We start from the raw sequence: 57671 nt of genomic DNA on the forward strand, positions 1-57671 counted from the left end.
CCATCACGCAGGCCAAGAGCCGGGGCCGCAGAATTCGCCATAGCCAATTCTCTCAAACCACGAACCATAAACTAATTAACGACACGCGACACTAGACACCCCGAAGCGCTCTGGGGGTCAAGTGGTCGCAGGTTCAAATCCTGTCAGCCCGACGTAAAGGCCCTGGCGAGAGCATATTTCTCGCCAGGGCCTCGTCGTGTCTCGTGCTTGCTTTGTTGGTCCCCGTCTGGTCTCTGGAACTGAACGGTTCTGCTCTCCCTGCACACCGGGCCGCTACGTGAGATCACTGAACGTTGGCGCACCGAACCGAAGGAATCACTCATGAGCATTCGAATCAATGTCACGAGCGTGTTCGTCGACGACCAGGCCAAGGCGCTCTCCTTCTACACCGACAAACTCGGCTTCGTCCCCAAGCACGACGTGCCGTTGGGTGAGTTCCGGTGGTTGACTGTGGTGGGTCCGGATGCACCCGATGGCCCGGAGCTGCTGTTGGAGCCCAATCAGCACCCTGCGGCCATGGCCTATACGGCCGCGCTCGTTGCCGACGGTATCCCGGCTGCGTCCTTCGCCGTTGACGATGTGGCAGCCGCACATGGTCGACTTGTCGCTGACGGCGTCAGGTTCACCCAAGAACCGACACCGATGGGCCCCGTGGTCACCGCCGTTCTGGACGACACCTGCGGCAACCTGATTCAGCTCACGAGCCCGGCATAAGACAGATCTTCTGCAACCAGCCGCAGAGTGTGGCAGTGCGGCCGGTGATCGATTCCTCCGGGCCCGGATGCGACGATGTGGGCATGACCGCGTCGCTCGTCGCCAAGGACATCGCCGGTGGCTATGCCCATCGTGTCCTGTTCGATCACCTCGACCTGACGGTCGCGCCCGGCGACGTGGTGGGGGTCGTGGGCGCGAACGGCGCGGGAAAGTCCACCCTGCTCGCTGTGCTGGCCGGTGACCTCGCTCCGCTGGAGGGTTCGGTCACCCGTGCGCCGGCCGACGCCTTCGTGGGATGGCTGCCTCAGGAACACGATCGGGTGCCGGGGGAGACGGTGGCGCAGTATGTCGCGCGACGCACCGGATGCGCTGCGGCCACGCAAGCGATGGACGCCGCAGCCGCCACCCTGGCGAACGACGGGTTGGACGCCGGCGCGCAGGATCCGGCCGAGGTGTACTCCGCGGCGCTGGATCACTGGCTGGCCACCGGCGCCGCCGATCTCGACGAGCGGCTGCCCGCAGTACTCGCCGACCTCGGCCTGCGGAACGGAACCATCGCACCCGAAGACGCCCTCATGGCCGGGCTGTCCGGCGGGCAGGCGGCCCGAGTGGGGTTGGCGGCGTTGTTGTGCTCGCGTTTCGACGTGGTGCTGCTCGACGAGCCCACGAACGATCTCGACCTCGATGGCCTATCGCGGCTCGAGGAGGTGGTCAGCGGGATGCGTGGCGGCGTGGTACTCGTCAGCCACGACCGGGAGTTCATGGCGCGCTGCGTGACTCGGGTGGTCGAACTCGACCTCGCACAGCACACCAACACCGTCTACAACGGGGGCTACGAGAGTTTCCTGGAGGAGCGGGAGGTCGCACGGCGACACCGCCGCGAGGAATACGAGGAGTTCGCCGAGAAGAAAGCCGACCTCGTGGCCCGGGCGCGGACCCAACGAGAGTGGTCGAGTCAGGGTGTGCGCAACGCCATCCGCAAGGCACCCGACAACGACAAGATCCGCCGACGGGCGGCCGGCGAGTCCAGCGAGAAACAGGCGCAGAAGGTGCGCCAGATGGAAAGTCGCATCGCCCGGCTAGAGGAGGTCGCCGAACCCCGCAAGGAGTGGGTGCTGGAATTCACCATCGGCTCGGCGCCGCGGTCGAGTTCGGTGGTTGCCACGCTCTCCAATGCTGTTGTGCGGCAGGGAGAATTCGTTCTCGGTCCGGTGTCGCTTCAGGTCAACGCGGGTGAACGGATCGGGATCACCGGACCCAACGGCGCGGGAAAGTCGACGCTTCTGCGTCTGCTCACCGGCGCCGTCGAACCCGACGAGGGGACGGCGAGTCTCGGCGCGAGTGTGGCGATCGGCGAGATCGATCAGGCGCGCGGACAATTCACCGGTCCGCGCCCGCTCGCCGAGCGGTTCGAGGAGCTCGTCCCGGACTTCTCCACCGAGCAGGTGCGCACGCTGCTGGCCAAGTTCGGACTCCGGGCCGATCACGTCGACCGTGCCGTCGGCGACCTGTCGCCGGGCGAACGCACCCGCGCGGCCCTGGCATTGCTGCAGGCGCGGGGGGTCAACGTTCTCGTGCTCGACGAACCCACCAACCACCTCGACCTGCCCGCGATCGAACAACTCGAATCGGCGCTCGACTCGTTCGACGGTGCACTGCTGCTCGTCACCCACGACCGCCGGATGTTGGAGAAGGTGCGGGTCGACACGCGCTGGCATGTCGACGGCGGGCGGGTCACGCAGGACTGACGTCTCAGCGTGAAGACGCCGACCCCACCGCGCCTCTACTCCGGTTGCGAGTCCGCGAGCTGATCGACGTAGGCGCCCTGCCACACCGTGTCGAACGGGGTGTGAGCGCTCACGCGTCCGTTGATGCCGGCGGTGGTGAACTCCTTGGCGAAGGCGACCGCGTCGCGCACGTCGGAGCCCTTGGCGAGTTCGGCCGTGATGGCGGCGGCAAGTGTGCATCCGGCGCCCGATACGCGTTCGGACCCGACCTTGGGCGCGGCGAACACCGTCACCTCGTCACCGTCGTAGAGCACGTCGACCGCATCGTCGCCGGGCAACTCGACTCCGCCCTTGGCGATCACGTAGCGCGGCCCCAGGTCGGCGATGCGTTTGGCCGCCTCGGCCAGCTGGTCGACGCTGGTGATCTCGTCCATGCCCGACAGCACCTGAGCCTCGAACAGGTTCGGGGTCACCACCGTCGCCAATGGGATGATCTTCTCCCGCAGGGCGGTGTCGGTGTCGAGCGCGGCACCGGGTTCCTGACCCTTGCAGATGAGCACCGGGTCGACCAGCACGTGCCGCCAGGTCTGTCCCGCCAACGCGTCGGCGACCACGTCGATCGTTGCCGGGGTGCCGAGCATTCCGACCTTCACCACGTCGAGATCGTGAGCACTGGTCGCGGCCTCGATCTGATCGGCGATCACCTGAGGGTCGATGGGTACGAATCGGTGCGCCCAGCCGGCTTTCGGATCGAAGGAGACGATGCACGTGATCGTGCCGACTCCGTAGACACCGAGTTCCTGAAAGGTCTTCAGATCGACTTGCAGACCGGCACCGCCGGTGGCTTCCGAACCTGCGATGACATATGCGAGATCAACCACACGTCAAGCCTACGATCTCCTCGCGCGCCGGTACCGCGTGGCCTTGCCGCGGTGAGACGAACCAACCGCCGCTCAGGCGATCCACACGGTCTTGATGTTGCAGAACTCGTGGATGCCATGTGAGGTCAGTTCTCGTCCGTAACCGGACCGTTTGATCCCGCCGAAGCCGAGTTCGGGGTACGAGGTGGTCATGCCGTTGATGAACACCTGACCCGATTCGATCCGGTCGATGAATTGCTCCTGTTCGGCCGGATCGGTGGTCCAGGCGTTTCCGCCGAGACCGAACGTGGTGTCGTTGGCGATCGCGATCGCATCATCGATGTTGTCGACGCGATACAGCGCAGCAACCGGGCCGAAGGCCTCAGCGGAGTAGATGTCCATCTCGTCGGTGATGTCGGCGAGGATCGTCGGCTCGTAGAACCAGCCCGCCCGATTCACGCGGGCACCACCGATCAGGACCTTCGCACCCTTGCCGACGGCATCGTCGACAAGCTCTTCGAGGTCGGTGCGGCCCTGCTCGGTTGCCAGCGGCCCGACGTCGGTGGCGTCGTCGGTCGGATCTCCGACGACCAGGGAGCGGAAACCGTCGGTGAAGGCATCGACGAACTCGTCGTAGACATCGGTGTGGATGATGAATCGTTTTGCCGCGATGCAGGATTGGCCGTTGTTCTGTACGCGGGCGGTCACCGCGGTCTTCGCCGCCTGCGCGATGTCGGCGCTGGGCATGACGACGTAGGGGTCGCTGCCACCGAGTTCGAGGACCGTGTGCTTGACCTCGTCACCGGCGATCGCGGCGACGGACCTGCCTGCCGGTTCGCTGCCGGTCAGCGTTGCCGCGGCGACCCGGGGATCGCGCAGGATCGGCTCGACCATGCTCGATCCGATCAGGAGCGTTTGGAAACACCCGTCCGGGAGGCCTGCACGGCGTAGGACGTCTTCAAGGTAGAGAGCCGACTGCGGCACGTTGGAAGCGTGCTTGAGAATGCCGACGTTGCCTGCCATCAGCGCAGGCGCGGCGAAGCGGACGGCCTGCCAGAGCGGGAAATTCCACGGCATCACCGCCAGCACCACACCGAGCGGCTGGTAACGCATGTAGGCACGGCTCGCGCCCACCGCCGCCGCGTCGGCCGCCTCGTCGGCGAGCATGGCCTCCCCATGGTCGGCGTAGTAGCGAAAACCCTTCGCGCACTTCAGTGTCTCTGCCTTCGCTGAGGCGAGAGTCTTGCCCATCTCCTCGGTCATCATCGCGGCGACGACGTCTGCCTCGGCCTCGAGGAGATCGGCAGTCGCGTGAAGCCACGCGGCGCGCTGCTCGTATGAGGTGGAGCGGTAGTCACTGAAACTGCGCACCGCGCGGTCGAGGGCCGCGTCGACCTCCGCGTCGGTGAGCGACTCGAATTCCCGGACGGTCTCTCCGGTCGCCGGGTTGATGGTGGCAATGGCCATGTCACGGGTCCTTCCGCAGGGGGTTCTCTTCCATCCCTACCACTCGTGACCGAAGCGCGGCGCCGGGAATCACTTGTACGTGCTGCGCGTTGTGCGCGCTATGAGTGAACAACCGGAACTGAGCCCGAGCGAGTGGGTACGCGACCAGACCAAGAAGATTCTCGAACAGGGGACCACCGACGGTGTGCAGGTCGCCGACCGTCCGGTCGTGTTGTTCACCACCACCGGCGCGAAGTCGGGCAAGAAGCGGTACACGCCGCTCATGCGGGTTGAAGAGAACGGTAAGTACGCGATGGTCGCGTCCAAGGGGGGCGCGCCTGAGCACCCCGCCTGGTACCACAACGTGAAGGCGCACCCGCAGGTCACCGCCCAGGACGGCGACAAGGTGTACGAGCTCACTGCACGTGAGGTCGACGGCGACGAGCGCGCCCACTGGTGGGAGCTGGCCGTCGCGGCGTTCCCGCCGTACGCGGAGTATCAGACGAAGACCGACCGTCTGATACCGGTGTTCGTGCTCGAGTAATCACTGGACCCGAGGTCGTTCCCGGCTATGAGCAGCGTGATCACGGGTACCGGGCCACCGTGCGCCGTCCTGTGTTCAGCGGATTGATCGGCGCACCTGCGATTTCTACCCTGATCTCACGGCCCCACAACTCGGCCTGCTCAGCGGGGAGGCGTCATGATCACCTACATCACCGTATGCGGCACCGGAGAACATCCGGGCAATCCGGGCAACATGCTCAACATCGCGGCCGGAATACTCGGTGGCAGTGTGGAACACGTCGACCTCGCGTATCCGGCATCGATCGCTTGCTTCAACCCGTACGGAGACGTCTCCGGTGTGTCGGAGGCGGAGTCGCGACGACAAGGTGTCGCCAATCTGGCTGCTGCGATCCGCGCCACCCCGAACCTGGTGGTGATCAGCGGCTATAGTCTTGGCGCTCTGGTGGTCTCGGATTTCATGGACGCCAAAGCTCACGGGCAGTATGCGGACTGCGAGGTTCTCGCGGTGGTAAACATTGCCAATCCTGCTCGCGCGGCAGGTGTTTCGTATGGTTTGCCCTCCTTCGGGTTCGGCCTCGACGGTCAGCACAAACCGTGGCTCCCGGGTGTTGATGTGTACGAGATCGCCAACCCGGTCGACGCGATCACCTCGGCGCCGTGGGACTCACCGTGGCGCATCGCCGCCGACAAGGTCCGTGCCTTCAACGCCAGTGTGGAGGGTGCGTCGGCATGGTTTGCCGATATGATCGCGCAACTCGACGGTCAGGAAGCAGCTCAGGCTCAAGAGAACTGGTGGAACGCCGGCTTCTGGCAGGCCTATGCTCAAGCGCCCGCATGGCTGCGCGGGTATCTCTACGATGGCCAACACACCACCGCATACGGCGCCCCTCGGTGGTACAACGAGTCGGGGCAACGCGTCACGGGGCAGCAGCTCGTCGCTGACGTCGTCTCGAAGTACAAGTGAGCAGACGAGGCGAACCCACCACCGAGTGACGTGTGCGGGTGCTTAGCATGGCCGGCGTCACCGCCGTGTCAGGTATCGATGAGAGACTGGACGCGTGCATGTCGATCGAGTGGTCCCCAACCTGACCGTGTCGGATCTCCGGCGGTCGGTGACCGAACACACCGAGGTGCTCGGGATGCGCGTACTCATGGATCATGGGTGGATCGTCACTCTCGGCGACGACTACGGACATCAACTGAGTGTGATGACCGAGGATGCATCCGCGCCGATCAACCCCGACGTTTCTGTTTTCGTCGACGACGTTCACGAGGCGCTCTTGCGAGCGACGGATGCCGGAGTGGAGATCGTCCATCCGCTCACCGACGAGCCATGGGGCGTGACCCGGTTCTTCTATCGCGACTCCGACGGGCGGGTCATCAACGTCGGTACCCACAGCGGGTGAGCGCTGCACCCTCGATCAGACCTGTCACCGAGGTCGAAGGCACCGTGCCCGACGTGGGCAGCCGCGGTGCCGATACGTTCACTGTGGCGTCCTACAACGTCAACGGAATCCGGGCGGCGCGTCGTCGCGGATTCGACGGCTGGCTGTCCGCGCGATCGCCGGATGTGCTCGCGCTTCAGGAACTCCGTTGTACTGCTTCGCAAGTGGGGGAGTTCCCCGGATACTCGGCAGCTATTGACGTCGGCACCGTGGCCGGCCGGAACGGGGTCGCCATCCTGACCAAATCGCCTGCGTGTGCGGTGCGTGCGTGGGCAACCCACCCGCCCCGCGCACGCGGACTCGCAGAGTTCGCCGCCCAGGGCCGGTACATTGAGGTCGATCTCGCCGATCGGCCCGTGACGGTTGCCTGCCTCTACCTTCCCAAGGGTGGACTCCCCGCCCACCTCCAGCGGCCCGGATCGATGCGCGAACCACCCGACGGCGGGATGAAATACGCACGTAAGCGGCGGTTCCTCGATGCTTTCGGCCACGAGGTGAATCGCAATAGGCTCGCTGCGCGCAGAAGCGGCCGGGAGTTCCTGCTCCTCGGCGATCTCAACATCGCGCACACTCAACACGACGTGACCAACTGGCGTGCCGCCCGAACCATGGACGGCTTCTTGCCCGAGGACCGGCAGTGGTTCGATTCGATCCTGGGTACGCGGCGACTGGTCGACGTAGTGCGGAGCGTCTACGGGCAGCGCCCCGGCCCGCTGACCTGGTGGAGTTGGGCGGGGCAGTCCTTCGACAACGACGTCGGCTGGCGAGTGGATCACCAGCTGGCCACACCGGGACTCGCGCGCGCGGCCAGAAGCGTTGTCGTGGACAAAGAATCGTCGCGCGCAGACCGCCGTTCCGATCATGCGCCGCTCCTCGTCACCTACGGCACCGACGCCGAGCAGTAAACCTGGGGACGCGCGCGGTGGCCGAGCCGGCCCATCACCGCGGCGACCTGCGCCATCATCGGCGCGACGCAACGCGGAAATCGCAATCCGATGATCCGCGATCCGACGGAATCTAGTTATCCGTTAGTCCTCGAGCACGGGGTTGCGCGGCACGATGGTTTCTCTGGCCGGTTGTGCACAACAGCGTGCCGGCGGATCGAGCTATCCACAATCGGTGAGCGTCCGCGCAATGCGTGGCTGCGACGGGCAAGGATGAGTCCACTGACCTGAGACGGGGGATTCATGACCGGTGTGAGAAAAACCAGACGCTCAGAACGCGCACGAGCTGAGGACTTCGATTTTCGTCGCGCCGCACGTGTCGCGGTGGGGCCCACCATCAACGGCTACGTCCGCCTTTGGCGTAACGGTGAGGCGTCGCTGTGGAAAATGCCCATCCTCGAGGATTCCGACGAACTCGAAGAATTGCTCTGTTCGGCTCGGGCGTGTTCATCACATTGGTTCCGGTAGCCGAAGCGACGCAGGATAAGCCCGGCGCTTCGCGGGATGGGCGCGGATGGGATGAGGTCGAGAAGTTCATCGCCCGCGCAGCCGAGGGCGCCCAGACGCGTGGCGAGGTGGTCGTCGTCGGCCCCGGTCCGAATCCTCATTTCAACGGGCCTGCTGTGCTGCTGAGCACTTCGACAACGAACGCCTGGACGTACTCGGTGATCTCGGCCTCGCCGCCACCGACGTGTGGCAAGTGGGGTGAGGCAGCCTCCGAGCCGTGAGTGAGTGATCGGTCAGCGATTCCCGAAGCTCCGCGCGATGACGTCGACAAACCTGTCGACGTCATCGGGGCTGGTGTCCCAGGCGGTCATCCAGCGAACCTCGCCGGCCTCGCGATTCCAGTCGTAGAAGTGAACGCGCTCGCGGATCCGGTCTGCGATGTCGACGGGCAGCCGCGCGAAGACGACGTTGGAGTCGGTGGGCTGTGCGAACGTCAACCCGGGTAGACGCCCGGAGACCACTGCATCCTCCAGTGCGGTCCGCAGCCGCGCAGCCATGGCGTTGGCGTGCAGCGCATTTCGCAGGCCGAGATCGTCGTCGAACAGGGCCAGGAATTGCGCCGAGATGAAGCGCATCTTGCTGCACAACTGGGTCGCGGACTTTCGCAGATAGCCCACTCCCGTCACGCGTTCCGGGTTGAGCACCACCACGGCCTCGGCAGCAAGTGCGCCATTCTTGGTGCCACCGACACTCACCACGTCGACTCCCACCTCGGTGGTGAACTCGCGAAAACGTCGTCCGAGGGCGGCCGATGCATTCCACAACCGGGAACCGTCGACGTGCACGGCGAGTCCGAGGTCGTGTGCGGTGGCACAGAGCGCCGCGACCTCGTCCACCTCGTACACCGTCCCCAACTCGGTGGTCTGACTGATGCTCACTGCGTGCGGCTGGGCCCGCTGCTCGTTGCCCCGATCGGGCGCCCACGCCACGATGTCGGCGGGTGCGAGTTTCCCGTCGTCGGTATGGACGCCGAGAATCTTGATACCGGAGATCTGTTCGGGGGCGGCACCTTCGGAGGTATTGATGTGTGCGCCGATCGGTGCCACCGCGGCACCCGCACGGGGCAGTACCGCCGACAAACCCACCACGTTGGCCCCGGTCCCGTTGAACACCGGATAGATCTCGGCCGCCTCACCGAAGTGCTCCCGGATCACGTCGCGCAGAGCGGCGGTGTAGACGTCGTCGCCGTAGGGCGGGAGGTGGCCGTCGTTGGCGGCGACGACCGCGGCGAGGACGTCGGGATGCGCGCCCGAATAGTTGTCGCTGGCAAACGCCCGCCGGTCGGGGTCATGAAGCGCTGAGAAGCTCACCGCTCCACGTTCTCATCTTGGGGTGATCGATGGTGACCAGCGGGGGACAGGGATCAGGGATTGCCAAGGATCAGAGATACGTGGTGGTGCCGCCGGAGGTGTGACCCAAGGTGCGCCACTCGGCCGGTGCGTAGTAGGTGACATAACCGGTTTCCTCCACCACCTTCAACGCGCCCCCCGATTCGACGGAGATCGAGGCCTCGTCGTACTCCAGGGTGCGGCCGTTGGTGAGGGACAGTTTCACGTTCTTCGCCATAGCGGACGAGCGTAGGGGGTGCGGCGTGATTCGGCCCGATGAGATGGTGCAACGCCCCAGACCGGATCGAGGTGAACCTCTGAAGAAGATGGGTTTTCTGACCATCGGCCGTTTCGACGAGTCCGATCCACGGGCCGGGCATCTCGAGACCCTCGCGATGATCAATCTCGCCGAAACACTCGGCTTCGACAGCGTCTGGCTGCGAGATCGCCACCTCCAGTTCGGTATCGCGTCTCCGGTCGCCCTGATGGCCGCCGCCGCGATGCGCACCGAACGGATCGAACTCGGCACGGCGGTGATTCGGGCCGGCGTTGGGTTGGTCGCCGGTCACTTCGGGCTGATGAAATCAACGATCTCACCGGTCAGCGCAAGGCACGCCAGCCCGTGCTCGCGCGGGCGGCCACCCATGTCGATGCCTCCGGTCACCTGCACGGTGGCCGGGTAGAGGCCCGGACGCAGGAAATGGCCGGCACCCTCGTAGCGGATGTGTTTGTCCGGCCGGCCCGTTCGGCGACCGATGAGCGCGTCGGCCATAGGTTCCGACGGCCACAGCCGGTCGTCAGAACCACTCACGCACAGCAGGGGACAGGTGATGCGTTCGGACTCGATACGCGCCGCCGAATCGGATCGCAGCGCGGACAGGCCGGACTCGTAGGCGGGTCGCAGCCGCAGCAACGTCGGACGGTGCGCCGCGACGTCGCGCGACAACCGCCACGCGTTTCCCACGAGTTGGGGCATCAGCACCCCGCTGGGAAGTGCGGCGTAGTCGCAGGGCCGCCCGCGATAGGTCCACGACGAGGTGTCGGGCATCTCACCGTCGGGGCCGATCGCCTGCCATGTGAGGTTGCTGGGACTCAACAGCACGGCCGCCGACACCGGCAGGTCGGTTGCTCGGGCCAGGGTGGCCGCGAGTCCCTCCGCGCCGCGGGAGATCGCCACAGCCGCAACCCCGTCGCCGGATGCCGCGCGATGCGCGGCGAGCCATGCGATGGCGCCGGCGAAACGCTCGAGCGGGATGTCGGCGATCGGGGCTGCTTCCGGTACGTCGTCGAGCCAGCTGTAGGCCAGCGCCATGATGCCGCGGGAGGCGAGCGCGTTGACCACGGCGATCTGCGAGTCGAGTCCACCCTCGGAACCGCCGAAACACACCACCGAGGGATGCGGCCCGCTGCCGCCGGGCCGCGCGAGTAGACCCGGCCGGCCGTCGACGTCCACCCGGTCCAGCGTCACCCCGGGCGCAGTGGGCTCGCGCAGCACCGTCACCGCCGTGCGGTGGTCCGCCGAGGTGGCCTCGACGCGCAACTGCCACGGTTCGGCGGGCGGGATGAACAGATCGGCACGATCATCGGGGCCGACGAACTCCATCGCGTAGATCATGTCGTCGGCGGCCTGTCCGGTGCCCGCGAGGACGCCCTGCCACTGCCACAGGCGTCCGAACAGATCCTGGCCCGACATCACGATCGACACGTTGGCAAGGCCTGCGGCGTCGGCACCGACGGAGAACGGTTCGTCGTGGCGCGACTCGGCGGGTGCCGTCACCACGATCTGCGGGTCGATCTCGTCGGGAAGCGCTGCGGGTTGGGCGACGGGCCGGGCCGGCGTGCCGGCGCTCTCGCGCTGATCGATGCGCTTGGTCTGCCGGTCGAACCACGGCGGGAACAGGCCCGACGCCGTGCCTGCCAGACCCATCAGCGTGAACGGCACCACCCAGTAGCAGACGATCGAGAGGGTGGAGGCACCGTCATGGATCGTGGCTTGTCCCTGCACGATCGGCGGGATCGCGGAGATGATCGTCATGAGCCCGAACACCGCGGTCCACATCCAGGTCATCGCGGTGGTGATCACCCGGAAACCGTCGGTGTGTGCGGTGGTCGCGTCGACACTGGCGGTGGCGTACTCGCGCACGAACGGCCGACCGATGAGGATGCCGACCAGGGAGATCAGAAAGATACCCGCGTTGCCGAGAGGCTGCAGCCATCGTTGCAGGAACACATCACTCACGGTGAACGCGAGGACGGTGAGCACCACGAAGACGACGACGGCGCCCACCTCGAGTGAGTGCCATGGTTGACGGCGCACACGCTGCACCACCACCGCCAGAACCGACAGCGCCAACGCGATGAGTACGGCAGCACGAAACGAGGTGTTGCCCACCAGAATCCAGTAGACGATCCACGGGGAGAACCCGATGACGAAACCCATGAGTGATGGTACGACGCGGCACGTCACCAGGATGGGACAACCGTCGCATATCGGCGGGCGACACATTACCGGCGGCGCAGGAGGTGTCGCTCCCGTTGGGTAGGGTGCTCCGAGTGAATTCGACCGCATCGACGACCATCGCCGGAGTTCCACCCGTCACCACCCGCCTGGCCTCCGAACTGCAGGTCACCGAGCATCAGGTGGCCGCCGCCGTCCGGTTGCTCGACGAGGGCTCCACCGTCCCGTTCATCGCGCGCTACCGCAAGGAGATGACCGGCAGCCTCGACGATGCCCAATTGCGTGTCCTCGACGAGCGGCTGCGCTATCTGCGCGAACTCGACGAACGTCGGGTCGCGGTGCTCACCTCCATCCACGACCAGGGCAAGCTCACCGACGATCTGCGGGCCGCGCTCGTGGCGGCCGACACCAAGTCGCGAGTCGAGGACATCTACCTCCCGTTCAAACCGAAACGCCGGACCAAGGCGCAGATCGCGCGCGAGGCGGGCCTCGAGCCGCTGGCCACCCGGCTGCTCGACAACCCCACCCTCGATCCCGAAGACGTCGCGGCCGAGTTCGTCTCCGAAAGCGTCGCCGATGTCGCCGCCGCGCTCGAGGGTGCGCGACACATCGTCATCGAGCGCGCGGCCGAGGACGCCGAACTTGTCGGTTCGATTCGGGAACGGTTCTGGACGCAGGGGGCGCTGAGGAGCAGCGCCCGGTCCGACGAACTGGCCGCGAGCGTGGCCGGGCAGAAGTTCCGCGACTATTTCGAGTTCTCCGAGCCGCTCGTCAACATGCCGTCGCACCGCGTGCTCGCGGTCTTCCGCGGCGAGAAGGAAGGTGTGCTCTCGCTTGACTTCGACGGGGGCGACGACGACACCTACCAGGCGATGGTGGCCGCCGCGCTGGGCGTCAACCTGACCGCGGACGCCGCCGCGACGCGGTGGCTGGCCACAACCGTGCGCTGGGCGTGGCGCACCAAACTCATGATCAGCAGCGGGATCGACGCCCGGGTGCGACTGCGTCAGCGGGCCGAGGACGACGCCGTCACGGTGTTCGCGAAGAACCTCGGGGATCTGTTGCTGGCCGCGCCCGCGGGTAACCGGACCACCCTGGGACTCGATCCCGGCTTCCGCACCGGCGTGAAGGTCGCGGTGGTCGACGGCACCGGCAAGGTACTCGACACCTGCGCGATCTACCCGCATCAACCCCAGAAGCAGTGGGATGCCGCGAAGGCGACGCTGGCGGCCCTGGTCGCTCGCCACGGCGTGGAATTGATCGCGGTGGGTAACGGCACGGCCTCGCGCGAAACCGACGCGCTGGCTGCCGAACTCATCTCCGACATCACCGGTCCCGGCGTTACACCGCCGGCGAAGGCAATGGTCAGCGAGGCCGGCGCGTCGGTCTACTCGGCCTCGGAGTACGCGTCGTCCGAACTCCCCGAACTCGACGTCTCGTTACGCGGTGCGGTGTCCATCGCGCGTCGGCTGCAGGACCCGCTGGCAGAGTTGGTGAAGATCGACCCGAAATCCATTGGTGTGGGCCAATACCAACACGACGTGACACCGGGCACGCTGGCGCGCAGCCTCGACGCCGTGGTCGAAGACGCCGTGAACGCGGTCGGTGTGGACCTCAACACCGCGTCGGTACCGCTGCTCGCGCGCGTCTCAGGAGTGACGCCGGGTCTGGCCGAGGCGATCGTGGCGCACCGCGACGCCACCGGACCATTCCGTAGCCGTGGTGCCCTGCTCGATGTTCCGCGGTTGGGTCCCAAGGCATTCGAGCAATGCGCGGGATTCCTGCGGATCACCGGGGGCGACGACCCGCTCGACGCGTCGGGCGTGCACCCCGAGGCGTATCCGGTGGTGCACCGCATACTCGACCGATCCGGACTGGCCCTGGCCGAACTGATCGGCGACCATCGCACACTCACTTCGCTGCGACCGGCCGACTTCGCCGACGACCGGTTCGGGGTTCCCACGGTCACCGACATCCTGGCCGAACTCGAGAAACCCGGGCGCGATCCGCGACCGGCATTCAGCACCGCCACCTTCGCCGCCGGTGTCACCAAGGTCGCCGACCTCACCCCCGGCATGGTGCTCGAAGGCGTGGTGACCAACGTGGCCGCCTTCGGCGCATTCGTCGATGTCGGCGTTCATCAGGACGGGCTCGTCCACGTGTCGGCGATGGCGAACCGATTCGTTTCCGACCCACACGAGGTGGTGCGGTCCGGGCAGGTGGTACGGGTCAAGGTGATCGACGTCGATGTGCAACGTCAGCGCATCGGCCTGAGCCTGCGTCTCGACGACGACGCGAAAACCGCGAAACCCGGTGGGCGTGCCGAACGGGGTGGCGCGGCTCGCGGCGACGGTGGCGCAGACCGTGCGAAGGGAGCAGCCGGACGCCGCCAGGGTGGCCGAGGTCAACGGGCACAACGGGATTCGGCACCGAGCGGATCGATGGCGCAGGCGCTGCGCGACGCCGGATTCGGCCGCTGATCTCAGCCGAGTGTATCGAGCGCGGGGACCGGTGCGGCCCACCGCGGTGCGACGCCGTCGCCCGACGACACCCCGCGCACACGCCGCATCACCCACGGGTAGAGGAAGGTGCGCGCCCACTGCAGGTCGTCGCGGCGCCGGGCGTCGCGCGGCATGGTGGGCTGCGGGGCGAGCGGGGTGATCGCGATGTCGTGGGGTGCGCCGAGCAGATCGAGGACCTCCGCGGCCATTCGGGTGTGGCCGGCGGTGGACATGTGCAGCCGGTCGGTGTCCCACATGCGGTAATCGTCGTAGCCGGACAGGCGCCAGAAGTCGAGGACCCGCGCGCCGTGACGGTCGATTGCTTCCCGGAGCAGTTCATTGAAGATCGCGCAGCGACCCCGCATCATCCGGAACACGGGCGCCCAACCGGCGTCGTACGCGGTGAACACCACCACGGTGGCACCGCTGGCGGCGAGTTCGCCCAGCGCATTGTCGTATCGGTCGATGAGTGCGTCGATGTCGACGCCCGGACGCATGAGATCGTTGCCACCCGCGTGGATGGTGACCAGATCCGGTGACATCGCCACCGCCGGTGCGAGCTGGTCGTCGATGATCTCGTCGAGCAGCTTGCCGCGCACGGCGAGGTTGGCGTAGCGCAGGTCCGGATTCGTCACGGCGAGCTGCTCTGCCACGCGGTCGGCCCATCCTCGCAGCCCGTTGGGCCGAGCGGGATCAGGATCACCCACACCTTCGGTGAACGAATCACCCAGTGCCACATATGTGTTCCATCCCACAGTGCCGACCTCCCGGAATTAGTCTGGTGCGCCGGGGCTGAGGCTAGACGCCGTTCCGGTACTCCGCAAAAGCGACAGAGGCCGTATGGGATGCGAAGCGGGCTACGTTGTAGTCATGCCGATTTTGAACAAGGACATGACGCTGTGCATCTCGCTGGCGGCCCGGCCGTCGAACATCGGCACACGTTTTCACAATTACCTGTACGACGAGCTCGGGCTCAACTTCATCTACAAGGCGTTCACCACCACCGACATCGAAGGCGCGATCCGCGGTGTGCGGGCACTGGGTATTCGAGGGTGTTCGGTGTCGATGCCCTTCAAGGAGGCTGTGATACCGCTGGTCGACGAGGTGGAGCCGTCGGCGGCCGCCATCGAGTCGGTCAACACGATCGTGCACGAGGGACAACGGCTCATCGCGTCGAACACCGACTACGAAGCGGTCGCCGCATTGATCGCCGACGCCGCGATCGACCCGGCCGCCCCGGTGGTGGTTCGCGGATCCGGTGGCATGGCCAAGGCGGTGGTCGCGGCATTTCGCGGCGCCGGGTTCACCGATCTCACTGTCTTGGCGCGCAACGCGGATGCGGGGGCGGCGCTCGCGGCGAAGTACGGCTACCGCAGTACCTCCGACACCGTGCCGCCTGGCGCATCGGTGATCGTCAACGTCACCCCGCTGGGTATGCAGGGGCCCGACTCGCAGGTGCAGTCGTTTGCCGACGACGCCATCGCCGCCGCCGATGTCGTATTCGACGTGGTCGCCTTCCCGGATCGCACGCCGCTCGTGGTTGCCGCGGAGACGGCCGGCAAGCAGGTCATCACCGGCGCCCAGGTGATCGCGTTGCAGGCGGCCGCCCAGTTCGAGAAGTACACCGGGGTCGCGATCTCCGCCGAGCAGGTGGCCCGAGCGTCGGAGTTCTCCCGCGCGGAGTAGACGGTGCGGACCGTGTCCGAGCCGGTACGGGTTCGTGATCCGGTTTCGAGCGCAACCTAAGTCACTTCTGTCACAATCTCCTCTTGAATCACATTGGTCACATGGACCACATCGTTCGGGTGGTTCGGCTCTGGTGAGAGGACAGGTGAGGTGATGCGCCGACGGATCGCACCGTTGTTGGTGTCGTGTGCGCTCGTCGCGTCGGCGGCCTGGCTGACCACCGCGTACGCCGGTATGGCGGCCGCCGAACCGTGCGGCAACTCGGGGACGGGCTCACTTCCCGACCTGGGTAGCAGTTCGGGATCGCTCGGCTCCTCGGGCTCATCGTCGGGGTCGCTGGGATCGTCGGGCTCATCGTCGGGGTCGCTGGGGTCGTCGTCGAATCCCGCGCAGGGAACTCAGGGACCACTGCCGGTTTACGCGAGTGCGAGCACTAGCAGCGTCGCCTGGGTGACCGGACCGCGAAGCGCGAACAGTACATTCAAACGGTTCACCATCTCGGGCACCGATGTCGGTGTGAGCTGGGACAACGGTTCCGGGCAGACACTGATGGCATTCGGCGACACCTTCGGTGACTGCAGCGTGGCCGGCCAGCAATGGCGCAACAACGTACTGTTGCGCAGCAACGACAACGACCTTGCCAACGGGATTTCCGTGCCCGACGCCAAGCCGGGAGACGCGACCTCGGGAAGCGTCGTCGACGCCGCTCAACCAACCTTTGCGCGGGAGTTGTTCCGGGCGGTCAACGTCGACCCCGTCGAGGTCACCAACATCCCCACCGCCGCGATCTCGGTGCCGAGAAATGGCGGCCATCGGCAGTTCATCAACTTCATGTCGGTGCGGCACTGGGGTGCGGCCGGAGTGTGGGACACCAACTTCTCCGGGATCGCCTATTCCGACGACAACGGCCAGACATGGACGCGTGACCCGTCCACCTATCTCATCAACGCCCCGGTGTCGGCGGCGCTGCCGTTCGGGCTGCGTCCGCTGTCCACCGGCAACGCCAACTTCCAGCAGAGCGCCTACGTGATGGGGCACGGCACCGACGCCGGGTACGTCTACCAGTTCGGGACGCCCAACGGTCGCAACGGCGCCGCCTACCTCGGGCGTGTACAGCCCGGCGACATGCTGACCCTTGGCGCGTACCGGTACTGGAACGGGTCCGCGTGGGTCGAGGGCATCGCTGCGGCCACGCCCGTCGTCGGCGCGCCGATCACCGAACTCTCGGTGTCGTGGAGCCCGTATCTGAACAAATACATCATGCTCGACGGCGACAACGGCATACGCCTGCGAACAGCCGACCATCCCCAGGGTCCCTGGAGCGCAGCGCATTACATCGTCACACCCGGGTATCCGGTGTTGTACGCGCCGATGATGCAACCGAAATCGCCTGCACTGACCGGCAACTCGCCGTACCTGTACTTCAACGCGTCACGCTGGACCGACTACAACGTGATGATGCTGCGCACCGATCTGCGGCGGATCACCCGCTGACAAGCCGGACGCATTGGGCGCGCGATGTATTCAGTCGAAAAGGCGACGGAACAGATTGGTCTCGGCGAGGTCGACGAGCTCGTCACCACGGCCGGACATGACGGTGCGGATCGCGTACAGCGTGAAACCCTTGGCCTGCGCGGCAGACACCGTCGGGGGGATCGACAGCTCCTGGCGAGCGGTGACGACGTCGAGCAAGGCGGGACCGTCATGCGCCAGGAACTCGCGCACCGCCGAATCCAGTTCGCCCGGAGCTTCCACCCGCCGCCCGTACACGCCGATGGCCTCGGCCATCTTCGCGAAATCCGGGTTCTGCAGATCGGTGCCGTAGTTGACGAATCCCGCGGCCTTCATCTCCACCTCGACGAAGTTCAGCGACGAATTGTTGAACACGACGATCTTGACCGGCAGCTTGTTCTGGGTGATCGTGATCAATTCGCCGAGGAGCATCGTCAGTCCACCGTCTCCGGCCAGCGCGATCACCTGACGGTCGGGGAACGCGGACTGGGCACCGACGGCCTGCGACACCGCGTTGGCCATCGAACCGTGTGTGAACGATCCGATGAGCCGGCGCGCACCGTTCATGCGGAGATAGCGGGCGGCCCACACCACCGGTGAGCCGACATCGGGGATGAACACCGCGTCCTCGGCGGCATGGTCGCTCAGCAGAGCGGTGAGGTACTGCGGATGGATCGGTGTCTTGCCGTCGTCGACGGCGAGATCGTTGAGCGAATTACGGGCTTTCACATAGTGATCGCGGGATGACCGCAGATGATCCGAACTGCGATTGCGGTTGATCAGCGGGGTGAGCGCCGGCAAAGTGTCGGCGACACTGCCCACCAAACCGATGTCCACCGGGGTGCGTCGTCCGATCTGTTCGCCGCGGATGTCGACCTGGACGATCGTCGCCTTCGACGGATAGAACTGTTGATAGGGAAAATCGGTGCCCAGCATCAGGAGCGTGTCGCACTTCTCGATGGCGCGATAGCCGGACGAGAATCCCAGCAGACCGGTCATGCCGACGTCGTAGGGGTTGTCGTACTCCACGAACTCCTTGCCACGCAACGCATGAACCACGGGTGCCTGCAGGGCGCTGGCGAGTTCCACCAGATCATCGTGGGCTCCCTGCACTCCGGCCCCGGCCAGGATCGTGACGTTCTCCGACGAGTTGAGGTGATCGGCGAGCTGCTGCAACTGAGTTGCGGTGGGACGCACCACTTTCTCGATGGCCCGGATCGGACTGCCGTCGCGCCGATCGGTCTCCTTGGCCAGGAAAATCTCCCCGGGGATCACGAGGACGGCAACGCCGCGCCGTTCCACCGCCGTCCGGATGGCGACGTCGAGGAGCCGTGGAAGCTGTTCCGGTGTACTCACCATCTCGCAGAAGTCGCTGCACTCGACGAACAACTGCTCGGGGTGCGTCTCCTGAAAGTAGCCGCTACCGATCTCGGGTGCGGGGATGTGCGCTGCGATCGCCAGCACCGGCACACGGCTGCGCTGGGCGTCGAACAATCCGTTGATCAGGTGCAGGTTTCCCGGCCCACAACTCCCCGCGCACACGGCGAGTTCGCCGGTGAGGGTGGCCTCGGCGGCCGCGGCGAACGCCGCACCCTCCTCGTGACGGACATGCTGCCATCTGATGGATCCGTCTCGGCGGAGGGCGTCGGTGAAGCCGTTGAGCGAGTCTCCGGGTATCCCGTAGACACGCTGCACCCCACAGCGTCCGAGTGTCTCGATCATGTTGTCCGCCACAGTCCGTGCCATAGAGCTACTCCTTGGTGGGTTCTTCGGTCCGAACACTCCGGAAATGACTCACCGCCGAGTCCCGTGCCAGGACCCGGCGGTGCTCGTGAATCAACTCATCGGGTAACGCAGACCCGCGACTGCGGTGCCGTTCCACACCGACGACGTGATCTCCGAGGCGCGCACGGCGACCACGGTGCCACCCTGACCGAGGACCGCGACCACGATCTTCGAGAGCAGGTCGTAGCCCTCGTCGTCGTAGGTGAGGTCTCCCGTCTCGGCGTCGATGTGGCCGAAGATGTCGACGGTGAACTCGTAGACGAGGGTGTCGACCGCTCCGCCGGCGGCGGCCTTGCTGATGTCGGCGAGGTCGGTGGCCACCAGGCCACGAGCAACACCGTCGGCGATGCGTTCAACCAGGGCATTGTCGCGTTCGGCGTTCAACGCCGGCATCTCGGCGCGGATCGCGGCGTCGATCTCGTCGGCGCGCAGTTCGTCGGAGGCGCCGGGCACAGCAATGACGCGGCGGGTGGTCTCGGCGGCCCGGTACATGTCGAGCAGCGGATCGGTGGCGAACAGGAACAGCGGCTGTTCCCCATTGGGGTCTCCGGGGGCCAACTCGGCGCGCACGGCCTCGGCCACACGCTTGGCGTACTTCTCGAGCAACACCTTCTTGCCTTCGTCGCCTGCCAGGCGGCGGACATGTCCGCGGTCACGGATGGTGGCGCGATTGGTGGCGTCGGCGACGTCGACCGCGTGATCGCCGGTGAGGGGCATCTCGGTGGCGACGGTCGTCGGAGTGGCCTTCCACAGATTCCAGCCATTGGCCGACAGCGTCAACGCGTACGCGGTCTGCTCGCTGGTCACCGCCCGTACGATCTGGCCGAGGTCGAAGTAGGTGCCCACCTGCATCTGGTTCTCCAGCCGGTTGGGCAGGATGAACACCTGCGCCTGGCTGGGGGAGAGGAAGATCGCGAGCGATTTGGACAGCCGGGCCCACGCCTCATCGGTGCGGACCTTCTCCCACTGCTCACGCAACGCCTCCTCGGTGGCGTGACGAATACCCGATTCGCGTAATTCGCGCACCGCGCGGTCGAAGGCACTCTTGGCGTTGAGGTAGCTGTCCTCGCGCTCATCGGGTGCCGGCGAGGTCTCCGCGTAGATTGTGATCGCATTCTCCTGCCGCACTCCCAGATCTCGCAGATCCTCCAGTGTCGGCAGCTCATAGCGGGCCATGATCATCCTTTCGTCGCATCCCGGGGGAGCAACCCCAATTTCCATGGTAGCGACTGGGATTTCGCCTCGGCCGGTCATCGTCGAACCGCGCTGGGACCGGCCGTCGACGCACCGAGAGACTCGACGCGCGAACGTAATTCGCGGTCGGCGGTGACCACTGTCACCGTCCGGCCCGCTTGGGCGGCGACCAGGGCGACGATCGCGTCGTCACCGGAACCATCGGCCTCGACGACGCTCACCTCGGGTCGCGACGGGACCCCGCGAGCGGCGCCTTCCACCACCATGACGACCTCCACCGGGCCGGCGAAGTCCGGCAGACCTGCAGCGGCCACCGGCACGAGAGCGTCGCGGAGGCGACGGGTGGCACCGCGACGGTCACGCCACCAGCCGTCGGGCACCGAACCGACCACATTGGCCGCATCGACGACGATCAGCGGTATCCCGTCCGCACCGGACGTGCCGTGCTCACCCATTCTCCTGATCGAAGGCGCTCGGCGGGCCGGGCGCAACCCGGTCGCCACAGTGAAGCCGGTCGCTACGGTGAATTGATGGCAAAAGCACGATTCACCCGCGCCGAACTGCTGAGATATCGCGACCGCGAGATCGCCGATCTCGTCGCTCCGGGTTGTCGGCTGCTGTTCGTCGGAATCAACCCCGGTCTGTGGAGCGCGGCGACCGGCGCGCACTTCGCACGTCCCGGCAACCGCTTCTATCCGGCGCTGTACCGGGCCGGCATCACCGACCATCTGATCGACGCCTCGGCCGGGATGCGCGCCGCCGACCGGGATCACCTCATCGCCCGGGGGATCGGCATCACCAACGTTGTGGCGCGGGCGACGGCCGCAGCCGCCGAGCTGACGGCCGCCGAAATCCGATCGGGCGCAGAGCGATTGCGCACACGTGTGAGTGAGATCGGCCCTACCGTGGTCGCGATCGCCGGGATCACGGCCTATCGCACGGCTTTCGGCATCCGTGCGCTCACCCCCGGGCCACAGCCGCTCGACTGGAGTGGTGCGGCGGTGTGGGTGGTACCCAATCCCAGCGGGCTCAACGCGCACGAGACGGTGGACTCACTGGCCACCGCATATCGCGCTGCCGCGCACGCAGCAGGGATCGTTGTCGCAGACTCGCCTCAGTCGTCCTTTTCGATCAGCAACTCGACGTGATCGGGTACGTACTTCGACAATGACCGCGGCGGGCGGTGATAGTTGCCGCTCTCGACCGGCTTCTTGGGCAGCGACACCTCGGGGTGTGGCACCTCCGCGTAGTCGATGGTCGAGAGCAGGTGCGCGATCATGTTGAGCCGGGCGTGCTTCTTGATATCGGACTCCACGACGTACCACGGACTCATCGCGGTGTCGGTGTGCACCATCATCTCGTCCTTGGCCCGCGAATAGTCTTCCCAGCGGTACACCGATTCGAGGTCCATCGGGCTGAGCTTCCACTGGCGCACCGGGTCGCTCATGCGGGAACGGAACCGGCGCAACTGTTCCTCGTCGGAAACCGAGAACCAGTACTTGCGCAGCAGGATGCCGTCGTCGATCAGCATCTGCTCGAAGATCGGTGTCTGCCTGAGGAATCGGGTGTGCTCCTCGGGGGTGCAGAAGCCCATCACCTTCTCCACTCCGGCACGGTTGTACCAGGAGCGGTCGAAGAGCACGATCTCACCGGGGGCCGGCAGGTGCGCGACGTAACGCTGGTAATACCACTGTCCGCGTTCACGATCCGTCGGTGCCGGCAGCGCGGCCACGCGCGCGATCCGCGGACTCAGGTACTCGGTGATCCGCTTGATCGTGCCGCCCTTGCCGGCGGCGTCGCGTCCCTCGAAGATCACCACCACGCGTGACCGCGTCTCGCGCACCCATTCCTGCAGTTTGACCAGTTCTGTCTGTAGTCGGAACAGTTCCGCCTCGTACACCTTGTTCGAGATCTTCGGGGGTTTACTGCTCTTCGACTTCTTTGCCATGAATCAAAGCTTAAGCCCGGGTGTCTTCTCAGGCTGCACTGTTGGGTCTTTGGTCCTAGGCTTCGGCGAGTTTGGACACCGCATCGAGTTCCGACTGCAACTCGGCGACCGATGCATCGATCCGCGCCCGCGAGAAGTCGTTGATCTCGAGCCCCTCGACGATCTCCCAGCGCCCGTCGACCGCACGCACGGGAAACGAACTGAGGATGCCCTCGGGTATCCCGTAGGCACCGGGCGACGGCAGTGCCGCCGACGTCCAGTCCCCGTCGGGCGTGCCCAGCACCCAGTCGCGGACATGATCGATGGTCGCGTTGGCCGCCGACGCCGCCGACGAGGCGCCACGGGCCTCGATGATCGCCGTGCCGCGTTTGGCCACGGTGGGGATGAAATCGTTGACCAGCCAGTCCTCGTCGGTGGCGATCTCGGCGCCGCTGCGATCGCCGACCCGGGCGTGGAAGATGTCGGGGTACTGGGTGGCCGAGTGATTACCCCAGATCGCCACCCGTTGGATGTCACGCACAGGGGTGCCGGTGTGCGCGGCGAGCTGGGCGATCGCACGATTGTGGTCGAGTCTGGTGAGCGCGGTGAAGCGTTCGCCGGGGACGTCGGGAGCGTGCGCGGCGGCGACCGCAGCGTTGGTGTTGGCCGGGTTGCCCACCACGATCACGCGGATGTCGTCGGCGGCCACCTCGTTGATCACCGATCCCTGTTCGGCGAAGATCGCGGAGTTCGCGGCCAGCAGGTCGGCACGCTCCATACCTTTGCTGCGGGGTTTGGCGCCGATGAGCAGGCCGAAGTCGGCCCCGTCGAACGCCGCGCGGGGGTCGTCGTAGATGTCGACAGAGCTGAGCAGCTCAAAGGCTCCGTCCTGCAACTCCATCGCCGTCCCGCCGGCAGCCGCCACCGCCTGCGGCAGTTCGAGGAGACGCAGCGCGACCGGCTGGTCGGGGCCGAGCATGTCACCGGCAGCGATCCGGAAAACCGAGGCGTATCCGATACTCCCCGCGGCCCCGGTGACGGTGACCACTGTGGGCGTGACGTCAGTCAATGCAATTCCTGTCTCGAGTGAATGTGATTGTGAGCGAGCTGATCACGCTCAGGTCTTGGGGGGATCCTCGGTGAGGACGGCGGTGCTCCCAGCAGAGGTCAAGGTGAGTGTCGAATCCCCGTACTTCCAGGTCACCGGAGATGTCAGGAAGGTGCTCAGCCACGCGTCGGCACCGTCGCGTGGTGGCGGGCACGCCATCATCGTCGATGCCAGATCGCCTGCGGACATCGTGTCGCCACTGACGGTGAGCCGACCCATGTGCCGGTTGCAACCGGCGGTGGCCGAGATGCGACCGGCCTCGGGAAAGGCCACAGAGAGCGGGCCGCCACCGGGAATGGGTGTGCCGGAGACCGATGTCGAGGTGAAGGACTTCCCGACGAGTGTGGCCGGATCATTCGAGGGATGCGCGGTCGCGGAATTCGACCCGCAAGCAGTCGCGGCGACGGCGAACAACGTCGCGCCGACCAGTGATCTGGTGAAACCGCGACCCGGTCGTCGTCGACGCACGGGCCACACCACCACCGGGCGTGAACCGTGTTGGTGCCGCGGATCCGTCGAGCTTTCGACATTGATGCCCACGTCACAAACGTTAGTCGAGGAAACAGCGCAGGGTGCACCGTGCCCGCGCGGCAGCGATGACGATCACCGGTGATCTTGGCGACATCCGTGAACGGTGCGTCGAGCGGGTGTGGCGAACACCACCGCCACCGTGGGCGGGCAGATCGCGGCCGCGTACCGTGGTGGTCGATTCCGCCGGGTCGGCAGAGGCGGCAACAGGTGACGAAGCAGGAGAGGCGTTCGTGGGAAAGCTGACGAACAGCATGTGGCGGTTGCTCGGAGCTCAGTCGACGCGCAATCAGTCGAAATCGGTGGGCTTGATCAAGGACGCCGAGGAGCACACCGAATGGGCCGCGGAGCTCGACGACGCGCAGTTCCGGCCGGAGGCCGAGAAGCTCGACATCGGCGCCTCACCGGCCGACCGTGCCAAGTTCATGGCCCTGGTGCGCGAAGCCGCCGACCGTTCCCTCGGGCTGCGGCCGTTCGACGTGCAGCTGCAGGGCGCGTTGCGGTTGCTCGAGGGCGACGTCATCGAGATGGCGACCGGTGAGGGCAAGACCCTCGCCGGTGCGATCGCGGCGGTCGGTCACGTCCTCGAGGGTCACCAGGTACACGTCATCTCGGTGAACGACTACCTCGCCACCCGCGATGCCGAATGGATGAAACCGCTGTTCGACGCCTTCGGCATCACGGTGCACGCCGTGTCGGAGAACTCGACGCGGACCGAGCGGACGCGCGCCTACGCCGCCGATGTCACCTACGGGTCGGTGAACGAGATCGGCTTCGACGTGCTGCGCGACCAGCTCGCCCAGTCGCCAGACGATCTGGTGTCGCCGACCCCGGATGTCGCCATCATCGACGAGGCCGACTCGGTGCTGGTGGACGAGGCGCTCATCCCGCTGGTGCTTGCCGGCTCCACCGACGCGGAGGTACCCGACACTGCGATCCACGACGTCGTCGGTCGGATGAAGAACAAGCACTACGAGGTCGACACAGAGGGACGCAACGTCACCCTCACCGAGGAGGGCGCCGCCTTCGTCGAAGAGGAACTCGGCGGGATCGATCTCTACGACGAGGAGCACGTGGGGACGACGCTGGTCCACGTCAACATCGCGATGCACGCGCACTATCTGCTCGACCGCGACGTGCACTACATCGTGCGCGACGGGGGAGTCCACCTGATCAACGCGTCGCGCGGCCGCGTGGCGCAACTGCAGCGCTGGCCCGACGGGGTGCAGGCCGCCGTGGAGATCAAAGAGGGTCTCGCGCAAACGGATTCGGGCGAGGTGATCGACACGATCACCGTGCAGGCGCTGATCGGCCGGTATCCGACGGTGTGCGGCATGACCGGTACGGCACTGGCCGCCGGCGAGCAGTTCCGCCAGTTCTACGGACTGCGGGTGTCGCAGATCCCGCCGAATACCCCGAACGTGCGGGAGGATCTGCCCGACCGGGTGTACGACACGAAGGCCAACAAGGTCGAAGCGGTGGTCTCCTACGTTGCCGAGGTGCACGAGACCGGACAGCCGGTGCTGATCGGCACCCACGACGTCGCCGAATCCGAAGAGCTCGCCTACTTCCTGGAGAAGGCCGGCGTGCCCTGCGTGGTCCTCAACGCGAAGAACGACGCCGAAGAGGCCAAGATCATCGCCGAGGCGGGCATCAAGGGTGCGGTCACCGTGTCGACGCAGATGGCCGGGCGAGGCACCGACATCAGGCTGGGTGGCTCCGACGAGAACGAGGAGGCCCGCGACGAGGTGGTGGAACTCGGCGGCCTCTGCGTGGTGGGCACCGGCCGCCACGACACCGAGCGGCTGGACAACCAGCTCCGCGGCCGCGCGGGACGACAGGGCGACCCCGGCCGCTCGGTGTTCTTCAGCAGCCTCGAGGACCCGGTGGTGACACGTAATCTCGCGTTCAAGCGGGACCCGGTGTCGCAGGAGGAGGACGGGTCGATGGGTCAGAAGGGCATCGACCTCATCGAGCAGGCGCAGCGTGTAGCCGAGGGCGTGATGCTCGAACTGCACGCCAATACCTGGCGCTACAACAAGCTGGTCAATCAGCAGCGCGACATCGTCGTGGCCCGCCGGATGCAGGTTCTCACCACCGACACCGCGCTCGACGAGCTCGCCGAACTCGAGAGCGCGCGATACGCCGAGCTGACCGGGACCAGCACCGATTCGCAAGCGGACACCGACTCGGCAGTGGACCCCGATTCGGAAACAGGCACCGATTCGGAAACAGACCCCGATTCGGAAACAGACCCCGATTCGGAAACAGACACCGACTCCGCGGCAGCTGCCGACGCCGACGAGCCCGATACCGCGCCCGCGCCAACCGAACCCGTCGACCGTGACGTGCTCGTCCAGGCCGCCCGCGAGATCATGCTCTATCACCTCGACCGGGCCTGGGCCGACCACCTCGCGTTCGTCTCGGACGTCCGGGCGAGCATCCACCTGCGTGCGATCGGCAAGGAGAGCCCGCTCGACGAGTTCCACCGCCTCATCCTCGACGAGTTCACCAACCTGCCGACGCAGGCGGTCGAGGACGCGCGCAAGACCTTCCGTGAGGCGACGATCACCAACGACGGCGTCGACCTCGGGTCCGCGCATCTGCACCGGTCGACCACCACATGGACGTACATGGTCCACGACAACCTCTTCGCCTCCGGTGGGGCGAAAACGCTGCAGGGCATCATCGGAATCTTCCGGTGAGCCCGGCGCCGGCCGGCGACAACGGGGATCGCATCCTGACGGTTCCCAACGCACTGAGCCTGCTGCGGCTGGCCCTGATCCCGGTGTTCCTGTGGCTGCTGCTGGGACTGCACGCCGACGGCTGGGCGTTCGCAATCCTGCTGTTCTCCGGATTCTCCGACTGGCTCGACGGCAAGCTCGCACGCATCCTCGACCAGTCGTCGCGAATCGGGGAACTGCTCGACCCGGCCGCCGATCGTCTCTACATCGTGATCATCCCGATCGCCTTCGGCATCCGCGAATTCGTGCCGTGGTGGTTGATCGGCGTCATCATCGCGCGTGACGTCCTGCTGTTCGCCACCGGCCCGTTGCTGCGCAGTCGGGGACTGCTCGCGTTGCCGGTCCTCTACATCGGTAAGGCGGCGACGTTCGCGTTGATGAGCGCCTTCCCGTGGCTGCTTGCCGGACAACTCGATTCGGTGATCGGCACGATCTGCTACCCGATCGGATGGGCATTCCTCATCTGGGGCGTCGGACTCTATCTGTGGTCGTTCGTCCTCTACTGGGCGCAGACGATCATGGTTGTGCGCACCATGCCGCGCGCTGCCGTGCCGAGCGCCGGTGGCATGGCCTAGAGTCGCCAGGGACGAGAAAGGGGTATCCACGTGAGCGATACGAATGTGCCGGCCGAACTCAGCTACACCCCCGAGCACGAATGGGTGCGCAAGATCGGGCCGACCACGGTGCGGGTGGGCATCACCGACTACGCACAGGATCAGCTCGGTGACGTGGTGTTCGTCCAGTTGCCCGACATCGACTCCGAGGTCGAGGCGGGGGAATCGTTCGCGGAGGTGGAATCGACCAAGAGTGTCTCCGACATCTTCGGCCCGCTCAACGGAACGATCTCCAATGCCAACGACGAATTGGAATCGGCACCCGACCTGGTGAACTCGGAACCCTACGACTCCGGCTGGCTGGTCGAGATCACGGTGTCCGACGCCGCGGAGCTCGACGCACAGCTGGCCGACATGCTCGATGCCGACGGTTACCGCGAGGTCATCGAAGGCTGACCCCTCCCGCTACGCGGGAACGTATGATCATCGGTGTTCGGTCGAGTCGGGCGCAGGCGTGTTCGACTCAGACGGTACGGTTTACCTCATCGGAATCAGCTGGGATGTGTGCCCGTTTATGGGCCTGCACCCGCAGTGCGACTCGGTGTCGACGCCGGTGACGAGTGGACGACGACGAAGGAGAAGCGGTGAGCGATAGCGACAATGACTACGAGGCGCCGGTGGAAACCACATCGGTGTTCCGTGAGGAGTTCATCAACGAACTCGATGCGGGAGCGTCCTCGGGTGAACCAGCCGATACCGGGGTGGAGCGACTGTCACCCGGTACCGCGCTGCTTGTCGTCAAGCGCGGCCCGAACGCGGGCTCGCGGTTCCTGCTCGATCAGCCGACGACCTCGGCGGGTCGGCATCCCGACAGCGACATTTTCCTCGACGACGTCACGGTGAGCCGCCGGCACGCGGAGTTCCGGCTCAACGAGACCGAGTTCCAGGTGGTCGACGTGGGCAGCCTGAACGGGACCTACGTCAACCGCGAGCCCGTCGACAGTGCGACGCTGACCAATGGCGATGAAGTCCAGATCGGCAAGTTCCGACTGGTGTTCCTGAGCGGTCCTCGCGATAGCACCGGCGCCTGAGCGCAGTGCCGGCCTCCACTGCGGGACAGCGCGGCGAAGGATCGATGTCCATCGGATCGGTCCTGGCGCTGTTGCGCGACGACTTCCCGGACGTGACGATCTCCAAGATCCGATTCCTCGAATCGGAAGGGTTGATCACGCCCGAACGCGCGCCCTCGGGGTACCGGCGCTTCAGTGAGGCCGACTGTGAGCGGCTGCGGTTCGTGCTGACCGCGCAGCGCGACCGTTACCTGCCGCTGAAGGTCATCAAGGAACAACTCGAGGCCATCGACAACGGCGACGGCGGATTCGGTCGAGGTGGCACCACGGCGTTGTCCTCGGCACGCAGCGTCGTCGCCCCGGCCACCGATTTCTCCGCCCGGGGCGGACGTGTGTCACGCGAATCGCTGATCGAACGCACCGGGGTCGACTCGGCGTTCGTTACCGAACTGCAGCGCAACGGACTGCTGACGCCGGGGCCCGCAGGATTCTTCGACGAGGACGCGGTCCGTCTGGTCGAGGCGGCCGCGGCGCTGGCCAACTACGGCGTCGAGACCCGGCATCTGCGGGCGTTCAAGGTTTCGGCCGAACGTGAGGCCGGCCTCGTCGCGCAGATCGCGAGCCCGATCGCGAAGGGTAAGGGCACCGGAGCCCGCGACCGGGCCGAGGAACTCGTCCGTGAGATCGCCGCCTTGTCGGTGACACTGCACACCCAGCTGGTCAAGCAGGCGGTACGCGGCGTGCTCGACTGACGCGGTGTAGCGTCGTGGACAACTACCAGGCGGTCGGAGGTGCGAGATGAGCGAGATGCGTGTGGTGGGCATTCGGGTCGAGCCGCCGCAGAGTCAACCGGTCCTGTTGCTGCGTGAAGTGGACGGCGAGCGGTATCTGCCCATTTGGATCGGACAGAGTGAGGCTGCGTCGATTGCGTTGCGCCAGAAGGGTATCGAGCCGCCGCGCCCACTGACCCACGACCTGATCGTGAACCTGATCGAGGAATTCGGTCAAACCCTCGTCGAAGTTCGCATCGTCGACATGCAGGAGGGCACCTTCTACGCGGAGATGGTGTTCTCCGGGGATGTGCGGGTATCGGCACGGCCGTCGGATTCGATCGCAGTGGCCATGCGCGCCGAGGTGCCGATCATCGCCGACGAGGAAGTGCTCGCCGAGGCCGGACTGTTGATCCCGGACGAGGACAGCGAGGACGGTCCGGACGAGAAAGAGGACGAGGTGGAGAAGTTCCGCGAATTCCTCGACAACGTCTCGCCCGACGACTTCAAGGCCAGCGGCGGCGCGTGAGCGCGATCGCGCAGCGACACGTCACGGATCCGCATCCGACAGATCACCATTGATCTCGATCTCTACATGAGGTCGAGTGTTTGGGGCGCGTCGTGTTGATCGGCGATCATTGGTGGCCCTACGGTCGAACAGACATCGCGGACACCCGCGACGATGAGACGGAAGATCGGGCGGCGCGGCGTATGGTAGAGCGAGATCCGCATCGGTCTGAGCATGGCGAGGAGTCTGCAGTGGGCGAAAAGCCGTTCGACAGCGATGCGGTGTCCGATGATCGGTTGATCGATGATCGGTCGACCGACGACACGGCGACGAACGGCGATGTGGGTGCCGGCGGCAACACCACGGCGACCGCCACCCAGGGCAGCCTCGACGACATCGCCCCCGGACTGTTCCCCAACGACACGGTGCCCGACGAACTCGTCGGCTACCGCGTGCCGAGCGCCTGCCAGATCGCCGGCATCACCTACCGTCAGCTCGACTACTGGGCGCGCACCTCGCTGGTGGTGCCCTCGATCAGAGGCGCAGCCGGTTCTGGCAGCCAGCGGCTCTACTCCTTCAAGGACATCCTGGTCCTCAAGATCGTTAAGCGTCTTCTCGACACGGGTATCTCGTTGCAGAACATCCGCGTTGCCGTCGACCACCTGCGCCAGCGCGGAGTCGAGGACCTGGCCCGGATCACCCTGTTCTCCGACGGCACCACCGTCTACGAGTGCACCTCCGCCGAGGAAGTCGTCGACCTGCTGCAGGGCGGTCAGGGCGTGTTCGGGATCGCGGTGAGCGGCGCGATGCGTGAACTCACCGGCACCATCGCCGATTTCCCGGGGGAGCGCGCCGACGGGGGCGTTACCGAAACCGCTCCCGAGGATGAGCTGGCGGCCCGGCGCAAGAACCGGACCCGCCGCACCGGCTGACGGCTGCACAGACGAACTGGCGGCCCGGCGCAAGAACCGGACCCGCCGCACCGGCTGACATCGGCTCGACCGGTAAGCTGGTGGCGCGTCGCTGCATCGCGGGAGAGCGTCATCTCGAATGGCCGCCGAAGGAGCAACACCTCCTCGTCAAACTCTCAGGCACCCGGACCGTGATGTCGACGGCGTCTCTGGAAAGTGACGATCGTCCCGGTCGTCCGCCCACGGTGAAAGGCCGGCGCGCCACAGCAGCCGCACCGGCCGAATCTCTCAGGCGCCACACGATGGCATGACAGAGGGGGAGGGCCGACCCGCCGGAGCTGTCCGGCGTCCGCGAGAGGTTGACCCGACCATGAACACGTTTCCCGATGACTTCTCCGCTGCGCGCAGCGCGTCCTTCGCCGATCGGCACGTGGGACCCGACGCGGATGACACCGGCCGCATCCTGTCGATGATCGGGGTGTCCTCGCTCGACGAACTCGCCATGCAGGTGGTACCGAACGTCATCGTCGACCCCGTCGACGACAACGGTCTCGGGGTCCTCGACGCACCGCTGACCGAGAACGAGGCGCTCATCCGCCTCGCCGGGCTCGCTGCCCGCAACACGGTCAACAGGTCGATGATCGGGCTCGGCTACTACGACACCATCACTCCGGGCGTCATCTTGCGCAATGTGGTGGAGAATCCCGCGTGGTACACCGCCTACACCCCCTATCAGCCGGAGATCAGTCAGGGCCGCCTCGAGGCGCTGCTGAACTTCCAGACGATGGTGGCCGACCTGACCGCGATGGAGGTGGCCAACGCGTCGATGCTCGACGAGGCCACCGCGGCGGCCGAGGCGATGACCTTGATGCGTCGGGCAGGCAAGTCGAAGTCGTCGCGTCTGGTGGTCGACGCGGATCTGTTCCCGCAGACCCGCGCCGTCATCGAAACCCGTGCCGAGCCCCTCGGAATCGAGGTGGTGGAGGCGTCACTGAATCCGGATCTACCCGGCAGCGGACTGCCCGACGGCGAGTATTTCGGGGTGATCCTGCAGGTGCCCGGCGCGTCCGGCCGCATTCTCGACGCCGAGCCGGTGATCGACGCCGCGCATGATGCCGGTGCTCTCGTCGCGGTGGGCGCCGACCTGCTGGCCCTGACCCTCCTCACCCCACCCGGTGAGCAGGGCGCCGACGTCTGTTTCGGCACCACCCAGCGGTTCGGTGTCCCGATGGGATTCGGCGGACCGCACGCCGGCTACCTGTCGGTGCACAGCCGCCACGCCCGCCAGCTTCCCGGACGTCTGGTCGGGGTTTCCCGCGATGCCGACGACAACCTCGCCTACCGGCTCGCATTGCAGACCCGTGAACAGCACATTCGGCGCGAGAAGGCCACCAGCAACATCTGCACCGCCCAGGTGCTCTTGGCCGTGGTGGCCGCCATGTACGCCTCCTATCACGGGCCGGACGGACTGCGCGCGATCGCGCGACGCGTCCACCAGCGCGCCACGAGACTCGCCGACAGTCTCACCGCCGCCGGTTTCCGGGTGTCCTACTCACGGTTCTTCGACACCGTCGAGGTGCGCGCCCCCGGTCAGGCCGACGCCATCGTCGCCACGGCGCATCGTGCCGGTTACCTGCTGCGGCGGGTAAACGCCGACACCGTGTCGATCGCCTGCGACGAGACCACCACCGAGGCCGACATCGATGCCGTGCTCGACGCGTTCAGTGCCCGCGGCGTCAGGGCTCGTGCGTACGCGCAGCCGATCGAGAATCGTAACGGCGAATACCTCACCCATCCGGCATTCCACCGCTATCGCACCGAAACGGCGATGCTGCGGTACCTGCGGCTGCTCTCCGACAAGGACATCGCGTTGGACCGCAGCATGATTCCGCTCGGTTCGTGCACGATGAAACTCAACGCCACCACCGAGATGGAGCCCATCACGTGGCCCGGTTTCTCCCGACTGCACCCCTTCGCACCCGCCGAGGACACCGCGGGCATCCGTGAACTGATCGCGACGCTGGAGGAATGGTTGGCGGCCATCACCGGCTACGACCGGGTCAGTCTGCAACCCAACGCCGGCTCACAGGGCGAGTTCGCCGGGCTGCTCGCCATCCGCCAGTACCACCTCAGCCGCGGCGACACCGCGCGCGACGTGTGCCTCATCCCGTCGAGCGCGCACGGCACCAACGCGGCGTCGGCAGTGATGGCCGGAATGCGTGTGGTGGTGGTCGGCTGCCGCGCGAACGGCGACGTCGACGTCGACGATCTGCGGGCCAAGATCGCCACTCACCGCGACTCTCTTGCCGCGATCATGATCACCTATCCGTCCACGCACGGGGTCTTCGAACACGACATCGAGGACATCTGCGCCGCCGTGCACGACGCGGGCGGTCAGGTCTATGTCGACGGCGCGAACCTGAACGCCCTGGTGGGCGTCGCGCGCCCCGGACAATTCGGCGGCGACGTGAGTCATCTCAACCTGCACAAAACCTTCTGCATCCCGCACGGCGGCGGCGGGCCGGGTGTGGGGCCGGTGGCGGTGCGATCGCATCTGGCGCCGTTCCTGCCGGGACACCCGCTTGCCGCGGAACTATCGGGTACCGCGACGATCTCGGCAGCGCCCTACGGATCGGCATCCATCCTGCCGATCACCTACGCCTACATCGCGATGATGGGTGCGGCAGGTCTGCGGCGGGCCACCCTCACCGCGATCGCCTCGGCCAACTACATCGCCCGCCGACTCGACGATCACTACCCGGTGCTCTACACCGGTGGTGGGGCGAGCGGAGCGACGGGGGGTGTTCGTGACGGCAATTGGGTGGCGCACGAGTGCATCCTCGATCTGCGACCACTCACCAAGGCGACGGGGGTGACCGTCGACGACGTCGCCAAACGGCTCGCCGACTACGGATTCCATGCGCCGACAATGAGTTTCCCGGTGGCGGGCACTCTGATGGTGGAACCCACCGAGAGTGAGAACCTCGACGAGATCGACGCGTTCTGCGATGCCATGATCGCGATCCGCGCCGAGATCGACAAGGTGGCCGACGGCACCTGGCCGGTCGACGACAGTCCGCTGCGTGGCGCACCGCACACGGCCGAATGCCTTGTCGCCGAGTGGGATCACCCGTACTCGCGCGAGGTTGCGGTGTACCCCAACGGCCTGCCGTCGGCGGGTGCGCGCGCCAAGGTGTTCCCGGCGGTGCGGCGCATCGACGGCACCTACGGCGACCGCAACCTGGTATGCAGTTGCCCGCCGATCGAAGCGTTCGCGTGAGGATCAGGCCCCCGGGCCGAAATCCGGGCCGTAGACAAGCTTGTTGATCGTGACGATGGCCGGATTCTCGGGGTTCGGCATCGGGTCCCGGGTGAGCGGGAACGTCACCGTGGGTGTGGGTTTCGGCAGGTCCGCGTCGCCGCGGAACCCTTGCTCGGTCAACACCCGCAGGTGCTTGTCGTCACTGGCGAAGGTCAGGAACTCGGCGACGGCATCGGCGGCCACCGCGGGTACCTGCTCTCCGGCGAGCCGGATCACCGGATAGTCGGCGATGGGTGTGGGGCCGGACGGAATGACCTCGGCGAGACGGGCTGTCGTGTCGGTACGGGTGAGCTGGTAGAGCTTCTGCTCGGTGATGGGCACGGCGTGGATGGCGGCGGTCGACGGGTCGGTGGCATCTCGGATGGTTGTCGCCGCCCCGCCCGGGCTTCCGTCGGGTGAGGCGGGCGCGCCGCTCGTCATCGCCGCCACGCTGGAGGCGACACGAGGAGAATCGGCATCGTCGGCGGTCAGCACGCCGGTGGTGCGGGTGACCCGCATCGCCACCGCCTGCGCGGCGAGCGCCGACGCATCGGATTGTGCGCCGACGGGCATCGCCATCCGGATCGAGCCCCAGTCGTCGAGCCCGAATTCGCTCAGGCTGTTGTCGCGCTGCTGCAGCAGCGGCAACTGACCCCAGTCGATCGTGTCGTCGAACTTCTTGCCGAGGTCGGGCGACGTCGCGAGCACCACGGGTGTGGTGACCAACGACTGGGGTTGTCCCTCGAGTGAATTCGGCTTGACTGTTTCGAGTTCCGCCGACCACACCGACGACTGCGGAATCCACGCGGCCGGGTAGGCGCCCATCGACGCGGTGTCCCAGGTTCCGGCGAGCCCATCGAGCGTGACCTTCGCGTCACCGGCGCGGACGGCGATCGTCACACAGTGGTCGCGCACCACCGGGTTGGTCTCGGCGTATTCCTTCGCGATGGCGGTCAACCCGGAGACCAGATCGGGGTCGGCAATCACCGACACCGTTTCGCGGCCTTCCACACAGGTGCCCGCGGCCTCGTCGGCCTCCCGATCGAGATGGTCGCCGAGCTGCTGCCACGCGACGATCACTGCGGCCACCAGCACCACCGCGAGCATCGCGAACACCAGGCTCCGACTGACGCCGCGTCCGCGAATCCCGCCTCGGCCACCGGTTACCCGATGATGCGCCACACCGCCTCCGTTCGCAGACGGCAGCCCGGGCCGACGGACGGCCCGGGCTCCCTGTCACATCACAAATATGTCGTCACGCGCCGGCAGCGTTGGCCGCCTTGTACTCGCGACGCTTGCGATGCAGGATCGGCTCGGTGTAGCCGCTCGGCTGCTTCGCACCCTCGAGGATAAGTTCCTTGGCGGCCTGAAATGCGATATTCGAGTCGAAATCAGGTGCCAGCGGACGATAGGTGGGGTCGTCGGCGTTCTGCCGGTCGACCACCGGAGCCATCCGCTCCAGCGCTGCCACCACATCGTCGGCGGTGACGATCCCGTGGTGGAGCCAGTTGGCCAGCAACTGGCTGGAGATGCGCAGGGTGGCGCGATCCTCCATGAGTGCGACATCGTGGATGTCGGGCACCTTGGAACAGCCGACACCCTGGTCGATCCAGCGGACCACGTATCCGAGGATCGACTGACAGTTGTTGTCGAGTTCCTCGCGCTTTTCCGCCTCCGACCAGTCGGGCTTGGGTGCCAGCGGGATGGTCAGGATGTCGTCCACCGACGCCGGATCACGCTTGGCGATCTCATCCTGGCGTTCGAAGACGTCGACGAGGTGATAATGCATTGCGTGCAGGGTGGCACCCGTCGGGGAGGGCACCCAGGCAGTCGACGCACCCGCCTGCGGCTGTGCGATCTTCTGCTCCACCATGTCGGCCATCAGGTCGGTCATGGCCCACATGCCCTTGCCGATCTGGGCCTTGTGCTGCAAACCGGCGTGCAGGCCGATGTCGACGTTGGAGTCCTCGTAGGCCGACATCCACTTCTGCTTCTTCATCTCGCCCTTGCGGATCATCGGACCCGCCTCCATCGACGTGTGGATCTCGTCGCCGGTGCGGTCGAGGAAGCCGGTGTTGATGAACACCACCCGGTCGCGCGCGGCGAGGATGGCAGCCTTGAGGTTCACCGTGGTGCGGCGCTCCTCGTCCATGATGCCGACCTTGAGGGTGTTCTCCGGCAGACCCAGAACCTGCTCGACCCGCCCGAACAGTTCGACGGTGAACGCCACCTCCTCGGGTCCGTGCATCTTGGGCTTCACGATGTAGATCGACCCGGTTCGCGAATTCGCGAGCCCGGAGTCGCCGCCGGAGAGACCGTGGATCGCGATCAACGACGTGACGAGCGCATCGAGAATGCCCTCGGGCACCTCGTTGCCGTCGGCGTCGAGAACCGCGGGATTGGTCATCAGATGGCCGACGTTGCGCACGAACAGCAGCGACCGCCCGTGCAGGTCGAGTTCGGAGCCGTCCGGTGCGGTGTAGACACGGTTGCCGTTGAGGACCCGGGTGAAGGTCTTGCCGCCCTTGCTGACCTCCTCGGCGAGGTCGCCCTTGTTCAGCCCGAGCCAGTTGCGGTAGCCGAGCACCTTGTCGTCGGCGTCGACGGCGGCCACCGAGTCCTCGAAGTCCATGATGGTGGTGATCGCCGATTCCATCACCACGTCTTTGATGCCGGCCGGATCGGTCTTGCCGACGGGCGAGTCGGGGTCGATCTCGATGTCGAGGTAGAGCCCGTTGTGGCGCAGCAGCACCGACGTCGGCGCGGCCGGATCGCCGGTGTAGCCGGAGAAGGCCGACGGATCGGCCAGCGTCGAGGTGGTGCCGTCGGCGAGTGTCACCTGAAGCGCGGAATCGGCCACCGCGAACCCGGTGACGTCGGTGTAGCTGCACTGCTCCAGCGGGACCGCCTTGTCCAGGAAGTCCTTGGCGTAGGCGATGACCTTGTCACCGCGGATCTTGTTGTAACCCTTGCCCTTCTCGGCGCCGTCGGCCTCGGGGATGACGTCGGTGCCGTACAGCGCGTCGTAGAGCGAGCCCCATCTGGCGTTGGCGGCGTTGAGCGCGAAGCGCGCATTGAGCACCGGGACCACCAACTGGGGTCCGGCGGTCTCGCTGATCTCGCGGTCGACGTTGGCGGTGCCGATCTGGAAATCCTCGGGCACGTCCACCAGGTAGCCGATGTCGACGAGGAACTGCTTGTAGGCGGCGAAGTCGAAGTCGGCGGGCGCGGCGCGGTGGTCGCGGTGCCAGGCATCCACCTTGGCCTGCAGGTCATCCCGCTTGGCCAGCAATTGCTTGTTCCGCGGCGCCAGATCGTTGATCACGGCGGCGGCACCCGACCAGAATGCGTCCTTGTCCACCCCGGTGTCCGCCAGCGCCTCGTTGTTGATGAAGTCGTAGAGGACACTCGCAACCTGCAAGCCCTCGACATCCACGCGTTCGGTCTTCGGGTCCGACATGAGAGCCTTTCTGCGAACTGATGGAGAATATGAACACGTCTATGTTACTCGTCAGGAAATGAGCGTTTCACCTGGTGTCGAGCAACTCCCGGCACCGGTCGGCGAGCTGGGTACGCAGCATGCCACCGCACTCGGCGATGCGCGACTGTTCGCGGACGTACTCGGCTCGTCCTGCCGCGGTCTCCACGGTCACCGGCTCGTACCCGAGGGCACGCAGGTCGTAGGGACTCGCCCGCATGTCGAGTTCGCGGGCACGTAACGCCAGTTCGAATGCCTGCAACGTCACATCCGACGCGATGAGCGGTGTCAGGGTGATACACAGCCGGTAGAGATCCATGGTGGCGTGCAGGCAGCCGGGCTGTTCGTGCGCGGGTGCGCTCCGGCGCGTCAACTCGGTGTCGTTCAGCGGCCGGGCGGCGTCGGTGAAGAAGCGGAACGCGTCGAAATGCGTGCATCGCAACGGCATCGATCGCACCACGGCGTCGGTGCCCGCGGCGCCCAGTCGCAGCGGCACGCTGTGGCGCGGCCGGTCGGTGCGGTACACCATCGCCCATTCGTGCAGTCCGAAACACCCCAGGCGGGCGGGCCGGGACGCGGTGGCGGTGAGCAATTCGACGGTGCTGCCCAGAATGTCGCGACGTCCGGCGGCAAACGCCGGGTCGACGGTGACCCCATCGGCGGTTCGCGTGTAACCGCGCAGACCGACGTACCCGGCGAGATCGCCGGCCACGGCAGCCATTTCGGCGTCCGACCCGCACCTGGCGTCCGCCAGGACCACCCCGAAGCCGGGATGCCAGCGACGGATGTGTGCCGGCCGCGCCGAGTAGTAGGTGAACAGGAAATCGATCACCGGATGTTTCTCGCCGCGCGCACGGGCGCGCAGGTAGTCGCCGACGAGCTTCTCGACCTGTTGGTGGTGCGCGTCGCGCCGGTGGCGCCAGTCCGCCGGGGAGAGAACGACGGGCGCGGTCATGTCACACCCGGTGGGTCTCGTCACGGACGGTACCCACGAACTCCTCGACGAGGTCGGCGAGCGCGACGATCCCGATGGTGCGTCCGGAGTCGTCGACCACGGCCCCGAGGTGCGAGCTCGTCCGCCGCAACGCGCGGGTCGCGTCGTCGAGTGGGGTGTCGGAGGCGATCACCGGAAGCGGACGGATCTTGTCGATACCGATGATCGTGTCGGGTCCGATCGACTCGTCGAGAATCTCGTCGAGCACATCCTTGAGGTGCAGGTATCCGGTGAAGGTGCCGTCCCGGCCGCGCACCGGATAGCGCGAGAACCCGGTGTCGGTGACCGCGCGCTCCACCGCCCCGAGCGTGGGACCCACACCACCGGTCACGGGATCCACCTCGACGTCGACGCTGCGCATGCGATCCGACGGGATGATGACCTCCGACACGGTGCGCCCCACGGACTGCAGGGCACGGGTGAGTCGTTCGTGTTCCTCGGCGTCGATGAGACCTTCTTCGCGTGACTCACCCAGCATCTGCGCCAGTTCGATCGGCGACACCGTCGAGTCGAGTTCGTCCTTGGGTTCCACCCGCATCGCGCGCAGCGTGATGTTGGCCAGCCAGTTGTAGATCGCGATGAGCGGCCGGACCACCCGGATGAACATCAGGTGCGCCGGTACCAGCAGCATGGCGGCCCGCTCCGGGCCGGCCAGCGCGATGTTCTTGGGCACCATCTCACCGAACAGGATGTGCAGCACCACCACGATGGCCAGGGCGAGTGCGAACGAGATCGGGTGCAGCATCGCATCGGGCACGTGCACCAGGTCGAGGGGCTTCTCGATGATGTGGGCCACCGCTGGTTCACCCACCCGGCCGAGCAGGATGGAGCAGATCGTGATGCCCAGTTGCGCGCCGGCCAGCATCAGGGAGAGGTGTTCGCCGGCGCGGATGACCGTGCGGGCACGGGTCTTGCCCTCCTCGGCCAGCGCTTCGAGCCGGTCGCGTCGGGCGGAGATGAGCGAGAACTCCGCGCCCACGAAGAACGCGTTGCCGGCCAGCAGCACGACGGTCAGGACGACCGCCCAGGCGTCACTCATCGCCGGCCTCCCCGTCCGTGGACTCGTCGTCACCGGCGATGGGGGTCAGCCGGACCACGTCGACACGTCTGCCGTCCATCTGCACCACCGTCGCACACCACAGGGTCTCGGTGCCCGCGACACCCTCCTCGTCGTCGTCGCGGCCTTCGTTGAGGACCACCCGCTCGGGGAGATCGACCTCGTCCCCGGCCTCCGGGATACGTCCGAGGGTGAACATGATGAGGCCGCCGAGCGTGTCGTAGGACCCCTCCGGCGCACGATAGCCGGTGGCCTCGGCGAGTTCGTCGAGCCGCAGCAGGCCGGCGAGCAGGTATCCGTCCCCGGCCACCTGAACGTCGGCGCGCTCGTCGTCGTGCTCGTCGGTGACGTCGCCGAGGATCTCCTCGATGAGGTCTTCGGTGGTCACGATGCCCGCGGTTCCGCCGTACTCGTCGATCACCACGCACACCTCCATGCCGTCGGCACGGATGCGTTCCATCACCGCGTCGCCGTCCAGTGTGGTCGGCACCGTGGGCACCGTGCGGGCGATGGAGGCGACGGTGGTGGTCGACTGGCGTTCGGGGGGCACCGTGAACGCCTGTTTGATGTGCACCACGCCCAGCAGGTCGTCGAGATCTCCGTCGTCGACCACCGGGAACCGCGAGTGCCCGGTCCGCGCCGACGCCATCACGAGGTCGCGGATCGTGTCGTCGCGGTCGAGGCTTTCCACGGTGACCCGCGGCGTCATCAGGTCCTCCGCGGTCAGCTCACCGAACTTCAGCGAGCGCGCCACCAGGGCCGCGGTGTCCTCGTCGATCGAACCCTGACGTGCCGAGATCCGCACCAGCGACCCGAGTTCGGACGGCGAGCGAGCCGACCGCAACTCCTCCGCCGGTTCGATCCCGAGACGACGCACCAGCCAGTTCGCCGCTCCGTTGAGCCCGTTGATGGCCCATCGGAAGGCGGCAGAGAACACGGTCATGGGTCCGGCGGTGGCACGGGCGACGGCCAGCGGCCGGGCAATGGCCAAGTTCTTCGGCACCAGTTCGCCGAGCACCATCGACAGTGAGGTCGCGACGAACAGGGCCAGCAACAGCGAGATCCCCGACGCGGTTCGCGTCGACAGCCCGGCGGATTGCAGCGCGGGGTTGAAGAGTTGCGCGAGAACCGGTTCGGCGATGTAGCCGGTGATCAGTGTGGTGATCGTGATGCCCAGCTGTGCGCCGGAGAGCTGAAACGACAGCGTGCGATGCGCGCGCTGAACCAGACGCGACCGGCGGTCGCCGTGCTCGGCAACGTCGCGATCGACCGTGGAGCGTTCCAATGCGGTCAACGAGAACTCGGCGGCCACGAACAGGGCGGTGCCGAGGGTCAGCGCGATGAATCCGAGGAGGCTCGCCACATAGATGAGTACCTGCACGACTCACCACCCGCCGGGCAGGGGACGGCCCTCGGCGAAACCGGCCGGCGACTGCACCCCGAGTAGCGCTTTGCCGTGCAGTTCGGCCAGCGATCGGGCGCCGGCGTAGGTGGCGGTGCTGCGTAGTCCGCCGCAGATGTGGTCGATGAGATCTTCCACGCTGGGGCGCTCGGGGTCGAGCCGGATACGCGAGCTGGAGATGCCCTCCTCGAACAGACTGCGGCGGGCACGCTCGTAGGCGCTGTCGTCGGCCGAACGGGCGGCCACCGCGCGTTTGGACGCCATCCCGAAACTCACCTTGTACGGTCCGTGCGCGTCGCGGCGCAGATCACCCGGCGACTCGTAGGTGCCGGCAAACCAGGAACCGATCATCACGTTCGAGGCGCCCGCCGCGATCGCCAGCGCCACATCACGCGGATGCCGCACACCGCCGTCGGCCCACACGTGGGCGCCGTGTTCACGTGCCGCCGAGGCGCATTCGGCCACCGCCGAGAACTGCGGCCGGCCCACTCCGGTCATCATCCGGGTGGTGCACATCGCGCCGGGCCCCACCCCGACCTTGACGATCGACGCGCCGGCCTTGATCAGATCGATCGTGCCGTCCGCGGAGACCACGTTGCCCGCGGCGATCGGCACCCCCGGGTTGCCGCCTGCCACCGCGTCGAGAGCGGCGAGCATCTTCTCCTGGTGGCCGTGGGCGGTGTCGATGACCACCACGTCCGCCCCCGCCTCCACGAGTGCGCGGGCCTTGCCGGCGACGTCGCCGTTGATGCCCACCGCGGCGGCCACCCGGAGCCGGTTGGCGCCGTCGACCGCGGGCCGGTAGATCCCGTGCCGCAGCGCGCCGATGCGGGTGAGCACACCGACGAGCACTCCGTCGTCGTCGACGAGCACCGCGAGATCGCGATGCAGATCGACGAGGGTGTCGAAGACCTCGCGTGGCGGGGTGCTCGCCGGCAGGGTGACGATCTCACTGTCGAGGACGTCGCGTACCCGGGTGAATTGATCGATCTCCTGACATGCCTGCTCGGTGACCACCCCGACCGGTACCCGGTCGACTACGACCACTGCGGCGCCGTGCGCACGTTTGGGGATCAATGCCAGGGCGTGGGCCACCGAATCGTCGGGTGTCAGGGTCACCGGGGTGTCGGCGACGAGGTGGCGTGACTTGACGAAGGCGATGGAGTCCGCGGCCGCGCCGATCGGCAGATCCTGGGGGAGTACCGCCAGACCGCCGCGCCGGGCCACGGTTTCGGCCATCCGCCGACCTGCGACGGCGGTCATGTTGGCCACCACCACCGGAATCGTGGTGCCGGATCCGTCGGTGGTGGCGATGTCGACGTCGAATCGCGACGTCACTTCGGAACGGTTGGGTACGACGAATACGTCGTCGTAGGTGAGGTCATGGACCGGGCGGTGGCCCTCGATGAATCGCATACTCCGGTTCGTGACTCCTGGCTATGCCTCGACCTCGGAGCGGTCCTGACCCCAGAGGGTGTGGAAAGTGCCCTCCTTGTCGGTGCGCTGGTAGGTGTGCGCGCCGAAGAAGTCACGCAGTCCCTGCGTCAGGGCAGCCGGTAGCCGTTCGCTGCGCAAGCCATCGTAGTAGGAGAGCGACGAGGCGAAAGCCGGCGCCGGAACCCCGGTGAGAGTGGCTGTCGACACCACCCGGCGCCAACTGTCCAGGCATCCTTCGACCGCGTCGCGGAAATACGGCGCGAGCAGCAGACTGGGCAGGTCGGCGTTCTCCGCGTAGGCGTCGCGGATCCGGTTGAGGAATTTGGCCCGGATGATGCAGCCGCCGCGCCAGATGGTCGCCAGGGCGCCGGGGTCGACGTTCCAGTCGTACTCCTTGCTGCCGGCACTGATCTGGTCGAAGCCCTGGGCGTAGGCCACCATCTTGGAGGCGTAGAGCGCACGGCGGATGTCCTCGACGAACTGTTTCTTGTCGGTGGGCGGGTCGGCCAGGTCGCCGGACGCGAGTCCCTGCGCGGCCGCGCGCTGATCGGCCGCGCTCGACAGTGCGCGAGCGAACACGGCCTCGGCGATGCCGGTGACGGGGATGCCGAGGTCGAGGGCCGATTTTACCGTCCACCGGCCGGTGCCCTTCTGGCCCGCCTGGTCCACGATGACGTCGACCAGCGGTTTGCCGGTGTCGGCGTCCACCTGGGCGAGCACTTGCGCGGTGATCTCGACGAGATAGCTCTCGAGTTCGCCCTTGTTCCACTCGGCGAACACCTCGGCAATCTCGGCCGGGGCCATGCCGAGGGACCGTCGCATCAGGTCGTAGGCCTCACCGATGAGCTGCATGTCGGCGTACTCGATGCCGTTGTGCACCATCTTCACGAAGTGACCGCTGCCGTCGGGGCCGATGTGCGTACAGCACGGTTCACCGTCGACGTGGGCGGAGATCTTCTCGAGCATGGGGCCGAGGGACTCGTAGGAGACGGCGGGTCCACCCGGCATGATCGACGGGCCGTTGAGTGCGCCCTCCTCGCCGCCGGAGATTCCCGCGCCGACGAAGTTCAGGCCGCGATCGGCCATCGCGGCCTCACGTCGGATGGTGTCGGTGAAGAGGGAGTTCCCGCCGTCGATGATGATGTCACCCTCCTCCATCACCGCGGCCAGTTCCTCGATGACGGCGTCGGTGGGGTCCCCAGCCTTCACCATGATCAACACCCGGCGCGGCTTCTCCAATGCGTCGACGAACTCCTGCATGGTCTCGGTGCGGATGAAATCGCCTTCGCTGCCGTGGTTTTCGAGCAACGCGTCGGTCTTGGCGATCGAGCGATTGTGCAGCGCGACGGTGTACCCCTTGTGCGCGAAATTGCGGGCGATGTTCGAACCCATCACGGCCAGGCCGGTGACCCCGATCTGTGCCTTCGACGACGTGGACGGTGTGGCGGCGTTTGTCATGTCCCCAAGCCTATTGCCTCGACGCGATCGGTGGCTGTCTGGTGGCCGTACCTCGTCGTCGGGCGGGTTCAGGCGGCCGACACCAGCCGGCCGAGTTCGGTGAGCCAGGGGATGGCCACGGCCAGGGTGGGCACCACCAGAATGGCCACCGCGGCCGTGTAGGCGCACAGCGCCATCCACCGCGGGGGCCGCCCGTACCGCAGCCGGTGCACGCGAGTGAGGGTGGTCGGCCCGCCGACCGCCATGGCCCCGCGTGGCGCCACCGCGTCGGCGCAGGCCACCAGCGCGCGTCCCAGCGTGGTGGGAGCGGTGGCGCGGACGGCCTGATCATCGGCGAGGGCCTCGACGAGGAGTTGCACCGAGCCCAGCGCCGAACTGCTGCGGACCACCCGCGGAAACGCTTCGTGCAGCGCGATGAACGCCTCGAGGACCAGATCGTGCCGAGCCCGCAGATGCGCGCGCTCGTGGGCGATGACTGCGACGAGTTCGTCGCGCGTGAGCCGGGACACCACCCCCTCGCTGAGCACCACCCGCTGCCGAAGGCCGGGTAGGCAGTAGGCGAGAGGTTGCTGCACGTCGATCATCCGGATGTCGCGTCCGAACAGGGGATTCGACTCGTCGGAGCGGTCGCAGCGGTCGAGGATGTCGATGAGATCGCGGTGCATCGCGCGGCGGGCGCGGGTACGTACACCCACCCGTACCAGGGTGAAGATCAGCCGGGCGCCGATCAGCAGGGTCAGGGCGAAAACGCCGACGTAGATGCTCCAGAGGCCGAGTCCCAGTCGTTCGATCTCGCGCAACGGGCTGGTGGTCGGTGCGCCGTCGGCACCCGGTGACAGCAGATTGGCGGCAATGGCAAGCCCGCAACTGAATGCGGAGAGCACCGCGGCCAACGTGATCGCCTGCCACAACATCATCGCCCCGCGCGGCGCCCGGACCGGCCACCGGGCACGCGACAACGCCTCGGGTGCGGGGCCGACGAGCACCAGGGTGAGGATGCCGAAGAGCAGGGCGGTCATCGTGGGCAGAGCAGGGCGGTCATCGTGGGCTGTCCTAGCGGTGTTGCTGTGTTCGTGCGGTGTTGCTGTGCTTCTCGGTGGAAATCTATCCGGATTCGTGCGGCGCGCGAGCGGTTTCGAGCTCATCGAGCGCTTGTCGCAGCGCGGCGGCTTCGTCGGCGCCGACCCGGCCGACGAACGACACCAGCGCCGCATGACGCGATCCGGGTGCGTCGGCCTCGCTCAGCGCGTCGACCATCAGCGAGGCCACCAGGTCTTCTCGCGGACGGGTGGGAATGTACTTGTGCGCCCGATCCTCCCGGATCTGGGTCACCAGGTTCTTCTTCGCGAGCCGCTGCAGCACGGTCATCACCGTGGTGTAGGCAAGGGATCGATCGCGGGAGAGCGTGGCATGTACCTGACGCACGGTCTGCGGCGTCGGACTCGACCACAGCGCGTCCATGACGGCGCGCTCCAGGTCTCCCAATCCGTTCATCTTTCGCATTTTACTGCCGACTCTCCTCTTTGCCGCGACATGGTGAAGCCCGGTTGCAGACAACCCTTGACAACGTTGGTAAGGCTAGCCTACATTCATCTCACGTTGGACCGCGCGAGAGTCCTGAGGGCTGCAGAGACCCCCGGTCCACGCGACGATAGGCCTTACATCTCAACGAGATGTGGGGCCTATCGGTTCCTCGGGCACTTCACCGAGGTCCGACTCTCCCGAAGAATCGGATCGTGAGAATCTGGTTGCCATGACATTGGACACCGACGCATTCATCAAATACGTCTCCGGCAAGGGGCTCGACGGTGCACTCGGACTCGAATTGCAGGAGGTCGGCGCGGACTCGGTGGTGGCGACCCTCGTGCTCGAGCCGAAGCATCACCAGCCCTTCGGCATCGTGCACGGTGGTGTCTACTGCGCCATCGGCGAGAGCGTCGCGAGCATGAGCGCTGCCGCCTGGCTGGCGCATACGGGTCTGGGCGGGACCGCCGTCGGCGTCAACAACAACACCGATTTCCTGAAATCGGTCGGCACCGGAACGATCACCGCGCGCTCCACCCCCATCCACCGCGGCCGGCGACAGCAGCTCTGGCTGGTCGAGATGACCGACCAGGACGGTCGCGCGCTGGCCCGCACCCAGGTGCGGTTGCAGAACGTGGAGATCCCCGCCGGCGCGCCGCAGGCATGAGCGGACACCACCGTGGCCTCGGCGCCGACACCAGGCGGGCGGTTGACGAGATCCTGACGTCGGTCGATCGGGATCTCGACCGGCTGTTCCCCGGTGACCGGCAGGCCGCGCAGCCGGCGCACACCGTGTACGTGAGCGCCGCCGACGTCGACGAACAGACCCCGCAGCGGTGGGGTGAGAAGGCGACGGCGATCGCTCACGACGCGACCGCGGTGCTGGCCGACCTGGCCCCGGCCGACGTGCGCGGGATTGTGCTGGATCGGCTGACCTCGAATCCGATCGAGGATCTGCGCATCGACCTCGAGGACGGATACGGATGGCGTCCGGATGTCACCGAGGACGCCGACGCCCGCCGCGCCGGGCGGGTGCTGGCCGCATGGGTCGCCGACCGTCCGCACGCACCCCGGATGGCCGGTGTACGAGCCAAAGGCCTCGGCGCGGCCGAACGATCCCGCGGCCTGCGCACACTCGAACTGGTGCTCGACGCAGCAGGCGGGGTGCCCGACGGCTTCGTCTTCACCGTGCCCAAGTTGCGCGATGCACGTCAGGTCGACGCGGTCAATCTGATCTGCGCCGAGTTCGAACGCGTCCACGGCATCGCCGAGGGTTCGTTGCGGTTCGAACTCCAGGTCGAGATCCCGCAGGCGGTGCTCGGCCCGGACGGCCGCGCCACCGTCGCCGATGCCCTGCACCGGGGCGCACCGCGCGTGTCCGGGCTGCATTACGGCACCTACGACTACAGCGCGGCCTGCGGGATCGTCTCGGCGCAGCAGTCGCTGGCGCATCCCGTGGCCGATCACGCCAAGGCCGTGATGCAGGCCGCAGCCGCGCAGACCGGGGTATGGATCAGCGACGGTTCGACCCAGGTGATGCCCACCGGCGACGCCGATCAGGTGGCTGCCGCGCTCACCCGCCACCACGCCTTGGTGCTGCGCTCGCTGGAGCGGGGCTATTACCAGGGATGGGACATGCACCCGGGCCATCTGGTGACGCGTTGGCTCGCGGTGACGGGGTTCTTCCGCTCGGCGATGCCGACCGCGGCCGCCCGGCTGCAGGGCTACTTCGAGCGACGCTCGGGTGACGTGGTCGACGAGCCGGCCACCGCCATGTCGCTGGCGCTGGTCGTTGCCCGCGGGCTGGCCGCCGGTGCGTTCACTTCCGACGAGGTAACCGACGTCGCCCCGCTGTGCACCGCACAACGCCTGGCCGCGCTGCGCGCCACCGGCGGTGCGCTGATCTCCGAGTGACGTGCCGGGTGCGGTGGCCGGGTATGCCGAGTCCGGGTTCTTCGGCGCGCCGCACTCGCCCGACCGTGGCAGGATGACGACACCACCTTCACCTTCGTGGTGTTGTGCCACACCGGTCCCGACAGAGAGGTTGTCGTGCGTCTGTCGCCGCATGAACAGGAACGGTTGCTGATCTCTTATGCCGCCGAACTCGCACGTCGGCGGCAGGGTCGCGGACTCAAACTCAACCATCCCGAGGCCGTCGCCATCATCACCGATCACGTGCTCGAAGGCGCGCGAGACGGGCGCTCGGTTGCCGAGTTGATGGCGTCGGGCCGTGAGGTGCTCGCCCGCGACGACGTGATGACGGGGGTGCCCGAAATGCTGCACGACGTCCAGGTGGAGGCGACCTTCCCGGACGGCACCAAGCTCGTCACCGTGCACCATCCCATCGGTTGAGGGCCCGGCCCACGCCCAACCCCGACCGAGAGCCCCAACCGCGACCGTGAGCACGAGAGGTTCCCATGTCCGAGAGCAGTCATGCGGTGATCCCCGGTGAGGTGATCGCCGCCGAGGGCACCATCGAACTCAACGCGGGTGCCGATGCGGTGACGCTGAGTGTCATCAATTCCGGCGACCGGCCGGTGCAGGTGGGCAGCCACGTGCATTTCCCGCAGGCCAACGCCGCACTGGACTTCGACCGCGCCGCCGCACGCGGCCGCAGGCTCGACATCCCGGCGGGCACCGCCGTGCGGTTCGAGCCGGGAATCGAGATGACGGTGACGCTCGTACCGCTCGGCGGCACCCGCGAGGTGTACGGAATCTCGCTCGACGCGCCGGGAAGGATCGACTGACATGGCATTGCTGGGACGCGACCGCTACGCCGAACTCTTCGGCCCCACCACCGGCGACCTGATCCGCCTCGCCGACACCGACCTGCTCATCGAGGTCACCGAAGACCGTTGCGGCGGACCGGGTCTGGCCGGCGAGGAAGCGGTATTCGGCGGCGGCAAGGTGATCCGCGAATCGATGGGACAAAGCCGCGCCACCCGCGCCGACGGTGCCCCGGACACCGTGATCACCGGTGTGGTGGTGCTTGATCACTGGGGAATCATCAAGGCCGACTTGGGTATTCGTGACGGACGCATCGTCGCGATGGGCAAGGCGGGCAACCCCGACACCATGGACGGTATCCATCCCGACCTGGTGATCGGCCCGTCCACGGAGATCATCGCGGGTAACGGAAAGATCGTCACCGCCGGCGGGATCGACTGCCACGTGCATTTCATCTGCCCGCAGATCATGGACGAGGCGCTCGGCAACGGCATCACCACCCTGATCGGCGGCGGCACCGGACCCGCCGAGGGCAGCAAGGCCACCACGGTGACCCCCGGTGCGTGGCACCTGGCATCGATTCTGGCCGCCACCGACGGGTGGCCGATGAACATCGCGCTGCTGGGTAAGGGCAACACCGTCAGTGCCGAGGCCATGCACGAACAGATCCGTGCGGGTGCTTCGGGTTTCAAGCTCCATGAGGACTGGGGTTCCACCCCGGCGGCCATCGACGCATGCCTGCGCGTCGCCGACGAGACCGGGGTGCAGGTGGCGCTGCACTCCGACACCCTCAACGAGGCCGGATTCGTCGAACAGACGCTGGGTGCGATCGCCGGGCGCAGTATCCACGCCTACCACACCGAAGGTGCCGGTGGCGGGCACGCGCCGGACATCATCACCGTCGCCTCGGCCCCCAACGTGCTGCCGAGTTCCACCAACCCCACCCGTCCGCACACCGTCAACACACTCGGCGAGCATCTCGACATGCTGATGGTGTGCCATCACCTCAACCCGACGGTCCCCGAGGATCTCGCGTTCGCCGAAAGCCGGATTCGGCCGTCGACCATCGCCGCCGAGGACCTCCTGCACGATCTCGGTGCGATTTCGATGATCGGCTCCGACTCGCAGGCGATGGGCCGCATCGGCGAGGTGGTGCTACGCACCTGGCAGACCGCTCACGTGATGAAACGCAAACGGGGCGCGCTGGCCGGCGACGGTCGCGCCGACAACCTGCGTGCGCGTCGCTACGTCGCGAAATACACGATCTGCCCGGCGATCGCGCACGGCTTCGACGGCGAGATCGGTTCGGTGGAGGAGGGCAAACTCGCCGACCTGGTGCTGTGGGACCCGGCATTCTTCGGCGTCCGGCCCGAACTCGTCATCAAGGGCGGGGCGATCGCGTGGGCGGCGATGGGCGATGCCAACGCCTCGATTCCCACGCCGCAACCGGTGCTCCCGCGGCCGATGTTCGGGGCGGCGCCGAAGGTCGCTGCCGCCACCTCGGTCAGCTTCGTGGCACCCGGCTGTGATGCCGATCTGGCCGACCGGCTCGGTATCGAACGGCGGTTGCTGCCGGTCACCGACACCCGTGGGATCAGCAAGGCGGACATGACCAACAACGACGCCCGGCCCGAGATCACGGTGGACCCCGACACTTTCACGGTGACCGTCGACGGTGAGGTGTGGGACGCCCCGCCGGTGTCGGAACTGCCGATGGCACAACGGTATTTCCTGTTCTGACATCGCAATGACCCCTGATCCGAACATTCCGGACGAGCCGAGCGCCCCGGGCGCCGCGCCGTATGCCGGCGCGCCACTGGCGATGATGCTGACGCTGGCCGATTCCCGGCTACCGGTCGGCGGGCACGTCCACTCCGGTGGGGTGGAGCAGGCGATTGCCGATGGATTCGTTCGCGGGGTCGACGATCTCGCCGCGTATCTGCATCGTCGTGTCACCACCACCGGCCTCGTCGCGGCGTCGATCGCGGCGGCGGTTGCCGACGGTGCACTCGACGTGACCCCCGCGCAGGCCGAGACCGACGCGCGAACACCGTCCGCGGCGGCCCGCAAGGCGTCGCTCACGCAAGGACGCGGAATGCTGCGGCTCGCCAAAAAGATGTGGCCACAACAGGATTGGTCCCCACACACGCCGACCACCCACCTTCCGGTGATCTCCGGCGCGGTGGGTCGGGCAAGCGGATTGTCGGGTTTCCACACCGCGCTGGTCCTCGTGTACACCACGATGAGCGGGTCGGCGACCGCCGGTCAGCGGCTCCTCGCCCTCGACCCGGCCGACGTGGCCCTGATGATCGCCGATCTCGGCGCCGAATGTGAACACGTCGCCGCCGCGGCCGCGGTGGAACTCGCCGACCTGTCCGATCCCGTGCTCGATGTGTTCGCCGAACGCCATGAGCGACAACCGATGCCGCTGTTCATGTCCTGATCGCCCAGTCCTGAACACCTAGTCCTGAACACCCTTGTCTTGACCACAGCAGTCGTCCACCCGAGAGGAATCCGATGCCACCCCATCTGATCGACGGTCAACCCCACAGCCACGACCATCACCGACCCCGCCGCACCCGTGAACTGGGGGAGGCCCTGCGAATCGGTGTGGGCGGCCCCGTCGGCTCCGGGAAGACCGCCCTGGTGGCGGCGCTGTGCCGTCAGCTACGCGACGAACTGTCGGTGGCAGTGCTCACCAACGACATCTACACGACCGAGGACGCCGACTTCCTGCGGCGCAACGCCGTGCTGCCCGACGAGCGCATCACCGCGGTGCAGACCGGGGGGTGTCCGCACACCGCCATCCGCGACGACATCACCGCCAACCTCGACGCCATTGACGACCTGGTGGCGGCCAACCCACCGCTCGATCTGATCCTGGTGGAGTCCGGCGGCGACAACCTGACCGCCACCTTCTCCACCGGGCTCATCGACGTGCAGATCTTCGTCATCGACGTCGCCGGCGGCGACAAGGTCCCGCGCAAGGGCGGCCCGGGAGTGACCTACTCGGATCTGCTGGTGATCAACAAGACCGACCTCGCCGAGCGCGTCAACGCCGACCTCGACGTGATGCGCCGCGACGCCGAACGTGTCCGCGCCGGCAGGCCGACCGCGATGATCTCGCTGACCGACGATCCCGCGGCCACCGACGTCCTGACGTGGGTGCGCGCGCAACTGTCCGATGCCGCGGTGACCGCCTAGTGCGGACTCGCGTCGAGATCGTCGCCACCGCGGACCGGTCGCTGCGGCACCAGGCCACGGGAGGCCTGTCGGTGCGTCAGACCGGCCGGACCGCGGCGCACCTCATCGGCACCGCGGCCACACCGCTCGGGGGAGACGAGATCGACATCAGGGTGATCGTCGAGCCGGGCGCGTTCCTCACCCTGAGCACCGTGGCGGCCACGATCGCGCTGCCGTCGCGCGACCGTGCCGACTCCCGGGCCCGGTGGCGCATCGAGGTGGCCGACGGCGGGCGGCTTCATCTCGACCCGCAGCCCACCGTGGTGGCCGGCGGTGCCGACCATCAGTCCGCGATCGTCGCCTCGGTCGGAGTGGACGCCGCCGTCGTGATCGCCGAACACGTCCAGATCGGGCGATCATCGGCGTATCGGGACAAGGACCTGCGCGGCTGCTGGTCGGGGACCCTGCGGGTCGACGTCGCCGAGCGGCCCGTGCTCCGGCATCGGATGGCACTCGGGGTGGGATCCACCGCCTACCCCGCCGGCCATCACGCCGCGAGCAGCGTGTTCCGGTACCCCGACGATCGTATCGGTCACGTCGACCCGGATGCGTTCGCGGCCCGACTCGCCCTCGCCGACGGCGCCTCGCTCACCACGGCGCTCGCCGACGTCGTCGCACGGACACGACAGCTGTGTGACGAGATGGACCTCGCCGGCCTGACCGTGTGAGCGACAACCGGTAGCGTCAGCTGGCCTCGGCTTCGGCCTCGCTCGTCTCGGATTCCTTCGCGCCGGCATCCTTGGCGTCGTCTGCGCCCGCCGACTCGGCCTCCACCTCCGGAATCGACTTGTTCTCGATCTGGGCGAGCTGGCCGAGTGCGGTGCGGGCATAGACCTGCTGCTCGGTCACCGCGAGTTGGGTGCGGCCGCGAGTGCTGAACGCGAAGAACCAGTTGATGAGGGTGTTGAGGCGATTGCGGAAGCCCACCATGTACACCAGGTGTAGTGCGAGCCATCCCAGCCACGCGAAGTAACCCTCGGTCTCGAACTTCTTCTTCGTCCCGGGAATCGGCACCTGCATGACCGCGCTGAACCGCGAGATCGTGGCCATCGAGCCCTTGTCCCAGTAGCTGAACGGCTTGCGCTGATCCGGGGTCTGGCCGTGCTTGAGCTCGGCCTTGATCGCGTCGGCCGCGTAGCGCCCGCCCTGGATGGCGCCCTGGGCCACACCCGGCACGCCGTCGACCGCCATCATGTCGCCCACCACGAACACGTCGGGATGTCCCGGGATCGACAAGTCGGGGAGCACCTTCACGCGGCCTGCCCGGTCGAGTTCCACGTCGGACTGCTCGGCGAGCTGTTTGCCCAGCCCGCTGGCCTGGACGCCGGCCGACCACACCTTGCACTGCGATTCGATCCGCCGGGTGGTGCCGTCCTTCTCCTTGACCACCAGGCCGTCGTAGTCGACGTCGATGACCATCGCGTTGAGCTGGATCTCCACGCCCAGCTTCTCGAGTCGTGCCGCGGCCTTACGGCCCAGCTTCTCGCCGAAAGGTGGCAGGACGGCCGGCGCGGCATCGAGGAGGATGACCCGGGCTTCGGTCGGATCGATGTTGCGGAACGCGCCCTTGAGGGTCTTGTCGCTCATCTCGGCGATCTGACCGGCCAATTCGACGCCGGTGGGGCCCGCCCCGACGACGACGAAGGTGAGCAGCTTCGCCCGCTCGGCCGGGTCGTCGGACAGTTCGGCCTGCTCGAAGGCGCCGAGGATGCGGCCACGCAACTCGAGTGCATGGTCGATGGTCTTCATGCCGGGCGCGTACTCGGCGAACTGGTCGTTGCCGAAGTACGACTGGTCGGCGCCGGCGGCGATGATCAGTTTGTCGAACGACGTCACCGTGATGCGTTCGAGCAGTCGCGATGTGACCGTCTGTGCGGTCAGGTCGATGGTGGTGACGTCACCCATCAGGACCTGGATGTTTTTCTGCTTGCGCAGGACCACGCGCGTCGCGGGTGCGATCTCGCCTTCGGCGATGATGCCCGTCGCGACCTGATAGAGCATCGGCTGGAACAGGTGATGGGTGGTTCGCGCGATCAGCGTGATGTCGACCGGTGTCTTGGCCAGGCGCTGTGCGGCGAACAGTCCGCCGAACCCCGAGCCGATGATCACGACGTGCGGCCGGGCGGGCGTTGTCGGAGCGGGGCTGCTCATCCGGAAACCTCTCCTCATTACATTCGGGCGGCGCAAACGCGCACACCGCCTACCGTAGTCAATGTTCGACCATAGGTCGCGGTGAGCTTCGGCATGGCCCACCGATGCCCGAAATGCGGCAGTCGGACGTCGTCGACACGTGCGCCGGGCCGGTGTCGGGCGGTCGGGTCAGGCGGTCAGATCGGCCGGGCGCGACCGCTGCGGATACCACCGCAACGCCACCGAGTTCCAATTGGCCCGGAGCAACTCGTATTCGAGTTCGACGTCGACGCCCCTCATCGCAGTAGCAGGCGAGGACGCGCGCATGTCGAGCTTCTCCATGACGCGACGCGACGCGGTGTTGGCGATCGTGGTACTCGCGAACACACGCTCGGCGTTCAGATCCTCGAAGGCGAGAGTGAGGACGGCGCGCGCTGCCTCGGTGGCCAGACCGCGCCCCCAGGTCTCGCGTCGCAGCCGGTAACTCAGTTCCATCTCGGGCCGGTGACTGTGACGCGGTGCCCGTAACGCCACCCAGCCCAGAAAGGCCTGGTATCGCTGGTCGATGGCCACCCACATACCGCCCCGGCCGGTGCGCAGCTCGCTCTGCGCGCGGGGAACCACCCACTCGGCGATCTCGGATGGTGGAGTGGGCTCACCGCCGTTGACGAACCGCATCACCGCCGGGTCGCTGTCGAGGTACACAAGATCGTCGACGTCGCGCAGATCCACCGGCCGAAGCCGCATCCGCCGAGTCTCTACGATCACTGATCCCCCATACTTTTCCCGGGTGAGTCTACGTTTCGCTGCCTGCGACCGGGCGTATTCGGCGCCACGCGTGTCGTGTCGGGACCGGGGGATAGGCTGCCACCGTGTCCGATGAGAACGTGCCCGCCGTTTCTGGGTCCACCGAGTCTGGCCCCACCGAGTCTGGCCCCACCGAGATCTTGGTTCAACTCCGTTGGGCGGACATGGACATCAACGGCCACGTCAACAATGTGCAATACGCCCGGTTGTTCGAGGAGGGCAGGGTGCGGGCGTTCACGCAGTGGTTCGGGGACGGCCGTCGCCTGCCGATTCTGTTGGCCCGCCAGGACATCGAGTTCCGCGCCATGATCGAGACCACCCGGGACCCGGTGCGCGTGCGTGTCGGGGTGAGCCGGCTGGGCACGTCGTCGTTCGTCGTCGCGGCCACGTGTGTCGACTCCGCGGAGCGGACCTGCGCCATCGCGGAGACCACGATGATCTTGGTCGATTCGCAGACGAATCGTCCGACCCCGATCGGCGAGGATCGCCGCACGGTGCTCGAGCGCCACCTCGTGCCGCCCGTTTCCTTCCACCGGCCCGGCTGACCGGCAGCCGGCATCGTTTTCGACCGAACGGAGAGATGTGCTGTTCCTGCATCGGGCCGAACGTTCCGACACGCTCGCCGACGCGCTCGCAGATGTGCTGGCCGAGCCGCTCTCCGATCCGATGTGTGCCGAGATCGTCGCCGTTCCCGCGCGTGGCGTGGAACGGTGGTTGCAGCAGCACCTTGCGCGACGCCTCGGGTGCGGTGAGCGGGCCGGGGGAGGGGTGGGCTCGCGTCACGACATGGCCGATGGGATTGCGGCGAACATCGACTTCTCGTCACCGGCGACATTGACCGACACGGTGGTTGCCGCGGTGCGGGATCGGGCGTCCGGGGCCGAGAGGTCCGCGGCTGGTCCGGGGGGCCGAGCGCATGATCCCTGGGAGGCCGCATCACTGGTCTGGCCATTGCTCGCGGTGATCGACGATCACGTCGACGACCGGCGCCTCGAGATCATCGCGCGCCATATCGGGGCGACGGCGACCGACGACACCGCGGTGTCCCGCAACGAGATGGGCATGCGGACGGGCAGGCGGTATGCCACCGCCCGCCACCTTGCCGACCTCTTCGAGCGATACGGGCGTCAGCGGCCCGCGATGCTGATCGGCTGGGCCGCGGGCGACGACACCGACGGCACCGGCCTCGGCCTACCCGACGACATGGCGTGGCAGCCGTGGCTCTGGCGGACACTGGCCGAAAGGGTCCCGGTGCGCCACCCCGCACTCGACCTCGACACGGTGTGCGCGAGTCTGCGCGATGAACCCGGGGGCGTCGACCTGCCCGAAAGGCTGTCCGTGTTCGGTCCCACCCGAATCACCGAATCCTTCCGCGCCGTCGCCGCAGCGCTTGCGGTACACCGCGACGTGCACCTGTTCGTTCCCCATCCGGGGCCCGCCCTGTGGGGAGCGGTGTCCGCGGCCGGACCCCTCGGTGGTCCTCGGCGTGCCGACCGTCCCGGACCCCGGCTGACACATCCGCTGCTGGCGAGTCTCTCCCGTGACGTGCAGGAGTTGCAGCAACGCGTGGCGCCGATCGTCGACATCGACGTCCACCATCAGGCTGCGGATGGCGGCACCGAACCCGCCACGTTGCTGCAGGCCCTGCAACAGGGTCTGCGCGAGGACAACCTGCGAGGCGGCGTCGCCGACGCCGACTCGTCCTTGGAGATCCACGCCTGTCACGGTCCCGAGCGGCAGGTCGAGGTGCTGCGCGACCGGCTGCTGCATCTGTTCGCCGACGATGAGACGCTCACGCCCCGCGACGTCCTCGTGATGTGCCCGGATGTGGAGACCTTCGCGCCACTCATCCGCGGCGCGTTCGGTCAGCCGGGGCTCGGGCACCCGGCGTTCGATCTGCGGGTGCGTCTCGCCGATCGTGGTCCGCGGCAGATCAACCCGGTTCTCGACGCCGTCGCGTGCGTGGTCGAACTCGCCGCCGGCCGGGTCACCGCCTCCGACGTCGCCGATCTCGCGTCGCGCCCGCCGGTGGCGGCCAGATTCGGATTCGATGACGACGACCTCGAGATGATCCGGGACTGGCTCGCGCACAGCAATGTCCGTTGGGGTCTGGGCCGCGCCGACCGGGCGCGCTTTGGTCTCGGTGGCTTCCCGCAGGGCACGTTCGCCACCGGTCTCGACCGTGTGGCGCTCGGTGCGGTCGCCGAGGAAACCGACGGCGAGTGGCTGGGCACGGCCCTGCCGCTGGCGGGTGTGGAGAGCACCGAGATCGATCTCGTCGGCCGGTTCGCGGAGTTCCTCGACCGCCTCGCCGACATTCTGGAAGCGCTGGAGAAGCAGGCATCGCAGTCGGTGTGGACCGATCGGCTCGTCGGCATTGTCGACCGGCTCACCGCAGCCGAGCGAGCCGACGAATGGCAACGGGCGCAGGCTATTCGGATTGTCACCGAGGCACTCGACGATGTCACCGAGGCACTCGACGACGTCACCGAGGCACCTGGCGGCGAGAGCATCGCACTGCGCCTGGCCGACATCCGCGACCTGGTCGCCGGGTTGATCGCGGGACGTCCCACCCGAGCGAACTTCCGGACCGGCGAACTGACCGTGTGCACCATGGTGCCCATGCGGTCGGTGCCCCACCGGGCCATCGTGATTCTCGGATTGGATGCCGACGCCTATCCGCGGGCGCAGCGGACCGACGGCGATGACGTCCTGGGGCGGGTTCCGCTGGTCGGCGAACGCAATCCACGCGACGAGGATCGTCAGCTCTTCCTCGATGCCATCGGTGCTGCACGCGATCACCTGCTGGTGTTCTACAGCGGCGCGGACCCGGTGAGTGGCAATCGGATTCCGCCTGCGGTCGTGGTCAGCGAACTGGCCGAGACCGCTGCGGTGCTGTGCGGTGCCGCCGACACGTCGGTCATCGTGACCGATCACACCCTGCACGCTTTCGACCGACGCAATTTCGAACCGGGCGCGGTCGGTACCACCTCCGGACCGTTCAGCTTCGACGCCGAATTGCTTTCCGGGGCAAGAGCTCTGGAATCAGACACGGTGAGCCCGCAGCCGATCGGCCGGGTGCGGGTGTCGCGCACCGGCGCCGAGGACATCGACCTGGCCACACTGACAGCCTTTCTCGTCGGGCCGGTCGAGGGTTTCGTGCGGCAGCGACTCGGTGCCCGCATCCCCGGTGAGGACAGGCAGCATGACGACGAACTCGACGTCGACCTCGACAACCTCGACAAGTGGGAGGTGGGAGACCGATTCCTGCGACGCATGCTCGCCGGCGACGATCTCGCGACGTGCCGGGCCGCCGAACTGCGGCGCGGCAATCTACCGCCGTTCGAGTTCGGCCAGCGCG

General features: G+C 67.0%; 51 protein-coding genes, 1 pseudogene and 1 riboswitch (1 of these 53 running past the window's edge). Of the genes and pseudogenes, 29 read left to right on the forward strand and 23 right to left on the reverse strand.

Annotated features, from left to right (window positions below):
• The first annotated feature begins 327 nt into the window (after window positions 1–327).
• On the forward strand, window positions 328–714 hold the full coding sequence (locus ACWDSI_RS07940) for a VOC family protein (protein WP_449756332.1): 387 nt from the start codon (window positions 328–330) through the stop codon (window positions 712–714).
• An 83-nt stretch (window positions 715–797) separates the two neighbouring features.
• Window positions 798–2462 carry an ABC-F family ATP-binding cassette domain-containing protein gene (locus ACWDSI_RS07945; RefSeq protein WP_449756219.1) on the forward strand — a complete coding sequence of 555 codons (1665 nt, stop codon included), beginning with the start codon at window positions 798–800 and terminating at the stop codon, window positions 2460–2462.
• A 35-nt stretch (window positions 2463–2497) separates the two neighbouring features.
• Here the strand turns inward: ACWDSI_RS07945 and thiD are convergent, their stop codons facing one another.
• The gene (thiD, locus tag ACWDSI_RS07950) at window positions 2498–3322 is read right to left on the reverse strand and encodes a bifunctional hydroxymethylpyrimidine kinase/phosphomethylpyrimidine kinase (RefSeq protein ID WP_449756220.1); all 825 of its coding nucleotides are present in this window, start codon (window positions 3320–3322) and stop codon (window positions 2498–2500) included.
• Window positions 3323–3394: 72 nt separating this feature from the next.
• Window positions 3395–4768, reverse strand: a complete 1374-nt coding sequence (locus ACWDSI_RS07955) for an NADP-dependent succinic semialdehyde dehydrogenase (protein ID WP_449756221.1) — start codon at window positions 4766–4768, stop codon at window positions 3395–3397.
• Between the two features lie 100 nt (window positions 4769–4868).
• Between ACWDSI_RS07955 and ACWDSI_RS07960 the strand changes: the two genes are divergently transcribed.
• The 4 genes from ACWDSI_RS07960 to ACWDSI_RS07975 all read left to right on the forward strand — a co-directional run bounded on the left by ACWDSI_RS07960 (window position 4869) and on the right by ACWDSI_RS07975 (window position 7622).
• Window positions 4869–5291, forward strand: coding sequence for a nitroreductase family deazaflavin-dependent oxidoreductase (locus tag ACWDSI_RS07960; RefSeq protein ID WP_449756222.1), 423 nt, complete (start codon window positions 4869–4871; stop codon window positions 5289–5291).
• Window positions 5292–5447: 156 nt separating this feature from the next.
• On the forward strand, window positions 5448–6236 hold the full coding sequence (locus ACWDSI_RS07965; protein WP_449756223.1) for a PE-PPE domain-containing protein: 789 nt from the start codon (window positions 5448–5450) through the stop codon (window positions 6234–6236).
• Window positions 6237–6330: 94 nt separating this feature from the next.
• A complete protein-coding gene (locus ACWDSI_RS07970) occupies window positions 6331–6678 on the forward strand; it encodes a VOC family protein (RefSeq protein ID WP_449756224.1) in 348 nt (115 codons plus the stop codon).
• 53 nt (window positions 6679–6731) lie between these two features.
• On the forward strand, window positions 6732–7622 hold the full coding sequence (locus ACWDSI_RS07975) for an exodeoxyribonuclease III (protein WP_449756333.1): 891 nt from the start codon (window positions 6732–6734) through the stop codon (window positions 7620–7622).
• Window positions 7623–8401: 779 nt separating this feature from the next.
• Here ACWDSI_RS07975 and ACWDSI_RS07980 read toward each other — a convergent pair.
• On the reverse strand, window positions 8402–9478 hold the full coding sequence (locus ACWDSI_RS07980) for a threonine aldolase family protein (RefSeq protein ID WP_449756225.1): 1077 nt from the start codon (window positions 9476–9478) through the stop codon (window positions 8402–8404).
• Between the two features lie 70 nt (window positions 9479–9548).
• Entirely contained in the window at window positions 9549–9734 is a 186-nt protein-coding gene (locus tag ACWDSI_RS07985) for a hypothetical protein (protein WP_449756226.1), read from the reverse strand.
• 43 nt (window positions 9735–9777) lie between these two features.
• Here ACWDSI_RS07985 and ACWDSI_RS07990 point away from each other — a divergent pair.
• Window positions 9778–10047 (forward strand): annotated as a pseudogene (locus ACWDSI_RS07990) (LLM class flavin-dependent oxidoreductase); the annotation flags it as partial.
• A gap of 14 nt (window positions 10048–10061) precedes the next feature.
• Here ACWDSI_RS07990 and ACWDSI_RS07995 read toward each other — a convergent pair.
• Window positions 10062–11936 (reverse strand): acyl-CoA thioester hydrolase/BAAT C-terminal domain-containing protein, encoded by a 1875-nt coding sequence (locus ACWDSI_RS07995; RefSeq protein WP_449756227.1) that lies wholly within the window; start codon window positions 11934–11936, stop codon window positions 10062–10064.
• Window positions 11937–12049: 113 nt separating this feature from the next.
• Here ACWDSI_RS07995 and ACWDSI_RS08000 point away from each other — a divergent pair, with 113 nt between their 5' ends.
• Window positions 12050–14434, forward strand: coding sequence for a Tex family protein (locus ACWDSI_RS08000; protein ID WP_449756228.1), 2385 nt, complete (start codon window positions 12050–12052; stop codon window positions 14432–14434).
• Between the two features lie 2 nt (window positions 14435–14436).
• Here the strand turns inward: ACWDSI_RS08000 and ACWDSI_RS08005 are convergent, their stop codons facing one another.
• Window positions 14437–15210: an SGNH/GDSL hydrolase family protein gene (locus ACWDSI_RS08005; RefSeq protein WP_449756229.1), complete on the reverse strand. Its 774-nt coding sequence runs from the start codon at window positions 15208–15210 to the stop codon at window positions 14437–14439.
• Between the two features lie 115 nt (window positions 15211–15325).
• Here ACWDSI_RS08005 and ACWDSI_RS08010 point away from each other — a divergent pair, with 115 nt between their 5' ends.
• Both ACWDSI_RS08010 and ACWDSI_RS08015 read left to right on the forward strand, forming a co-directional pair.
• Window positions 15326–16141 (forward strand): shikimate 5-dehydrogenase, encoded by an 816-nt coding sequence (locus tag ACWDSI_RS08010; protein ID WP_449747908.1) that lies wholly within the window; start codon window positions 15326–15328, stop codon window positions 16139–16141.
• Window positions 16142–16294: 153 nt separating this feature from the next.
• Window positions 16295–17635, forward strand: a complete 1341-nt coding sequence (locus ACWDSI_RS08015) for a DUF4185 domain-containing protein (protein WP_449756230.1) — start codon at window positions 16295–16297, stop codon at window positions 17633–17635.
• A gap of 30 nt (window positions 17636–17665) precedes the next feature.
• On the opposite strand, the gene poxB is transcribed toward ACWDSI_RS08015, so the two are convergent.
• The 3 genes from poxB to ACWDSI_RS08030 form a co-directional block, all read right to left on the reverse strand.
• A complete protein-coding gene (gene poxB, locus ACWDSI_RS08020; RefSeq protein WP_449756231.1) occupies window positions 17666–19399 on the reverse strand; it encodes a ubiquinone-dependent pyruvate dehydrogenase in 1734 nt (577 codons plus the stop codon).
• A 90-nt stretch (window positions 19400–19489) separates the two neighbouring features.
• On the reverse strand, window positions 19490–20614 hold the full coding sequence (locus tag ACWDSI_RS08025; protein WP_449747905.1) for a baeRF11 domain-containing protein: 1125 nt from the start codon (window positions 20612–20614) through the stop codon (window positions 19490–19492).
• Between the two features lie 74 nt (window positions 20615–20688).
• A complete protein-coding gene (locus tag ACWDSI_RS08030; RefSeq protein ID WP_449747904.1) occupies window positions 20689–21087 on the reverse strand; it encodes a hypothetical protein in 399 nt (132 codons plus the stop codon).
• A gap of 75 nt (window positions 21088–21162) precedes the next feature.
• On the opposite strand from ACWDSI_RS08030, the gene ACWDSI_RS08035 reads away from it, so the two are divergent.
• On the forward strand, window positions 21163–21780 hold the full coding sequence (locus tag ACWDSI_RS08035) for a mismatch-specific DNA-glycosylase (RefSeq protein WP_449756232.1): 618 nt from the start codon (window positions 21163–21165) through the stop codon (window positions 21778–21780).
• Here ACWDSI_RS08035 and ppk2 read toward each other — a convergent pair.
• Genes ppk2 through ACWDSI_RS08050 form a run of 3 tightly spaced genes read right to left on the reverse strand, consistent with a single transcriptional unit; the run spans window position 21747 to window position 24135 of the window.
• The gene (gene ppk2 / locus ACWDSI_RS08040) at window positions 21747–22580 is read right to left on the reverse strand and encodes a polyphosphate kinase 2 (protein WP_449756233.1); all 834 of its coding nucleotides are present in this window, start codon (window positions 22578–22580) and stop codon (window positions 21747–21749) included. The two genes, ACWDSI_RS08035 and ppk2, sit on opposite strands and share 34 nt — an antisense overlap.
• Window positions 22581–22635: 55 nt before the next feature.
• Complete coding sequence (locus ACWDSI_RS08045) at window positions 22636–23628, reverse strand: malate dehydrogenase (protein ID WP_449756234.1); 993 nt, start codon at window positions 23626–23628, stop codon at window positions 22636–22638.
• Between the two features lie 48 nt (window positions 23629–23676).
• Complete coding sequence (locus ACWDSI_RS08050) at window positions 23677–24135, reverse strand: META domain-containing protein (RefSeq protein ID WP_449747900.1); 459 nt, start codon at window positions 24133–24135, stop codon at window positions 23677–23679.
• A gap of 293 nt (window positions 24136–24428) precedes the next feature.
• Here ACWDSI_RS08050 and secA2 point away from each other — a divergent pair, with 293 nt between their 5' ends.
• The 8 genes from secA2 to gcvP all read left to right on the forward strand — a co-directional run bounded on the left by secA2 (window position 24429) and on the right by gcvP (window position 34032).
• On the forward strand, window positions 24429–26900 hold the full coding sequence (gene secA2 / locus ACWDSI_RS08055) for an accessory Sec system translocase SecA2 (protein WP_449756235.1): 2472 nt from the start codon (window positions 24429–24431) through the stop codon (window positions 26898–26900).
• Window positions 26897–27514, forward strand: a complete 618-nt coding sequence (locus ACWDSI_RS08060) for a CDP-alcohol phosphatidyltransferase family protein (RefSeq protein WP_449756236.1) — start codon at window positions 26897–26899, stop codon at window positions 27512–27514. The genes secA2 and ACWDSI_RS08060 overlap by 4 nt, the downstream gene beginning before the upstream one ends.
• Before the next feature lie 30 nt (window positions 27515–27544).
• Complete coding sequence (gcvH, locus tag ACWDSI_RS08065) at window positions 27545–27949, forward strand: glycine cleavage system protein GcvH (protein ID WP_449747897.1); 405 nt, start codon at window positions 27545–27547, stop codon at window positions 27947–27949.
• A gap of 188 nt (window positions 27950–28137) precedes the next feature.
• Window positions 28138–28584, forward strand: a complete 447-nt coding sequence (gene garA / locus ACWDSI_RS08070; RefSeq protein ID WP_449747896.1) for a glycogen accumulation regulator GarA — start codon at window positions 28138–28140, stop codon at window positions 28582–28584.
• A gap of 44 nt (window positions 28585–28628) precedes the next feature.
• Window positions 28629–29315, forward strand: a complete 687-nt coding sequence (gene ftsR / locus ACWDSI_RS08075; protein WP_449747895.1) for a transcriptional regulator FtsR — start codon at window positions 28629–28631, stop codon at window positions 29313–29315.
• 46 nt (window positions 29316–29361) lie between these two features.
• Window positions 29362–29862 carry a bifunctional nuclease family protein gene (locus ACWDSI_RS08080; RefSeq protein WP_449747894.1) on the forward strand — a complete coding sequence of 167 codons (501 nt, stop codon included), beginning with the start codon at window positions 29362–29364 and terminating at the stop codon, window positions 29860–29862.
• 278 nt (window positions 29863–30140) lie between these two features.
• Complete coding sequence (locus ACWDSI_RS08085) at window positions 30141–30773, forward strand: MerR family transcriptional regulator (protein ID WP_449756334.1); 633 nt, start codon at window positions 30141–30143, stop codon at window positions 30771–30773.
• An 89-nt stretch (window positions 30774–30862) separates the two neighbouring features.
• Window positions 30863–30954: riboswitch (glycine riboswitch) on the forward strand.
• A gap of 168 nt (window positions 30955–31122) precedes the next feature.
• Window positions 31123–34032, forward strand: coding sequence for an aminomethyl-transferring glycine dehydrogenase (gene gcvP, locus ACWDSI_RS08090; protein ID WP_449756237.1), 2910 nt, complete (start codon window positions 31123–31125; stop codon window positions 34030–34032).
• A 3-nt stretch (window positions 34033–34035) separates the two neighbouring features.
• Here the strand turns inward: gcvP and ACWDSI_RS08095 are convergent, their stop codons facing one another.
• The 9 genes from ACWDSI_RS08095 to ACWDSI_RS08135 form a co-directional block, all read right to left on the reverse strand.
• On the reverse strand, window positions 34036–35235 hold the full coding sequence (locus ACWDSI_RS08095; protein ID WP_449756238.1) for a hypothetical protein: 1200 nt from the start codon (window positions 35233–35235) through the stop codon (window positions 34036–34038).
• Window positions 35236–35308: 73 nt separating this feature from the next.
• A complete protein-coding gene (locus ACWDSI_RS08100) occupies window positions 35309–37513 on the reverse strand; it encodes a malate synthase G (protein ID WP_449756239.1) in 2205 nt (734 codons plus the stop codon).
• A 67-nt stretch (window positions 37514–37580) separates the two neighbouring features.
• Window positions 37581–38486: a 3-methyladenine DNA glycosylase gene (locus ACWDSI_RS08105; protein WP_449756240.1), complete on the reverse strand. Its 906-nt coding sequence runs from the start codon at window positions 38484–38486 to the stop codon at window positions 37581–37583.
• Window position 38487: 1 nt separating this feature from the next.
• Window positions 38488–39564 (reverse strand): hemolysin family protein, encoded by a 1077-nt coding sequence (locus ACWDSI_RS08110; protein WP_449756241.1) that lies wholly within the window; start codon window positions 39562–39564, stop codon window positions 38488–38490.
• A complete protein-coding gene (locus ACWDSI_RS08115; protein ID WP_449747888.1) occupies window positions 39557–40963 on the reverse strand; it encodes a hemolysin family protein in 1407 nt (468 codons plus the stop codon). The genes ACWDSI_RS08110 and ACWDSI_RS08115 overlap by 8 nt, the downstream gene beginning before the upstream one ends.
• A gap of 3 nt (window positions 40964–40966) precedes the next feature.
• Window positions 40967–42400, reverse strand: coding sequence for a GMP reductase (gene guaB1, locus ACWDSI_RS08120; protein ID WP_449756242.1), 1434 nt, complete (start codon window positions 42398–42400; stop codon window positions 40967–40969).
• Window positions 42401–42421: 21 nt separating this feature from the next.
• Complete coding sequence (gene gndA / locus ACWDSI_RS08125; RefSeq protein WP_449756243.1) at window positions 42422–43879, reverse strand: NADP-dependent phosphogluconate dehydrogenase; 1458 nt, start codon at window positions 43877–43879, stop codon at window positions 42422–42424.
• 68 nt (window positions 43880–43947) lie between these two features.
• The gene (locus ACWDSI_RS08130) at window positions 43948–44898 is read right to left on the reverse strand and encodes a M56 family metallopeptidase (protein ID WP_449756244.1); all 951 of its coding nucleotides are present in this window, start codon (window positions 44896–44898) and stop codon (window positions 43948–43950) included.
• Between the two features lie 85 nt (window positions 44899–44983).
• Window positions 44984–45382, reverse strand: coding sequence for a BlaI/MecI/CopY family transcriptional regulator (locus ACWDSI_RS08135; protein ID WP_449756245.1), 399 nt, complete (start codon window positions 45380–45382; stop codon window positions 44984–44986).
• A gap of 250 nt (window positions 45383–45632) precedes the next feature.
• Here ACWDSI_RS08135 and ACWDSI_RS08140 point away from each other — a divergent pair, with 250 nt between their 5' ends.
• From ACWDSI_RS08140 to ACWDSI_RS08175, 8 genes are all read left to right on the forward strand, one after another.
• On the forward strand, window positions 45633–46070 hold the full coding sequence (locus ACWDSI_RS08140) for a PaaI family thioesterase (protein ID WP_449747883.1): 438 nt from the start codon (window positions 45633–45635) through the stop codon (window positions 46068–46070).
• The gene (locus tag ACWDSI_RS08145) at window positions 46067–47317 is read left to right on the forward strand and encodes a DUF6986 family protein (protein WP_449747882.1); all 1251 of its coding nucleotides are present in this window, start codon (window positions 46067–46069) and stop codon (window positions 47315–47317) included. The genes ACWDSI_RS08140 and ACWDSI_RS08145 overlap by 4 nt, the downstream gene beginning before the upstream one ends.
• Window positions 47318–47452: 135 nt before the next feature.
• Window positions 47453–47755 carry an urease subunit gamma gene (locus ACWDSI_RS08150; protein ID WP_449747881.1) on the forward strand — a complete coding sequence of 101 codons (303 nt, stop codon included), beginning with the start codon at window positions 47453–47455 and terminating at the stop codon, window positions 47753–47755.
• Between the two features lie 65 nt (window positions 47756–47820).
• On the forward strand, window positions 47821–48150 hold the full coding sequence (locus tag ACWDSI_RS08155) for an urease subunit beta (RefSeq protein ID WP_449756246.1): 330 nt from the start codon (window positions 47821–47823) through the stop codon (window positions 48148–48150).
• Window position 48151: 1 nt separating this feature from the next.
• A complete protein-coding gene (locus ACWDSI_RS08160) occupies window positions 48152–49870 on the forward strand; it encodes an urease subunit alpha (protein ID WP_449756247.1) in 1719 nt (572 codons plus the stop codon).
• Between the two features lie 82 nt (window positions 49871–49952).
• Window positions 49953–50573 carry an urease accessory protein UreF gene (locus ACWDSI_RS08165; protein WP_449756335.1) on the forward strand — a complete coding sequence of 207 codons (621 nt, stop codon included), beginning with the start codon at window positions 49953–49955 and terminating at the stop codon, window positions 50571–50573.
• A gap of 74 nt (window positions 50574–50647) precedes the next feature.
• Window positions 50648–51334, forward strand: a complete 687-nt coding sequence (gene ureG, locus ACWDSI_RS08170; RefSeq protein WP_449756248.1) for an urease accessory protein UreG — start codon at window positions 50648–50650, stop codon at window positions 51332–51334.
• Entirely contained in the window at window positions 51334–52041 is a 708-nt protein-coding gene (locus tag ACWDSI_RS08175) for an urease accessory protein UreD (protein ID WP_449756249.1), read from the forward strand. The genes ureG and ACWDSI_RS08175 overlap by 1 nt, the downstream gene beginning before the upstream one ends.
• Window positions 52042–52057: 16 nt before the next feature.
• Here ACWDSI_RS08175 and ACWDSI_RS08180 read toward each other — a convergent pair whose 3' ends face one another.
• Together ACWDSI_RS08180 and ACWDSI_RS08185 are read right to left on the reverse strand one after the other, a co-directional pair.
• Window positions 52058–53524, reverse strand: coding sequence for an NAD(P)/FAD-dependent oxidoreductase (locus ACWDSI_RS08180; protein WP_449756250.1), 1467 nt, complete (start codon window positions 53522–53524; stop codon window positions 52058–52060).
• Window positions 53525–53692: 168 nt separating this feature from the next.
• Window positions 53693–54271, reverse strand: coding sequence for a GNAT family N-acetyltransferase (locus ACWDSI_RS08185; RefSeq protein ID WP_449756251.1), 579 nt, complete (start codon window positions 54269–54271; stop codon window positions 53693–53695).
• Window positions 54272–54375: 104 nt separating this feature from the next.
• On the opposite strand from ACWDSI_RS08185, the gene ACWDSI_RS08190 reads away from it, so the two are divergent.
• Window positions 54376–54855, forward strand: coding sequence for an acyl-CoA thioesterase (locus ACWDSI_RS08190; RefSeq protein ID WP_449756252.1), 480 nt, complete (start codon window positions 54376–54378; stop codon window positions 54853–54855).
• Window positions 54856–54892: 37 nt separating this feature from the next.
• A protein-coding gene (recC, locus tag ACWDSI_RS08195) for an exodeoxyribonuclease V subunit gamma (protein ID WP_449756253.1) crosses the window boundary here: on the forward strand, window positions 54893–57671 show its 5' portion. Its footprint extends 707 nt past the window's final position; only the first 2779 of its 3486 coding nucleotides appear in the window; the start codon lies at window positions 54893–54895; its stop codon lies beyond the right edge, outside the window.

The sequence above is a fragment of the Gordonia sp. NPDC003429 genome, assembly GCF_053588575.1.

Excerpts from the sequence above, each read along its gene's own strand:
- ACWDSI_RS08100 (WP_449756239.1), bottom strand. The coding sequence starts at position 37,513 with ATGTCGGACCCGAAGACCGAACGCGTGGATGTCGAGGGCTTGCAGGTT.
- ACWDSI_RS08010 (WP_449747908.1), top strand. The coding sequence starts at position 15,326 with ATGCCGATTTTGAACAAGGACATGACGCTGTGCATCTCGCTGGCGGCC.
- ACWDSI_RS08180 (WP_449756250.1), bottom strand. The coding sequence starts at position 53,524 with ATGAGCAGCCCCGCTCCGACAACGCCCGCCCGGCCGCACGTCGTGATC.
- ACWDSI_RS08030 (WP_449747904.1), bottom strand. The coding sequence starts at position 21,087 with ATGGGTGAGCACGGCACGTCCGGTGCGGACGGGATACCGCTGATCGTC.
- gcvP (WP_449756237.1), top strand. The coding sequence starts at position 31,123 with ATGAACACGTTTCCCGATGACTTCTCCGCTGCGCGCAGCGCGTCCTTC.
- ACWDSI_RS08160 (WP_449756247.1), top strand. The coding sequence starts at position 48,152 with ATGGCATTGCTGGGACGCGACCGCTACGCCGAACTCTTCGGCCCCACC.
- ACWDSI_RS08080 (WP_449747894.1), top strand. The coding sequence starts at position 29,362 with ATGAGCGAGATGCGTGTGGTGGGCATTCGGGTCGAGCCGCCGCAGAGT.
- ACWDSI_RS08145 (WP_449747882.1), top strand. The coding sequence starts at position 46,067 with ATGAGCGGACACCACCGTGGCCTCGGCGCCGACACCAGGCGGGCGGTT.
- ACWDSI_RS08015 (WP_449756230.1), top strand. The coding sequence starts at position 16,295 with ATGCGCCGACGGATCGCACCGTTGTTGGTGTCGTGTGCGCTCGTCGCG.
- ACWDSI_RS08165 (WP_449756335.1), top strand. The coding sequence starts at position 49,953 with ATGATGCTGACGCTGGCCGATTCCCGGCTACCGGTCGGCGGGCACGTC.
- ACWDSI_RS08035 (WP_449756232.1), top strand. The coding sequence starts at position 21,163 with ATGGCAAAAGCACGATTCACCCGCGCCGAACTGCTGAGATATCGCGAC.
- ftsR (WP_449747895.1), top strand. The coding sequence starts at position 28,629 with ATGTCCATCGGATCGGTCCTGGCGCTGTTGCGCGACGACTTCCCGGAC.
- ACWDSI_RS07945 (WP_449756219.1), top strand. The coding sequence starts at position 798 with ATGACCGCGTCGCTCGTCGCCAAGGACATCGCCGGTGGCTATGCCCAT.
- ACWDSI_RS07955 (WP_449756221.1), bottom strand. The coding sequence starts at position 4,768 with ATGGCCATTGCCACCATCAACCCGGCGACCGGAGAGACCGTCCGGGAA.
- ACWDSI_RS08105 (WP_449756240.1), bottom strand. The coding sequence starts at position 38,486 with ATGACCGCGCCCGTCGTTCTCTCCCCGGCGGACTGGCGCCACCGGCGC.
- ACWDSI_RS07965 (WP_449756223.1), top strand. The coding sequence starts at position 5,448 with ATGATCACCTACATCACCGTATGCGGCACCGGAGAACATCCGGGCAAT.
- ACWDSI_RS08130 (WP_449756244.1), bottom strand. The coding sequence starts at position 44,898 with ATGACCGCCCTGCTCTTCGGCATCCTCACCCTGGTGCTCGTCGGCCCC.
- ppk2 (WP_449756233.1), bottom strand. The coding sequence starts at position 22,580 with ATGGCAAAGAAGTCGAAGAGCAGTAAACCCCCGAAGATCTCGAACAAG.
- ACWDSI_RS07995 (WP_449756227.1), bottom strand. The coding sequence starts at position 11,936 with ATGGGTTTCGTCATCGGGTTCTCCCCGTGGATCGTCTACTGGATTCTG.
- ACWDSI_RS08025 (WP_449747905.1), bottom strand. The coding sequence starts at position 20,614 with ATGGCCCGCTATGAGCTGCCGACACTGGAGGATCTGCGAGATCTGGGA.
- ACWDSI_RS08135 (WP_449756245.1), bottom strand. The coding sequence starts at position 45,382 with ATGCGAAAGATGAACGGATTGGGAGACCTGGAGCGCGCCGTCATGGAC.
- ACWDSI_RS08110 (WP_449756241.1), bottom strand. The coding sequence starts at position 39,564 with ATGAGTGACGCCTGGGCGGTCGTCCTGACCGTCGTGCTGCTGGCCGGC.
- ACWDSI_RS08140 (WP_449747883.1), top strand. The coding sequence starts at position 45,633 with ATGACATTGGACACCGACGCATTCATCAAATACGTCTCCGGCAAGGGG.
- gndA (WP_449756243.1), bottom strand. The coding sequence starts at position 43,879 with ATGACAAACGCCGCCACACCGTCCACGTCGTCGAAGGCACAGATCGGG.
- ACWDSI_RS07960 (WP_449756222.1), top strand. The coding sequence starts at position 4,869 with ATGAGTGAACAACCGGAACTGAGCCCGAGCGAGTGGGTACGCGACCAG.
- ureG (WP_449756248.1), top strand. The coding sequence starts at position 50,648 with ATGCCACCCCATCTGATCGACGGTCAACCCCACAGCCACGACCATCAC.
- ACWDSI_RS08155 (WP_449756246.1), top strand. The coding sequence starts at position 47,821 with ATGTCCGAGAGCAGTCATGCGGTGATCCCCGGTGAGGTGATCGCCGCC.
- guaB1 (WP_449756242.1), bottom strand. The coding sequence starts at position 42,400 with ATGCGATTCATCGAGGGCCACCGCCCGGTCCATGACCTCACCTACGAC.
- ACWDSI_RS07985 (WP_449756226.1), bottom strand. The coding sequence starts at position 9,734 with ATGGCGAAGAACGTGAAACTGTCCCTCACCAACGGCCGCACCCTGGAG.
- poxB (WP_449756231.1), bottom strand. The coding sequence starts at position 19,399 with ATGGCACGGACTGTGGCGGACAACATGATCGAGACACTCGGACGCTGT.